This window comes from Gemmatimonadota bacterium (assembly GCA_009835325.1).
Taxonomy (GTDB): Bacteria; JAAXHH01; JAAXHH01; order JAAXHH01; family JAAXHH01; genus JAAXHH01.
Window position 1 is genome coordinate 1 of record VXWP01000075.1, and the last position, 42,094, is coordinate 42,094.

The window sequence follows — 42,094 nt, forward strand, 5'->3', positions numbered from 1 at the left end:
CCGGTGAACATCGGGAACGAGAACGAGATCACCATCCTCGAACTCGCCCACACCATCATCCGCCTTTGCGGATCCGGCAGCGAGATCGTCTTCCGGCCCCTGCCCAAGGACGACCCCCAGCTGCGACGCCCCGACACGACAAGGGCCCGGGAGATCCTGGGCTGGAAAGCCGCGGTCTCCCTCGAAGAAGGCATGAAGAAAACCATCGCGTATTTCAGATCCCTGGACGGGAACGCCTGATCAGGCGCCCGACGGAAAGGATTCCGGCCGATGACGACGAGCGGCACCGCGCAGCACGCAACCGAAGAAGGACCCGGACAGGTACGCATAGAAGCATTCCAGGAGGGGCGGGAGAAGATACTGGCCGAAGTGCGCAAGGTGATCACCGGCCAGGAGGAGGTCCTGGAACAGGTGCTGATCGCCCTGTTCGCGGGAGGGCACTGCCTCGTGACCGGCGTGCCCGGACTGGCGAAGACCCTGCTCATCAAGACCTTCGCCGAGGTGCTGGACCTGGAGTTCAGGCGCATCCAGTTCACCCCGGACCTCATGCCGGCCGACATCACCGGGACCGAGATCCTGGAAGAGGACAAGGCTACGGGGCAGCGCTCGCTGACTTTCATCAAGGGCCCGATCTTCGGCAACATCGTACTGGCGGACGAGATCAACCGGACGCCGCCCAAGACCCAGGCCGCCCTGCTCGAAGCCATGCAGGAGCACCGCGTGACCACCGGCCGCACGACGTTTCAGCTGGACGAACCCTTCTTCGTCCTCGCCACCCAGAACCCCATCGAGCTGGAGGGGACCTATCCCCTGCCCGAGGCGCAGCTCGACCGGTTCATGTTCAACATCCACATCGAGTACCTCGAGGAAGACGACGAAGTGGCCGTGGCCCGTACGACGACCTCCGCCGAGACGGTCTCGGTCGATACCGTCCTGTCGGGCGAGGTGGTCCGGGATTACCAGCGCCTGGTCCGGGAAGTCCTGGTCTCCGAACAGGTTGCCCGTTACGCCGTTCGCCTGGCATCCGCGAGCAGGCCATCCGGCGAGGACGCGCCCGAATTCGTGAAGAACTGGGTATCCTGGGGGGCCGGCCTGCGCGCCTCCCAGTACCTGATCCTGGGCGCCAAGGCCAGGGCCCTGCTCGACGGCCGGGGACACGTTTCCTGCGACGACATCCGCACGCTCGCCCATCCGGTCCTGCGGCACCGGATCCTGACCAATTTCTACGCCGAGGCGGAGAAGATCACCTCCGAGGGTATCGTCGACCGGCTGCTCGAGACCGTTCCGGCGCCGCGGTCCGGCATGTAACGGGCGCCGCGGTCCGGCATGTAACGGGCGCCGCGGTCCGGAATGTAGCGCGGCATGTAGCCCTTCATATCAGTCAACGGCACCGACATGACCGAAGTACCCCGCTTCTTGGATCCGAGGACCCTTTCCAGCCTCTCCTCCATGGAAATGCGCGCCCGCATCGTGGTCGAAGGGTTCGTTTCCGGCCTCCACAAGAGCCCGTACCGGGGCTTCGGCGTGGAGTTCGTGGAATACCGGCAGTATACGCCGGGCGACGACATCCGGCACGTGGACTGGAAAGCCGTTGCGCGTTCGGACCGGTACTACGTAAAGGAATACGAGGACGAGACGAACCTGCAGTGCGTGATTCTCCTCGACCGCAGCGCGTCCATGGGATACGGCGGCCAGCCGGCCACGGCGACGACCGCACTGGACAAACTCGAATACGGATCATATCTCGCGGCTTCCCTGGCGTATCTCATACTGCGGCAGGGGGACGGGGTGGGACTCGTCACCTTCGACCAGGTCGTTCACAACTACGTGCCGCCCAGTTCGAAGAACACCCAGTGGCTCGCCATCCACTCGACCCTGGATGAACTGCGTGCGGACGAAGGCACCGATTTGGGCAGCCCCCTGCACGAACTCGCCGAATCGATGCCGAGGCGGGGACTGGTCATCCTCATTTCCGATCTGATCGACGACGTCGAGCAGATGATGAACGCCCTGATGCACTTTCGCTTCAAGGGTCATGAAGTGCTGGTCTTTCACATCGTCGACCGGGAAGAACTCACCTTCCCTTTCAGCGAGACCGCGCGGTTCGATGATCCGGAGACCGGCGAAAGGATCACGGTGGCTCCGTCGGCCATCCGGGCGGACTACCTGGCAGCGGTGGAGGAATTCATGGAATCGATCAGGACCGGATGTGCGAAGATCCAGGTCGACTATGAGCGCATGGAGACCGACCGGCCGCTGGATTTCGCGCTTTTTTCCTATCTGAGCAGGCGCATGGTGAAACGTTAAGGCTTCACCCGCGCATCGCCCCGCAGGTACGCGTCATGGACCTGGCCTTCCTGAACCTCACGTTCCTCTTCGGCGCGCTGGGCGCGGCCGTCCCGCTGATCCTGCACCTGGTGCGAAGGCAGCGGGCCGGGATCCACGTCTTCAGCATGGTCCGTTTCCTCATTTCGTCCCAGCGGTCCATCGTCCGCCAGCAGCGATTTCGCCGTCTCCTGCTGTTGCTGCTGCGCATGGCGGCCTGCGCGCTGCTGGCCGTGATTTTCGCGCGGCCCTTCCTCCGGGATCAGGACGAAACCGTTTTCGCGGGCACCCAGCCTGAAGCGGTGGCCATTCTGGTCGATACCTCCTACAGCATGGGATTCGGGAACCGCATCGCCCTGGCGAAACGGCGGGCGGCCGAGATCCTGAACGATCTGCAGACCGGCGACCAGGCGGCGCTGCTGACCTTCGCCGTGCAGGCGCGGGTCATCCGGGAACTCGGGTCGAGCCACTCCGAACTGCCCGTCCTGGTGGACTCCGAGGTCAGCGCGACATTCCAGGCGACGGACTACGTGGAAGCGCTGCGCGCCGCCGACGACCAGCTGAGCGGGTCGGACTTCGACCGCCGGACGGTCTACCTCGTTTCCGATTTCCAGCAGGCCGGCTGGAATCCACGGTCCGGCGGATGGAAGCTCGGTCCGGGCGTCCAGCTCCGGATGATCGACGTGGGGGATGCGCAGGACGACAATTCCGCCGTCACCGGCGTGGAGATCCCGACCGTTGCCGGCATGGAATCTTCGGCCGCACCGGACGGTGCGGAACGCGTGCTGTCCGCGGACGGCCGTACCCTGGACGTGGCCGTTCGGATCCGAAACTTCGGACAGGCGCCCTTTCGGGACGAGGTGACGCTCCGGGTCAACGGGATCGAGACCGGCAAGCGGCGGGTCGACATTCCCCCGCACTCCGGCCAGGTGGAGATCTTCCGGCAGGCTTTCGGATCGGCCACGAATACGGGTGAGGTGGTGCTGGGTGAAGACGGGCTCCCGGTGGATAACCGGTTCTTCTTCACCGTGAATGCGCCTACGCCCGTTCGGGTCCTCTGCCTGGAGGAAAGATCGCGGCCGAACCGCCCGTCGGAGGCCGCATACTACCTGACCCAGGCGCTGTCGCTGCGCCGGGACCCGCCGGTCGTCGTGGACGTGCGGTCGCCGGACGCGCTGGCCGACGTCGATCCATCGGATTACGACGTGGTCATCTCGGCAAACCTGTCCGTCCTGCCGAGGGCCGCGAAGGACCGGCTGACCGGGTACGTGCGATCGGGCGGCAGCCTGATAATCGCCTTGAATCCCGCCGTATCTTCCGGTATATTCAATTCATCCTTCGGCGAACTGCTGCCCGGACGCATAGCATCGCTTTCGTCTCCGGACGGTCCGCGAGACCGGTACAGGCTGCTGACGGACGTGAATTACCAGCACCCCGTCTTCCAGCCCTTTTCCGGTCCCCGGCACGGTGATTTCGGTACAGTACGTTTCTACCGCACGGCACGGTTCGAACCCGACTCCTCGGCTTCGGTCCCGGCCCGTTTCGATGACGGCGCCGCCGCCGTTGCAGAGAAGCCCCTGGGAAACGGCCGCACGTTCCTGGTCCTTTCCACCTTCGACCTTGCGTGGACCGATTTTCCCATACGGGAGGTATTCGTTCCCTTTCTGTACGAGAGTATAGACTACCTGGCCTCCCGGGGAACGATGCATGAACGCGGGGACGGGCTGTACCGCCTGGCGGGGGAAGCGGTCAGACTGCCGGACGGCGCGCAATACGTAGTACTTCCATCCGGAGAACAGGTCCCGGTGGAAACGTCCCGGACGGGCAGTAAGCTGTTTACGCAGACGCGGCAGCCGGGGTTGTACCGGGTGCAGTCGGAAGACGGGCAGCAGACGTTCGCGGTCAACCTCGACACCCGTGAATCCGACTTCACCAGGATGGACGCGGAAGCCTTCGCCGCGGCGCTGATCAATCCCTTGGCCGTGAGTCCGGAATCACGGGAGACCGAGTCGCTGGCCCGGTTTGTCCGGGACGCCGAAGTCGAACGCCGCCAGGGACTCTGGTGGATCCTGGGGTTCACGCTCATCGCCCTGGTGCTCGGAGAGACCCTGCTGGCGAATCGTACGCACAGGTGATCCATGTCGACGGAACGATCCATCCTTCAGGAATGCCTGCGGAGCGTACTTCGCCGCTGGCGTGCCATGCTGGTCATTCGCGGCGTCTCGGTCATAGCGATCGCCGTGGTCATACTCTTCCTCTGCGGCGTAACGGCCTTACATTTCTTCGATCCAGGCGGTCTGGCGAGGATCCTCTACCTGTCCGCCGCCGCGGGGATCCTCGGCTGGCTTGCTTTCAGGTTTCTGCTCGCACCGCTCCGTCAGTCGCCCACGGACCTGCAGGTCGCCCGTTATATTGAAGAACGGCATCCCGCGCTGAACGACGCCCTGGTCAGCGCCGTGGAATACGGCGACACGCACCTCCGGCGACCTCAGCAGGACCTGATGGACCAGGTGCTGGAGTACGTCGCCGGTTACACCGAGCAGATCGAATACAAGAAGATCGTTGATCGCAGGCGCCACACCCGCATCCAGGCTTTCGCGGCTGGCGCCGTCCTGGTCCTCGCCGTCCTGATCTTGCTTGAACCCGGTTACTTTGGCCGGTCCGCCCTCCGGCTGGTGTCGTGGACCCAATTGGAACCGGCCTTGCCCGGCGGCATACGGGTCGAACCCGGCGACACGCACGTAAGACGCGGCGACAGCCTGACCATCACCGCCAACCTGGGCAGCGGCCTTGCCCTGGACCCGAGCCTGTTCGTCCGGTTCGGGCAGGACGAAGACTGGACAACGCTGGACCTGTATGCCGCGGACGGCGAGCGGACCTTCGCTGGCGATATCCACGGGATCGTCGAGAATGCGCGGTACTACGTCGCCGTGGCCGGAACCCGGTCGAGTGAATTCCGGATCTCCGCCATCGATCCGCCCTATGTCGAACGGATCGACGCCCGGTACGAATTCCCTGACTACATGGAACTCGTCTCGAAGACCGAGGAAGACCGCGGAGACATCACGGCACCGGTGGGCACGCGGGTCGCCCTGCGCATCACGGCGAGCAAACAGGTGGTTTCCGGGGCGATGCGCTTCAGCGACGGCCGGTCCGTTGAGCTGGAAGTGGGCGGAGAGGACCTCGAGGGATCCTTCGTCGTGCGCGAGGATCTTTCCTATTCGATACACGTGGTGGACTCGGACGGCTTCGCGAACGACGACCCGGTGGAGTACTACGTCCGGGCACTGCAGGACCGCGCGCCCCGGGTGGCCATCCTCGAACCGCAGAGAGACACGCGGGTCTCCCCCGTCGATGAAGTCACCATCCGCGCCGAGGCCGAGGACGACTTCGGCCTGGCGACCTTTTCCCTAAACTACGCGGTGAACGGCGGCGACGAAGTCGTCGTGGACCTGGGCGCATTGCAGCGCGAATCGAGCGGCACAGTCTGGGAGGGAGAGCACGTAGTCTACCTCGAGAGTCTCGGGGTCCAGCCGGGCGATTTCGTGGCCTACTACGCGGAGGCGGGCGACCGCAGGAGCGAAGCCGGCACGTCCGCGACGGATATCTACTTCATCGAAATCAAGCCATTCGATGCAACCTACCGCCAGGCTGAAGGCGGAGGCGGCGGGGGAGGAGCAGGGGACGATGTGATGCAGACGAGGCAGCTCTCCCGCAAGCAGAAGGAGATCATCTCGGCGACGTGGCGGGTCAAGCGGACGCTCGCGGCAGCACCGGATACGCGGGTGGAAGAAGACCTCGAGGCCATCGCGGCGGTACAGGACGGACTGCGGGGGCAGGTGGAAGAAGCACTCGCCGTCATGCGCTTCATGGTCGGGTTCTCGCAGGAAGCGATGAAGATGGTCGAAACGCTGGAACTTGTGCAGACGCCGATGGCGGCGGCTTCCGAAGCACTCCGCTCCGGCGCGGTCGACGAGGCCCTGACACACGAACGCGAGGCGCTCATGTACCTCACGAGGCTCGATGCGCAGATGCGGGAGTTTACGGTGAGCCAGCAACGCAGTATGTCGGGCAGGGCACCGCTCGACCTGTCGGACACCTCCGAACTCGAGCTGGATGATGAGCGGAACAGGTACGAGGTCCCGGATCAACCGGCGCTGGAACGGGAGCGGGAGCAGAGTATCGACGAGCATCAGCAACGTGTCCAGGACCTGGCCCGGCGCCAACAGCGCGTGAATGAACGGATGCAGAAGCTGGCGGACGACGAAGACCGCCCGGAAGCCGAGCGCCGGAGGGAACTGGACCGGCTGACCAGGACCCAACGGGATCTCAGGGCGGAGACGGAAGAGATCGCCCGCTCGCTTTCCGGGGCCAGGAACCCCTCGGACGCGCGCGGCGCGCAATCGGGGGCGCAACGCCCCATGCTGGACCAGGCGGACCGCGACCTGCGCGAGAGCTCCGAGTCGATGGGCGAATCGATCGAACAATTGCGCAGGGACCGCCTCCAGACTGCGGCGGAGGGCGGCGCCCAGGCCGCACGGCATCTGGCCGACGCTTCCAGCCAGTTGCAGCGGGCCCAGGGTGCGTCGCTGGAGCGGCTGGCGCGGGAAGCCGTGAAGCAGGCGGACCAGTTGGCCGTCCGGCAGGAACAACTCGAACGGAACGTCACCGCGTTGAAGGACGAGAAAGAGGGTGGATTCGAGGGCATTCTCAATCGCCTGGACGCGATCGATTCAAGGCGCGGCGGTTTGGACGAATCATCTAAGGAGCGGCGCCTGGACCGGTTCCTGCGCGATCGGATGAGGGGTCTGGAAGGGGCGAAAGAGGAGATCCGTTCGGACCTCGAACGCCTCGAGAAAGACCTCGAATTCCTGGCCAGGAGTGCGTCCCGGGTGCAGCCCGAGACGGCGGCGGCTGCGGACCGGGCCGGCGAAATGATCGATGAGGAACGGTTAAGCGAAGAGATCGAGCGTTCGAAGCGGCTCTTGAACCGGAATTCCCTGGACCAGTCCGCCCGCACGGAGACGGAGATCTCCGCGGCGCTGGACCGGCTCGCGGAAATGGTCCGCACGGCGCGGGACAAGTTGATCACCCGGGACATGGACCATCTCGCCAGGACGCAGGACACTGCGCGGGATGCCATGTCCGAATGGCAGGAACTGCAGCGCCGGCTCTACCGGTTGAACCGCGGCATTCCCAATTCAGAGACGCTCGACCAGATCTCGCGGGATTACCAGCGTCAGCTGCAACGCCTTCGGGACCTTTCGGGACAGGTCCCGCAGATGTCCCGGGAGTCGCGGCAGTTGCAGGACGACCTGGATCGGGCGATCGCCCTCGGCGACGAACCGTGGAAGATCGACCGGGGAGCATGGAACGAGCTCCACCTCAACATGGCCCGCAGTCTCGTAGACTACTACGATGGCCTGCGCGCGGAAGTCCGGGACATGCGCCGGAGGGAACGGCTCTACCTCGCCCGGGAAGAGGATGTCCCGCCGGGGTACCGGGACCTGGTAAACGACTACTTCGAGAATCTCTCCAGGAACGGGAGCCGCAACTGAAGGTCCGGCCGGTGGTCTCCGCTCCCGGAGACCTTCGCCCCTGTCGCGACAACATGCCCACCGCGTTGATCAGCCACCCCGACTTCCTCCTGCACGATACCGGTCCCTTCCATCCGGAACGGCCGGACCGCATGACCTCCGTGCTGGCCCGACTCGGCCTGTCCGGCGATGTACCCGACGGCGCCCGTCAGGCCGGCCTGCTGTGCCTCTCGCCCGAGCCGGCTGGCGAGGCGCGGATCAAGGCCGTCCACGACGGGGCCTATGTCGACGCCGTTGTCGATTGGTGCGGGAAGGGATACCGGAATCTGCCCACCGGCGACACCACCGTTTCCTCCGCATCCGAGACCGTGGCCCGACTGGCCGCCGGCGCGGCCATGCGGGCGGTCGACGCGGTGCTGACCGGGGAAGCGGACCGCGTATTCTGTGTCGCCCGGCCTCCGGGGCATCACGCCGAATCCGACCGGGGGATGGGATTCTGTATCTACAACAACGCCGCCGTCGCGGCCCGTTACGCCCAGTCGCGGTTCGGGGTGGAACGGGTGGCCGTGCTGGACTGGGACGTCCATCATGGGAACGGGACCCAGGAGATTTTCTCTGAAGACCCGACCGTGTACTATTTCAGCATTCACCAGTATCCCCTCTATCCCTTCACCGGCGCGGAGCGGGAGACGGGAACGGGCGAAGGGGCAGGTTACACGATGAACGTCCCGGTCCCCGCAGGATCCGGCGACGAGGTCTTCGTCGATGTGTTGCGCGGCACGATCCTGCCGGCCATGATGGCTTACCAACCGGACCTCCTTATCCTCTCGGCGGGATTCGACGCCCACATGGACGATCCGCTCTCCGGCACCCTGGTCACGGACGCGGGTTTCCGGGCCATGACCCGCCTGGTGCTGGACTTCGCGGAAGACGCGTGCGGGGGCCGGCTGGTTTCCGTCCTTGAGGGCGGCTACGACCTCGAAGCCCTCGGCCGGTGCGTCGCGGACCATGTAAGCATGATGAACGCCTGAATGCCGTTTGGGGGAGTCGAACGATGCGATATAGAATCCTGGGGCGAACCGGTTTGCGCGTTTCCGAAGTCTCCCTCGGCACGGTCGAGCTGGGCATGGAGTACGGCCTGAAGGCGGGCGGCGAACCCGGCGTGCCCGCGGAGTCCGACGCCCGGATCCTGCTCAACCGGGCGATCGATTCGGGTGTGAACTTCATCGACACCGCGGCGCTGTACGGAAACAGCGAGGAGATCATCGGCCGGGCGCTCAAGGGCCGGCGGTCCGAGTACGTGCTCGCCACCAAGTGCGTGCACCGGCTGGAAGAAGGGCTGGATTACGCCGAATCGAGACGGAGCATCGCAACGTCCATCGACCGGAGCCTGTCCAGGCTGCAGACCGACCACATCGACCTGCTGCAGGTACACGGCCGGGACCTTCTCGAGCTGGAACTTCGTATGATCCGGGACGGCGAGGTGATGGAAGAGCTCGACAGGGCCCGGGAGGCAGGCAAGGTCCGATTTGCGGGATATTCGTCCTACAGCGAAGAGGCGGCGCTTGCGGCCATCGAGGATGGGCGGTGGGACACCCTGCAGATCCCCTGCAACATCCTGGACCGCCGATACCTGGTACGCGTCATTCCCGAGGCGCGTCGGTGCGGCGTGGGCGTCATCGTGCGATCCGCACTGCTGAAAGGCGCCCTGACCGAGAAGAGCAGGTTCATGCCCGACAGGCTGAAGCCCCTCGTCGCGCATATCGACCGGCTGGTCGAAATCCAGACCGCGACCCGTTTCAGCCTGCCCGAACTGGCCCTGCGCTTCGTCCTGTCGATCCCGGCCGTCTCCACCGTAATCGTCGGCGCCGACAAAATCGCGTACCTGGATGAAGCCGTTTCCGTGTCGGACGGACAGGGCCTTAGTGAGGAAACACTACTGGCGTTGGAAGATATGGCGCTGAACGATCCCTACCTGCTCAATCCGGGGAACTGGGGCATTCCCTGAACGCCGCCGCTCAGTCCATTCTGCGGTATACCCCGACCACCTTGCCCACGATGGATACCTCATCGGTGACAATGGGTTCCATGGTCGGATGGGCGGGCACGAGTTCGACCCGGTCGTTGCGCCGGTAGAATCGCTTGACCGTGGCCTCGTCGTCCAGCAGCGCGACGACCGTTTCGCCCGTCTCGGCCACGGGCTGCTCACGGACCAGGACGTAGTCGCCGTCCTTGATTCCGTCTTCGATCATGCTGTCTCCGTGTACCTCGAGAGCGAAGACATTCCCGCCCTGCTTCACCATGCCTGACGGAAAATCCATGTACTCCTCGACGTTCTCTTCGGCGAGAATAGGCAACCCGGCGGCTACACGGCCGAGGAGGGGGACCCGGACGACGTCACCGGCACCCGGCGCCGACCCGTCCCTGGCTCCAACGATTTCTATGGCGCGGGGCTTCATGGGATCACGACGGATATGGCCCTTCTTCTCAATCGCCCGTAGGTGGTCGTAAGCCGCACGGGTACTGATCCCGAACTGCTGTGCGATCTCTCTGACACTGGGAGGATACCCTATCTTGCCGACCTTTTTACGTATGTAATCGTAAACGTTCCGCTGCTTTTCCGTCATCGCTTTCATGAGGTTGAACTCCCTGAAGCTTCGTGCGCGAGGTATGGTGATTCTTGAGGATCTATATCGGCTGTCGGCAAAATATACACAACATACGGTTAGTCGTCAATAAAAAATTAATTACCGTCGTGGGCATGTCGTGATTTCTCGAATTGCAGTATAGCCGGGACGGCGTTAAAAATTCACGTGCACAGGCCGCCGGCCGTCATATATATTGATTCGACCGATCACGACCGCTTGAACCGGAGACCACCATGCCTGTAAATGAAATGATCCAGACCATGCTGGAGGAACTGCGCCAGATCGCAGATACCGAGGTGCACGTGGGCAAGCCGATGCAGATCGGCGATGCCTGGGTGGTTCCGGTTTCCAGGCTGTCCCTGGGGTTCGGCGCCGGTGGATTCGGCGGCGAGGACAATCAGAAGAGGGGAGCCGGGGGCGGTGTATCGGTCGAACCGCTCGCCTTCCTGGTCATCCAGCAGGACCGCGCGCAACTGCTGCACATGAACTCGCCCAGCAGCCCCATGGGCAAGTTGCTGGACATCATGCCGGACGTCATCGAGGAATTGAAGAGGTATACCCGAAAAGACGGAAAAGACGGCGATCAATAGACCAGGGGCGCCACGGTCTTGGAAATCAGCGCAATGGCTACCGTGGCCATGCCTACCAGCCCCGTGCCGCAGGCGTAGCCGGCCGCCAGGACCGGCGTGTACCGCATCCATTTCCGCCTGCCGAATTTCCGCTCCATGTAGAACCTGCCCAGCAACGCGCCCAGAAACTGCGGGATGAAGGCGTGGGGCACCGTGCCCACGCTGGCGATCACGCCGAAGATCAGCATGACGGGAAGGTTGAAGGCCGCCAGGACGGCATAGGCCAACACGCCGAAGGCCGCGCCGCCTATCATGTAGGGAATCTTCAACGCCTCGATCAGGTAGCTTGACTCGAACCCCGATCCTGCGGTACTGGAGTACCACAGCGCCTGCATCGTGGCCTGCTGCTGCCAGAACTTCTGCGCGTAGGGATAGGCCTGCGACGGTATGGGCGCGAGTCCCCAGACGAAGTGCCAGAACAGCAGGCTGCAGACAAGCAGGACCGGGATCATGACCAGTTCCGCCTTCAATACGCTCGTGAACCGGGTGCCGGTCAGCTCGACCTCGCGAAAGGCCTGGGCCTGGCCACCGTAATTAAATATGGGAATCGGCGCGAACCAGATGTCCACCCCCTTGTAGCCGCTGAGAATGAACGTGGCCTCCTTGATGAGGGGGAACTGCAGATCGGCGCCCGTGATGGCGCGCAGGCGGGCGCTCGCGTACGAGCTGAGCGGAGTATAGAAGAATCCGTAGAACACGAAGAAGAGGATGGGGAACCCGGGCACCAGGCGCCAGCTCAGGACGACGTAGCCTACCGTCAGGACCAGGAAGGCGCCGAAAATAACGGACATGGGAAAATCCCCCCGGCCGGGCGGCGTGCCGTACCCGCCGGACGGACCGGGTTTCGATCCTTCGCGCCTCGCATCGCCCGACCGTTTCCTGAGTCCGGACAGGATGCTCCATCCACCGATCAGGGCGACGGCGAATCCCGTGCCGATGCGGACGCTCATCCAGAAATCGATATCGTTGACGAGCGTGGTCTGGATGGCGTCCATGCCCGGCGACCAAGTGCGCAGGATGCCGAAATCGTAGAGCAGCGGATTGACGACCACGGTAAGCAACGCACCGATGGCGGAACCGACCACGATCCAAAAGGGCAGCACGAACCCCGTCAACACCGGCCCCAGTCCCAGTTCGACCGCCATGGCCGCGGCGGGCAGTATGTTCTCCGTATTGCGCGTCAGGTCGGCGAAGGGAATGGGAATCAGCGTGATCGGCTCAGCCAGCAGCGCGCCCGTGACGGCCGGTATGCCGATGTAGAACGCGCCGAAAACAAGTCCCAGCATGGCCCCGATGCTGAAGGCGCGCCAGCGCCACGATTCCTGGCCCGCGGAACTCTCCGCCAGGGCGGTGGCGCCCTCCGCCTGGATCGGGGCCAGGGGGAAGGGCAGCCGTTCCACGTCGGCCGTTACGCGAAAGAGTCCGTAACCCAGCGTGAAGGCGCTCGCACGGTTGAAGATGTGGAGCACGGCGATGAGCAGGATCGGCACCAGCCATTCCCCGTGCAGCAGCGTACGCAGTACGATGGCGTCGGAATCCGCGCCGGGAGAGATCCAGGAGGGGATCTGGTCGTCGATGCCGAAGGCCCGGGCGCCGGGGGACTGGACGAAGTACTGGTACCATATGAGCTGGGCGAAGGGCCCGCCGGACAGCGCCAGTCCCACGCCGGCGGTGAGGCTGGCCGCCACGTAGTACAGCATGTAGATTTCCTGGCGGCTGAGCGTGGTGAAAGACCGGCGCGCGACTTCGATGAACAGGATGATCGTGGTCCATTCCGCCGCGGGCCCCAGGCTTTGCCCGGCGATCAGGTTCAGATAGATCGAGCCCGGGATCATGAACAGCCCAAGAAAGACGATCCCGATGACCGTCTTTACATTGAACCCCTCCTCGTAGACCTGGGGATGGTCGGAAAAGGCGGAGGCTGACAGGTCGTCCTTGACGAGGGTCATGCCCTGGCGCTTTCGTTGGCGTTATGGATCCGCGGGGGGCACGACGTCGGGCAGTTTCAGCCAGACGTCCGTGACGCTGAAAAACCTGCCCGAGACGTGGCGGATGTCCTCGGAGTCGCGGACCAGCCTCAGGCCGTCGAACGTAAAACGGTCCTCGTACTGCTGGTTGTCATCGGTCACGAAGTAGAACACGTTGTCCAGCACGCTCCAGCGTCCATTCTGGATATTGACCGTCGTGGAATCCGATACGATGGTCGTATCGACCTGGCCGTACCGGCCGTCGGTGCTGAGGCGGAGGTGTCCGCGTACCAGTGGGGGTACCAGCGTAATCCGTTCCTCCGTGCTGCCGGAATCCGTCTGTATGGTTGTGTTGACCGTTCGGCTTTCGAGATCGTAGTTGCCCACGAGGGGCCGGGCGACGTTGCCGGGACCGACAACTTCCTCGCTGCACCCCGCAATCAACGCGCTGAAGAGCACACCGTAAGTCAGGATCTGCTTGATCAAGGCTTTCTCCGGCGGGTTGACCGCGGAATATGACCGCGGAATGGCGCCGCGGAACGGCGCCGCGAAACGGCACACGGGATGGCCCAGCGTACGCTATATCCCGGCGGCGATGTGGACCGATTTCGCGCGGCCGGTTCACCGGTCCGGAACGATTGAGATTATAGGCAAGCCCCTTGTGAACGTCAAGCGATTACAGGTTACCTCCGGCGGCATATTTCGCTTGACGTTTACCGGCCCGCGGATTAGAAGTGATGGGCATTTGCCAGGTGGTACTCCCGTGGCTCCAGGGATACGGATCACGAAGCCAGGCAATGCGTTTCGCCGTGGTATTGACGCGGCGGGACCGTACTTTCGCGTTACGGAAAAGCTACCTCACTGCAGAGGCGAATCCCATGACGGCGCTCAAGGCGGGCATCATAGGATGCGGAAACATCAGCGGCGTATACTTCGAGGCGGGACGCAAGTTCGAGGCTTTCGACGTGGTCGCCTGCGCCGACATGATCCCCGAACGGGCGCGGGCCAAAGCCTCCGAATACGAGGGTGTTGAAGCCCTTTCGGTGGAAGCCCTGCTGGACGATCCCGCTATCGAGATCGTCATCAACCTGACCATTCCCGCCGCCCATGCCGAAATCGCCCGGGCCGCGCTGGAACACGGAAAATCAGTGTATTCGGAAAAACCCATGGCGGTCCGGAAGGAAGACGGCCGTGCCTTGCTCGACCTCGCGAAACACACCGGGAAGCTGGTGGGCGGGGCACCGGACACCTTCATGGGAGCCGGCATACAGACCTGCCGCAAACTCATCGACGACGGCTGGATCGGCGAACCGGTGGCGGCCACGGCCTTCATGCTGAGTGCGGGGCACGAAAAATGGCATCCCGATCCCGCCTTCTTCTACAAGCCCGGCGCGGGGCCCATGCTGGACATGGGGCCGTACTACGTCACGGCCCTTGTCAATCTGCTGGGGCCGGTCGCCCGGCTCACGGGCGCTACGCGCATCACACATCCCGTGCGCACCATAACGAGCGAGCCCCTTCGCGGAGGGCAAATTGAGGTCGAGGTGCCCACGCACCTGGCGGGCCTTCTCGAGTTCGAAAGCGGACCCATCGGGACGATCGTAACCAGTTTCGACGTGTGGCACCATGAACTTCCCCGCATCGAGGTATACGGGTCGGAGGGCTCTCTGAGCGTGCCCGATCCCAATTCCTTCGGCGGGCCAGTGAAACTGCGCCGCGGCGGCGCGGAAAACTGGACCGAAATGCCCCTGAGCCACGGGTACGAGGAGCAAAGCCGCGGCCTTGGCGTGGCGGACATGGTCTATGCCTTGCGTTCGGGCCGGCCGCACCGGGCCAGCGGCGAACTCACCCGCCACGTGCTGGACGTCATGCTGTCCATCGAGGAATCGTCGGAATCGGGACGGCACATCACACTGGAAAATACCTGTGCCCGGCCGGCCCCGCTGCCGCTCGGGCTGGCGCCTTATACGCTGGATCCTTGATTTATGCCCGAGCACCCCGTAAGAACCCTGTCCGATCTGCTGCCGCGCCTCGAAAGGCTGATGGGCCGCATCGAAACGCTGGTCTCTGCCTACACGGGAGGGTCGACCGGGCGAACCGGGCAGTCCGGCGCGTCAGACGACGCGTTCGCCGGCTCCATCGCGTTCCGGTGGGGGAAGCGTGGAGAAAGGGGCTGCCTGGAACCGATCGTGCATCCCGACCTGGTGGACCTGTTCGATCTCTTCGGTCTTGACCGCGAGATAGGGATCCTGGAGCGGAACACCCGCCAGTTCGTCCGGGGGATGCCCGCGAACAACGTGCTGATCTGGGGTGAGCGCGGAACCGGCAAGTCTTCGGTGGTGAAGGGCCTCCTGGCCCGGTTCGCCGGCGAGGGTCTTCGCATGATCGAGGTCCGCCGGCAGGACCTGACGGATCTGCCCGAGATCGTCGAACTCCTGTGGGACCGGCCCGAGCGGTTCGTCCTGTTCTGCGACGACCTGTCCTTCATGGAAGACGAATCCATTTATCTCGAGCTCAAGGCGCTCCTCGAGGGCAGTCTTTCCGCGCGTCCCGACAACGTGCTCGTCTACGCCACGTCGAACCGCAGGCACCTGATGCCGGAGAAGCTCGCCGACAACACCTTTCGGTTCAGTCCGGACGACGATGAAATCCACCCCCAGGAAACCGTGGAGGAGAAAGTCTCGCTGAGCGACCGGTTCGGCCTGTCCATCGGTTTCTACCGGATCACCCAGGACACCTATTTCCGGATCGTCCGCCATCTCGCCGATCAGCGCGGCATCGACATGGACGCGGGACTGCTGAGACGGGAATCCCTCCGGTGGCTTCAGCGCGCCAGCGGCCGTTCCGGCCGGGTGGCGCGGCAGTTCGTGGACGACCTCGAGGGACGAATCAAACTGGGCGAACTGCCGTAGACCAGGGCCCAGTTTAAACTGGGCGAACTCCCGTAGATTCCGACCCGCCGCGATATTTCGGAAACCGCATTTCTTTCCCGCTTGACACGTTATTTTGCACGGCCTAATTATGTAGATTGGATTTTCTCGATAACCGCTTATTGAACCCGTGTGTAACCGGGTGCCCGGTTTTGCGGCTATTTCGATTTCGCAGTCCACAGTTCAAGGTAAACAGCAAAGGAGTGTGTCTTGCACGCATTCGATTACGCCACGCCTGAAAGCGTGGCCGATGCGGTCGTGATGCTCAGCGATCAAGGGAAAAACGCCTGTGTGCTCGCGGGCGGTACGGACCTGATCGTTCAGCTCCGTGAGAACCGCAGGCGGACCGATCTCGTGGTGGACGTCAAGCGCATCGCCGAACTGAACGCGTTGTCCTACGACGCCGCGACGGGCGTCACGATCGGGGCGGCCGTGCCCTGCTACCGGATCTACGGGGACGCGGAAATCGCCGCGGCCTATCCGGGACTCATGGACGCGGCCAGACTGGTGGGCGGCACGGGGATCCAGGGCAGGGCCAGCCTGGGTGGGAACCTGTGCAACGCCTCCCCGGCGGGCGATACGATTCCTCCCATGATCGTCCTTTCCGGCGAGGCGGAAATCGCCGGTCCGAACGGAACGCGGAAAGTGGCCGTGGAAGACTTCTGCACGGCGCCCGGCCGTACCGTGCTGGAGGACGGCGAGTTTCTGGTGTCGCTCCATTTCCCGGCGCCGGCACCGAACTCCGGCGCCTTCTACCGCCGCTTCATCCCCCGCAACGAGATGGACATCGCCGTGGTCGGCGTCGGCGCGTCCGTCGTGCTCAGCGAAGACCGGTCCTCGTTCGTGTCGGCGCGCATCGCCGTCGGCGCCGTGGCACCGACGCCCCTCTTCGTGCGGGAGGCCGGGGACGCCCTGGCCGGACAGCCCGTTTCCGACGAATCGATCCAACGGGCGGCCGACCTCGCCCGCGACGCGGCCCGGCCCATCAGCGACATGCGGGGCACCGCCGAATACCGCAAGCATCTGACCAGCGTATTGACGCGCCGGGTTGTGGAAGGCGCGGTTCAACGAGCCAAGGAGTAGCCGTCGATGTCGAAAAAAGTACACGTACAGACCACCATAAACGGAGAAGCCGTCGATTTCCTCTGCGAACCGCGCAACAGCCTGCTCGAAGTGCTGCGCGACGACCTGGATCTCACCGGCGCCAAGGAAGGATGCAACAACGGCAACTGCGGGGCATGCAACGTGATCATGGACGGCAGGCTGGTCAACTCCTGCTGCGTGCTGGGGGTCGAAGCCGACGGATGCGAGATCACGACCATCGAAGGCATCGGTTCCGCCGCCAACCTCCATCCGCTGCAGCAGAAGTTCCTCGAACACGCGGCGCTGCAATGCGGAATCTGCACGCCCGGATTCATCGTTTCCGCCAAAGCGCTGCTGGACGAGAACCCGAACCCCTCGGAAGACGAGGTGCGCTACTGGCTGGCCGGCAATCTGTGCCGATGCACGGGGTACGACAAGATCGTGCGCGCGGTCCTGGACGCCAGGAACGGCGCCTGACCGGCTGAATGATCTGAAAGCAATGACTCAACGGAGGGAACAGACGTGTCACAAAACGGACATAAGGTCATCGGCACCCGCCCGATTCGCCACGACGGGGTGGACAAGGTCACCGGCCGGGCGATCTACGGCGCCGATATCCAGCTGACTGGACTGCTGCACGGCGCCATCAAGCGCAGCCCCCATCCCCACGCGCGGATCAAGAACATCGACACCAGCCGCGCGGAGGCCCATCCGGGCGTGCGGGCCGTCGTTACCGCCCACGACCTCCCGCAGATCGCGGATAAACTCGCCGACCTGGGCGAGGCGATCGTCAACCTGCGCGACGCCAGCAACAACGTGCTGGCCTACGGCAAGGTGCTCTACAAGGGGCATGCCGTGGCCGGCGTGGCCGCGATCAACCTGCACGTGGCGCAGGAGGCGGTGGAACTGATCGACGTGGAATACGAAGTGCTGCCCCACGTCACGGGCGTGCTGGAAGCCATGGAGGACGGCGCTCCGATCCTGCACGAGGACATGAAAACCACGTCCATGGGAGAGGAGACGGACAAGGTCAGCAACGTCGCGAACCACTTCCAGCACAAGATGGGCGAACCGGACGACGGTTTCGCGGAAGCCGACGTGGTGATCGAACGGGAGTTCACGACCCAGACCGTCCACCAGGGCTACATCGAGACCCATAACGCCACGGCCCACTGGAACGAAGAAGGCCAGCTCACCATCTGGACGAGCACGCAGGGCGCTTTCTCGGTACGGGACCAGATGGCCGAAATCCTCCAGATGCCCGTTTCGAAGGTCAAGATCGTACCCCTCGAGATCGGCGGCGGCTTCGGCGGCAAGATCTCCGTCTACCTGGACCCGGTCGCTGCGTTGCTTTCCAAGAGGACCGGTCACCCGGTAAAGATGACGATGACCCGGGACGAGGTCTTCGAGGGAACGGGCCCGACGCCGGGCTCCTACCTGAAGGTCAAAATGGGCGCCACCAGCGACGGCCGGCTCACGGCCGCCACGGCCTACATGGCTTACGAGGCCGGCGCTTATCCTGGTTCGCCGGTCGGTGCGGGCGCGGGCTGCATATTTACGCCCTACGACATACCCAACGTCCAGATCGACGGGTACGACGTGTGCGTGAACAAGCCCAAGACAAACGCCTATCGTGCGCCGGGCGCCACCAACGCGGCCTACGCCACCGAGACCGTCGTGGACGAGATCAGCGAGAAGCTCGGGGTGGACCCGCTCGAGTTCCGAGTGAAGAACGGCGCGAAGGAAGGCACCCGCCGGGCCGACGGTCCCGTGCACCCGCGCATCGGTTGCATTGAGACTACGGAGGCCGCCCTCAACAGCGAACACTACCGCTCTTCCCTCGCGAAGTCGGGGAACGGCAAGGTCCGCGGCCGGGGCGTCGCCTCGGGTTACTGGTTCAACTTCAATGGCGGCCGGTCGGCCATTTCCGTGAGCATCAATCCCGACGGCACCATCAACATGCTGGAGGGTTCCACGGATATCGGCGGCACGCGGGCCTCCATTGCCATGCAGCTGGCCGAGACCATCGGCCTCGAGGCCACCGACATCAAGCCCTACGTCGTGGATACGGACTCGATCGGCTATACCGACGTGACCGGCGGCAGCCGCACGACCTTCGGAACGGGTTACGCCGCCCATGCCACGGGCCAGGCCCTCATCCGGGAGATGAAGGAAAGGGCCTCCAAGCTCTGGGACGTGCCTGCCGATGCCATTGACTTCGAGGACGGAGTCTTTTCCTATCGGGATGACGCGGAGAAGCGGGGCAGCTTCAAGGAACTGGCGAGCCAGGCCGGCGACGCCGGCGGTCCCGTGGTTGCCCAGGTGAGTACGAATCCCGACGGCAGCGGTGGCGGCGCTTTCGCCACCCACGTCGTGGACGTCGAGATCGACCGGGAAACCGGCAAGGTGGATATACTCCGGTATACCGCGGTCCAGGACGCCGGGACGGCCATTCACCCAAGCTACGTGGAAGGCCAGATGCAGGGCGGCGTGGTGCAGGGGATCGGCTGGGGCCTGAACGAGGAGTACATCTACAACGACGAAGGTTCCATGACCAATGCCAGTTTCCTGGATTACCGCATGCCCACGACCCTCGACCTGCCCATGATCGAGACCATCATCGTGGAAGTGCCCAACGAGTCCCATCCCTACGGCGTCCGGGGCGTCGGCGAAGTGCCGATCGTACCGCCGCCGGCCGCCCTCGCCAATGCCATCTACGACGCGACTGGCGTAAGGCTGCGCGACCTGCCCATGTCGCCGCCCCGGGTCCAGAAAGCCCTGGCGGAGAACGGCGGGTAGGCGCGGACTGGGGAAGCGTTTTTGAAGCGAAGACGCTAGAGTGAAGACGCAAAGGGCGGGGAAGGATTCTCCCGCCCTTTTGCTTTACTTGAAGGCCTTGCCAGATCCCGGGCTGGCCGAGTGCGCAGGACAGTGCATAAAGCGCATAGCAACGAAAGCTGATCCATGGCCACCATCTACATCCCGTCCCTCATGCGCGACCTGACCGGCGGCAAGGAGATCATCCACATCGAAGGGGCCGACATGCGTCAGATCATCGCCAACCTGGAGACGGCCTACCCGGGTTTTAAGCAGAGGTTGCTGGAGGAAGGGACGCAGCGGATCAAACCCAACATCGCGGTCATGATCGACGGCCGCAATGCCCGCCGCATCCTGCTCGACAAGGTGAACGAGGACAGCGAGATCCACTTCCTGCCCGCGATCAGCGGGGGTATTTAAGGGGAGTTGAGGGAAACCTACAACTTACGGTTCAACTTGAGCAGGTGATCGACGGTCAGGACCTTGTTGGCCGAGGAACCTCGTTGGCCGGCCGACTTCCGATTCGCCGGTTTCTTTCTCCGGTTCTTGCGTGAGACCACCTTCCCGGACGCTTCCGTCTTCCCGGCGTCTTGTGCCTTCGAGGTCGAGTCTGCCTTCACGGACGGATCTCCCTTTTCGGTTGCTTCCGCCTGCCCGTCCGCACTCGTGCGCTCCGCCGCCTTCACATTCCCGCCTTCGGTCTGCCCATCCTGCCGGCGCTTCGATGGCCGGCGCCTTCGCCTGCGCTCGGGCTTCCCGTTGCCACGTTCCTTGCCCTCCCGCATCGACAGCGAGATCCGGTTTCGTTCGTGGTCCACGCCGAGTACCCGCACCTCGACCAGCTGCCCCACCTTGACGGCTTCGCCGGCATGCTTGACATACCGGTCCACGAGCTGGCTGATGTGCACGAGCCCATCGAGGTGGACCCCTACATCCACGAAGGCACCAAAGTTCGTGACGTTGGTCACGACGCCGTTGAGCCGCATGCCCTCCTTGACTTCATCGATGCTATTTACCCCTTCGGTGTACTGGACGGGCTTGAACTCCTCGCGGGGGTCGCGCCCGGGCCGCGCCAGTTCTTCCAGGATATCTTCGAGCGTAGGCAGCCCCACGGTATCGTTCACGTAGGTATCGAGCTCGATACGGCCGCGGACCGCTGAATCGTCCATGAGCTCGTTGACGCTGCAACTTTGATCGGAAGCCATCCGGTCCACGATTTCATAGCTCTCGGGGTGCACGGCACTGGCGTCCAGGGGGTTCTCGGCGTTCCCGATTCTCAGGAAACCCGCGGCCTGCTCGAAGGCCCTCGGACCGAGGTTCGGCACCTGCTGCAGATCCGTCCTCGAGACGAAGGGACCCGCTTTCTCCCGGTGGGCCACGATGTGCTTCGCCAGCGCGGGTCCAATGCCGGACACGTAGGAAAGGAGTTGAGCGCTCGCCGTGTTTACCTCGACGCCGACGTTGTTCACGCAACTCGTCACCACGTCGTCCAGGCTCTTCTTCAGCGATGCCTGGTCGACGTCGTGCTGGTACTGCCCGACGCCTATGGACTTGGGATCGATCTTGACCAGCTCGGCCAGGGGATCCATGAGCCGGCGGCCGATGGAAATCGCCCCGCGTACCGTAACGTCCAACCGCGGGAATTCCTGCCGGGCCTCGGCAGACGCCGAGTAGACCGAAGCGCCGCTTTCGTTCACGAGCACGATGGACGGATCACCGGCAAGCTCGATCGTACGGAGGAACTGGGTGGTCTCCCGTCCGGCCGTCCCGTTGCCCACGGCGATAGCATCGAATTCGTACTGCTCGTGCAGGGTCCGCACGATCCGTGCCGCCCTTTCCTTCTTCTTGTCCCCGGAATGAGGAAAGATGCTGGCCCGGTCCATCAGTTTGCCCTGTTCGTCGAGACACACGACCTTGCAGCCCGTGCGGAAACCGGGATCGACCGCCATGATGCGGCGGCGGCCCAGGGGAGGCGCCATCAGCAGCTCCCGCAGGTTCCGCGCGAAAACGAGGGTCGCCTCCTGCTCGGCCTTCTGCCGGACAAGGGACCTCAACTCCGTTTCGAGGGAGAGTGAGAGCAGGCGGCGGTAGCCGTCGGTAACGGCCAGGCGGACCTGTTCGGACGCGGGACCTTCTCCCTTGACGAAGAGCTCCTCGAGTCGCGCAATCGCCTCGCCTTCCGGCGGGGCAATGGTCATTCGCAGCACGTCTTCTTTCTCGCCGCGCCGCATGGCGAGCACGCGGTGAGAAGGCGCTTTCACCGCCGTCTCGGACCAGTCGAAATAGTCCCGGAACTTGATCCCCGACGATTCCTTCTCCGCGACCACCGTGGACCGGATGACCGCCTTTTCGTGGAACAGCCGGCGCAGGGCCGACCGTGCCGTCGTATCTTCATTGATCCATTCGGCGATGATGTCGCGCGCGCCGGACAGGGCGTCCTCGGCGGTATCGACTTTCTTCTCCGGATCGACGAAAGGAGCGGCTTCGGCTTCCAGATCCATTTCCCCCTGCTCGAAAATGCGCTTCGCCAGGGGTTCCAGACCCCTTTCCCGGGCTGCTGTGGCCCGCGTGCGCCGTTTCGGCCGGTAGGGAAGGTAGGTATCTTCCAGTACGGTCAGGGTTTCCGCGGTCCGTACCTTCGATTCCAGCTCGTCCGTGAGCAGGTCGCGGTCCTTCAGGGAGGCAAGGATCGAGGTCCGGCGCTTCTCCAGTTCCCGGAGCTGGCCGATCCGGTCGCGGATCGCCGTAACGGCCACCTCGTCGAGCGAACCGGTCCTTTCCTTGCGGTAACGCGCGATAAAGGGGACCGTGGCCTCTTCGTCCAGCAGGCGCGCGACGGCTTCCACCTGCTCGGACCGAATCCCCAGTTCACCGGATATCTTCGTGATGTGCGTGTCGTCACTCATGTATGATTGTGGCCTTGTCTGTCCTCAGCTCGTCCGCTCTCACCTGGCCCTGCCTGGTCTGATCTGCTTGTTCACGCGCCCAGGATCTCCCTCAGCCGCCGGGCCACCCGTTCCGGTTCGCCCGCCTTCAGGCAGACCGGGCCGAAGAGCACGATCCCTTCCGAGACTCTCCCGGTATTGGCCTGGATGGGAGGATCGCCCTCCTGCATTGCGAGGACCACGTCCAGGGCGGTCTTGCCCGTCACGGACTCATCCAGTTTCAGCACGGCCATCGGCACCTCGCTGGGCCTGCTGTCGGTATCGATCGTGAACCGGCAACCTGGAATCTCCCCTGTGGCGGCCACGAGTTCATCCATGCGGTCCCGCCACGCCGCCGCGCGCGCTTCCAGGTGTTCACCGGCAAAGCGCTCCAGCGCGGTCAGCAGGCCCACGATTTGTTCCTTGCCGACCTTGCAGGGTCTCCCGATGCCGTGATGAGGCGCGCCGGGCAGGATCGACTTGTCGATGAGGGATTCCGGTGGATTCCACTGCGGTTTCAGTACGTCCATGTCCAGGTGTTGTAGCGCCACGCACATGATGAGGTCCCGGCGGCCGCAGAGGATCCCCGAACCCTGGGGACCGCCGATGGCCTTTCCGCCGCTGAAGGCCACGAGGTCGGCGCCCATGGAGATGTATGCCTGCAGGTTCGACCGTGGCGGTAACTGTCCGGCGGCGTCGACGATCACCGGTACGTTGTGGGCGTGGGCGACTTCGACGACTTCTTCCAGGGGAGGCAGGGCGCGGGGATGGGCGACGTAGCAAACGGCCGCCGTGCGCTCCGTGATGGCGTCGGCGACCTCCCACGCTTCGGTGTCCCGCACGCCGGCCCCGCTGTAGCGGTCCGCGATCCCTACTTCGACGAGCTTTACACCGACGGACCGGATCGCGTGGTCGTAGAAATTCCGCTGGCTGCGGGACATGATGACTTCGTTCTTCATGCCCTCCGTGTCCGGCAGCCGGTTCATCTTGCCGGGGTCCGGGCCGGTGACGCAGGCCGCGGTGCCCAGGAGGAGTCCCGCCGCCGCGCCGGAGGTGACGTATCCCGCTTCCGCCCCGGTGATTTCCGCGATTACCTCGCTCGCACGGGCCTGGAGTTCGGCTATGTCGACGCAGAACTGCGACGCCTCGTGCATGGCGTCGGCGACTTCGGGATCCATGATGCTGCCGCTGAGCCGGGTGGACGGACCCGAAGCGTTGATGATCGTGCGTACTCCGATCGTCTCGTATATGTTGGGCATGTATTCCCTGGCATGAATCAAAGGGCGGTGTTTCGAAAGCAGCACTAATGCTATTACATCGTCCCGTGGTTTGCAACCTGTTTTTTCCGGGCGAGGGCCGGGGTGCTCCGATCTGCCAGTAATGAATTGACTTGAACCATCGCCAGGGGTACTTTACACGGATGGAAATACCATCATGGCGTGGCGCCGAACCCCATGCCGAACCCCATGTCGAATCGAACTCTTACCAGACTGTAAGCCAATGGCCCACAAAGACTTAAATTTGTTCGTCGACCTGCTTCGGGAAGAAGGTGAGTTGAAGGAAATCACCGCGGAGATCGATCCCGAACTGGAGATCAGCGCCATCGCGGACCGCGTGGTCAAGCAGAACGGGCCGGCATTGCTCTTCACCAACGTAAAGGGCCATTCCGGCATACCCGTGCTGATCAATACCTTCGGGTCGAGACGCCGCATGGAGCTGGCCCTGAGTACCGGGGACCTGGACGACATCGCGGCCGAAATCGCCGACCTGATCAATCCCCAGGTGCCGGCCTCCCTTGCGGGAAAACTCCAGCTCCTGCCCCGGCTCGCCCGGTTGAAAGATACCCAGAGCAGGACCGTGCGCAACGGCCCCTGTCAGGAAATAGTCGAGACCGACGCGGCGTCTCTCGAAAGTATCCCGGTCATCAAGTGCTGGCCCGGCGACGGCGGTAGGTACATCACCTTTCCCCAGGTCATTACGAAACACCCCGTAAAGGATACGCGGAACGTGGGCATGTACCGGCTCCAGGTCTTCGACGAGAAAACCCTGGGGCTTCACTGGCAACGGCACAAGGGCGGCGCCCATCACTACCGCGTCGCGGAGGAGATGGGCGAGCGGCTGGAGGTCGCCATTGTGCTCGGGCCCGATCCGGAGACCATGTACGCCGCGACGGCGCCCCTGCCCGATGAGATCGATGAGTACATGCTGGCCGGATTCCTTCGCAGGCAACCGGTCCAGCTGGTGAAGTGCCGTACGGTGGACCTGGAGGTGCCGGCCAACGCCCAGATCGTCCTGGAGGGGTACGCCGAACCCCATGAACGGCGCGTGGAGGGGCCCTTCGGAGATCACCAGGGCTACTACTCGCTGCCCGACGAATACCCCGTGTTCCACCTCACCGCCATCACGCGGAGAAAAGACGCCATCTACCCGACGACTATCGTCGGACCGCCGCCGCAGGAAGACGGGTGGCTCGGAAAGGCCACCGAACGCATCTTTCTCCCGCTGCTCAAGACTACCCTGCCGGAAATCGTGGACATCGACCTGCCCGTCGAAGGCATCTTCCACAACCTGGCCATCGTCTCCATCGACAAGCGCTATCCGGGCCACGCTCGGAAGGTGATGCACGCCCTCTGGGGCCTGGGCCAGATGATGTTCACCAAGGTGATAATCGTTGTGGACAAGGATGTGGACGTGCATAATATGCGGGAAGTCGCCTGGCGGGTCGGCGTTGCCATCGATCCGAAGCGGGACCTGCTGATCAGCGAGGGTCCCTGCGACGTCCTGGATTTCGCCGCGCAGACCGCCGACGTAAGCGGCAAGCTCGGCATCGACGCCACCGAGAAATGGCCGGACGAGGGGTTCGACCGGGGGTGGCCGGAAATCCTGCGCATGCCCGAAGAGGTCGACCGGCGCATCGACAAGCTCTGGCCGGAACTGGATTTGTAACCCGGTCGATGCTGGAGGCGGACCGCCCGGTTTCGGCCCACCGGTTTCGGTCCCGGCGTACCCTTAATCCGCTGGCTCAACTAAGTCTTGCGGAACCTCTGCCGGTTTAGTTTAATTACTCAACATTTCAATTTTGCACTGCACTTTTATTCAAGCCTTGCCGGCTGTCTGCGCGGAACCGTTCGCTCCCGTGCATTCGTGCGGTCCAGTGTTCTCGTGCGGCCCCGCGTGCATCCCGGCAGGAAGGGAGGACAGATGTTTTTCGTAGTCTCTGCGACACATAAGGCGGAAATGGCACAGGAAAGGCTTCGTCTGCAGGAATCATTTGCCGCCTACATTCACGACTCCACCCATCATCCCGATGTGACCGTGCATCACGGCGGGCAAACGCTCAGTGAGGGTGACCGGTCCGTCACCGGTTTCGTCCTCGTGCTCGAGGCGCCCTCGATCGAGGTGGCACGGGCCTTTGTCGAAGGCAGTCCCTATGCCCAGGCGGGCACCTTCGCCGAGTCTCACGTCCGCCCATGGAACTGGTTGACCGGACGGCCCGGCTGAGCGAAACGCTGCCACCGCTCATTTTCGGATCGGGTCCACGGTGGATTCCGTACATCTCCGGGCGTAAGAGCGCCCGGTGTGCGTAGACTGGCCAGGGGATTCCTGTGAGCAGCCGTGACGTGCAAAGCGCTTCTTCCGTTCAATACGAACCCGACGAACATCCTCCGGCGCTTGTGTCGCTGGGCAGCGGCCTGCAACTGGTCGTTCTCGGTATCACAAGCATCATCTTCATCCCCACTATCATCATACGGGCCAGCGGCGGAACCGAGGCGTACCTGTCCTGGGCCGTGTTCGGCGCCGTCGCCGTCAGTGGGATCTGCACGGCGCTGCAAGCCGTCAGACTGAGCCGGGTCGGAGCGGGATACCTACTCTTCATGGGTCCCGCCGGCGCCTTTATCGGGGTCTGCGTCAGCGCCCTCGTCGAAGGCGGTCCGGCGCTGCTCGCCACCCTGGTCGTCGCATCGTCACTTGTCCCGATCGTGATATCGATGCGGCTGGCCCTGTTCAGGCGGCTTCTCACACCGACCATCGTCGGCACCGTGAACATGCTGATACCTGCGACCGTGCTGCCGGTCGTATTCAGCCGCCTGGCCGACGCACCGCAGGACGCGGCGCTCAGTGCACCGCTCACCGCAGTAGCGACGGGCCTGGTCATCGGCGGCATTTCCCTTACGGCAGGGGCGACACTGCGTCTGTGGGCTCCGCTCATCGGGGTGATCGCGGGTTCGGTCATCGGTGGATCGTTGGGTCTCTATGACTTCGACCTGATCACCCGGGCTCCCTGGTTCGGGTTGCCACTGGGCAGTTGGCCGGGTATCGGTTGCGACCTCGGTCCGGCCTTCGTGGGACTTCTGCCTGCCTTCGCTTTTGTGGCCCTCATCGGCGCTATCCAGACGATTACCGGTGCGGTCGCCATCCAGCGCGTGTCGTGGCGCCGGCCGAGGGCCGTGGACTACCGTGCGGTGGAGGGTGCGGTAACGGCGGACGGTATCGGTAAACTGCTCTCTGGCATCGCCGGGATCGTGCCGACTCAGACCATCGGCGTCAGCGTCCCGACCGTTGAGCTGACGGGGGTCGCGGCCCGCCGCGTGGGCATCATTGCCGCCGGCGTGCTGATCGTGCTGGCGTTCCTGCCCAAGTTCCTCGCCATGATCCTGGCTATTCCCAGCGCGGTCGTGGTCGCCTATCTGACCGTCGTGCTGGCGTTGACCTTCGTCCGAGGGATGACCGAGGTGGTGCAGGGCGGGATCGACCATCGCAAGGCACTGATCGCAGGCGTCGCCTTCTGGGTCGGCGTCGGCTGCCAGAACGACCTCCTGTTCCCCGAGGTTCTCGCGGAGTTGGGAGGCGGCCTGCTGGCGAACGGCATAACGGCCGGCGGTATCATGGCGATCCTCATGACCCTGTTTCTGGAAGCGACGGCCCCGCGCGGCAGCCGGATCGAGGTGGCGCTGGACCTGTCCGTGCTTCCGAAGATCAGGACATTCCTCGAGGTGTTCGCATCCCGCAATGGTTGGGGACCGGAGATGGTCCGCCGTCTCGACGCCGCCAGCGAGGAGACGTTGCTGACGCTGATCGAACAGGACGTGGACCGGAAGAGCAGCGACCGGCGGCGCCTGCTTTTGAAGGCGCGCAGGGAAAGCGGCGGCGCGCTCCTCGAGTTCATTGCCGCGGCGGGCGAGGAGAACCTTCAGGACCGGATCGGATTACTGGCGGACAGGCCCGACGACGTGCTGGTGGAACGGGAAGTCTCGCTACGGCTGTTGCGGCACATCGCTTCCTCCGTACGCCACCAGCAGTTCCACGACACGGATATCGTTACCGTCCACGTGAAAGTTCCCGAACCGGATAAAAACCAGCCGAGTACATCATGAGACGCGAAGGATGAAACGCGAAGAAACCGGCGAGGCGGAAGGTACCGGCGTTCCGGGAGAAGCCGGCGTTCCGGGAGAAGCCGGCGTTCCGGGAGAAGCCGCGGCGCCCATCAGTCCGCCGACACATGAAGCAGCATTCGAACGGGCCTGGACCAACCCGGGCAACACCCGAATAGAGCTGGATCCAGTCGACATCAACGGGACACTGGCCCGTTATTACCGCACGAACAAGCCGCTCAGGTTCACCCGGACCATGCTGTGGGACATGGAGGTGAAGAAGGCGTTCCGGCCCGACCTTTACATTCCTTCTGTGGTAAAGAAAGGCAGTTCCCGCTATTGGAACCGGCAGGCATCGACCGGCGGAGCCGAATCCTTCGTGCGATGCTCGCGGCAGCGCCTCTGGCTTGAACCGTCGAAGCATGGGCTGGTTCTCGAACGCGTCTTTCTCAACCCCGGGCGGCAGCGCGTCACATTCATCGGCACGTCGGAACTGCCCGGCATGGATGGGAGTCCGCTTCGAGCAGGCGATAAACAGCCGCTCTTTCACGTTGAGCATTCGGTCGATGGCAATGAATTGCGGCCGCTGAACCTGTGGCGCATCGTTTACCTCACCGACGGACCCCGGCAAGAACTGATCGAGCGGTTCACGCTGGCGAAGGACGTGTGGCTGCGCGAGTTCGTCGAAATCTACATCCGGCGGGACTTGAAGATCGCGTTGAACCGGAGGGAGCTTCCCGGATGAAGATCCTGGAAATCCGCCACGTGGGGTTGCTGTCACCCGCGACCGCGATCCATGCAAAGTTTTACCTCGAGGCCTGGGGACTCCGGCAGGCCGGAGAAGACCGTTCGGTCGGCGAGGACCGGCACGCGCGTTATTTCCGCGGAGCGTCGACCGAGCATCACATTCTCAGTCTGCATGCGGCGAAGCGGCCTGGGCTGCACCACCTGGCCTTCAGCGTTGACGGATGCGAGGCGGTCGACGGGGCGGCAACCGAGCTCGAACGCCGGGGAATCACCATCGTGGCCAATCCGGGCGTCCTGGACGAACCTGGCGGCGGATACGGTTTGCGTTTTCTGGACCCGGAAAACCGCTGCATCGAGCTGTCGGCCGGGGTGGCCCGACACACGAATGAAGGAGCCGATGCCAACGGCGGGTCCGATGCCAACGGCGGATCCGATGCGAACGGCGGATCCGATGCGAACGGCGGGCCTCTCCGGCTGTGCCACGTGGGACTCAACACGGCGCGGTTCGATCAGATCGTGGCGTTCTATACCGATGTGCTCGGGTTCCGGGTCTCGGACTGGATCGAGGACCAGATGGTCTTCCTGCGATGCGGCCGGAGACATCACGTCGTCGTGTTCACCCGCGCGGATCACGCATCGGTCAACCACGTCGCGTACGGGATGTCCGGCGTGGACGCCTTGATGAAAAGGGTCTCCAACCTTCGTGACCGGGGGCAGGAACCCGACTGGGGGCCGGGACGTCACGGCCCCGGCAACAACATCTTCTGCTACTACAAGGATCCGGCCGGATACGTGAACGAATGCTCCAGCGACCTGGCGTACATCGAAGACGAAGCAACGCACGAACCCGCGGTATGGCGAAGAGTGCCGGAAACGATGGATTACTGGGGTACGGCAGGGGCGCCCGGTTTCGGCGTTCGGAAGGCGATGGCCGGCGACCCGGATCCCGGCTGGACGGCACAGGGCCTCGTCGAGACGAGGTGATTCTTATTGTGAAAAAGGGCTCGGAAGTGCATTATAAGAGGGAAGCGTGTGGCGGGTCGGCGTCTGCAGAGGACGCCCGCCGGTTGAAACTGAACGACTGTTTTTGAGGAGGCGGTTTTGTTCGAGGCATTGATCGCCGCGGCAGGTCTGGAAGACATCCACAAGAAAGTGGAAGCGGGCGAGCGGCTCTCGGCCGACGACGGGAGACGGCTGTACCGGAACGGGAACCTTCCCGCCATCGGCTACCTGGCCAACCTGGTGCGTGAGCGGATGCACGGCGACCGGGTATACTTTGTGCGCAACCAGCACCTGAACTACACCAACATCTGCAACAAGAGCTGCCTGTTCTGTTCGTTTTACGCCCTGCCTAAAGACCCCGAGGGCTACGTGCTTTCGCCCGACGACATCAGGGCGAGGATGGAGACCTACGCCGAGATTCCCATCTCCGAGATCCACATGGTCGGGGGCGTGAACCCGAAACTGCCCTACGACTACTACCTGGACATCGTCCGGGTGATCAAGGAAGTCCGGCCCGGGGTGTCCCTCAAAGCCTACACCATGATCGAACTCGAGCAGATCCGGAGAATCGGCAAGAAGTCCATGGCCGAGACCCTGCTGGATCTGAAAGAAGCCGGGGTGGACGCCCTGCCCGGCGGCGGGGCCGAGGTCTTCAGCGAACGGGTGCACGAGGAACTGTTCCAGGCCAAGTCGGATTCGGACAAGTGGCTCGAGACCGCGCGCGTCGCCCACGAGGTGGGCCTGCCGTCGAACGCCACCATGCTGTACGGCCACGTGGAGCAGACGGAGGAGAAGGTCTACCACCTCATGAAACTGCGTGAACTGCAGGACGAGACGAACGGCCTGCTGGCCTTCATCCCCCTGTCGTGGCACCCTGAACGTACGGCGATCGAGCATCTCCCTGGACCGACCGGCCAGATGGACCTCCGGGAGATCGCGGTAGCCCGGCTCATGCTGGACAACGTACCCCACATCAAGTCGTTCTGGATCATGAACACCCCGGCGGTGACGCAGGTGTCGCTGTGGTACGGCGCGGACGACATGGACGGCAGCGTCCTGGAGTACGAAATCACCCGGAACCCGGTCACCGACCGGATGCAGGCCCTGACCCACACGCAGATGCTCGATATGATCAGCGAATCGGGGCGCCAGCCCGTCGAACGCGACGCGCTCTATCATATCGTCGACCGGCCCGAAACGATCCGTCCGGCCTATATGGAGACCGCCAACGGGGCAGAGGCCGCCGGGGCGAAGGCTAGCGGAGCGAAGGCCAACGGGGCGAAGACCGCCGCGGCACCGGGCCAGGGATAATCCCCATGATCACCGATATCGCGGAAAAAGTCCTGTCCGGAACGCGGCTGACTGCCGAGGACGGGAGGCGTCTTTTCCAGCACCCGAACGTCACTGAACTCGGCATGCTGGCCGATCACGTGCGCCGGACCAGACACCCCGAACCGGTGGTGACCTACAACATCGGCCGGAACATCAACTACACCAACGTGTGCTGGGTGCGGTGCAAATTCTGTGCCTTCTACCGTCCCCCGGGCGACCAGGAAGGATATACGCTGCCGGACGAGGAGATCTTCGCAAAGGTAGAGGAACTGATCGCCGTCGGAGGCGATACGCCGGAGTCCTGCGAGATCCTCATGCAGGGCGGACTGAATCCGAAGCTGAAGATCGACTACTACGAACGGCTCTTCTCGGAAATCTCCCGGCGCTATCCCGCGGCCTATCTCCATTCGCTGTCCGTGGCGGAAATCGTCTATCTCGCCCATATCTCGAGAATCACGGTCGAGGAGGCGCTGATCCGCCTGCGCGCGGCCGGACTTAAATCTCTCCCGGGCGCCGGCGCCGAGATCCTGGACACCGAGGTGCGCGACGCCATCGCCTTCCGCAAGGAAACGGTGGAGGAATGGCTGGACGTCCACAGCCTGTCCCACCGCCTCGGCATGAAGTCGACGGCCACCATGATGTTCGGATCGGTGGAAACCGTCGAACACCGGTTGAAACACCTTCTGCGGGTCCGCGAAGTGCAGGACGATTCCCTGGCTCGCCACGACGGTTACTTCACGGCTTTCATCGCATGGAGCTTCCAGCCGGAGGGCACGGAACTGCCGGATACGCGAAAGGCTACCGGGTACGACTACCTGCGCACCGTGGCGATCGCCCGGCTGATGCTGGACAATATCGAAAACGTCCAGGCGTCCTATGTGACCCAGGGACCCAAGATCGCGCAGATCGCCCTGGGTTACGGGGTGAACGATTTCGGCAGCACCATGATGGAAGAGAACGTCATCAGCGCCGGAGGCACGAGTTTCGTGATGCCTACGAAGGAGATCGAACGCCTCATCAGCGACGCGGGGTTCAGGCCGCGCCGGCGGAACACGCGTTACGAGTACGTAGAAGACGGCACGACGGAACAGCTCGAAACCTCCGCGTAATCGCGCGGGAAGCGGTGACGGATACAACCGGCGGCGACTTCCGAATGGACAACAGAACCCGCATTTACGCCGTCAGTTACCTGAATTCCCGTGCCTTGACTTATGGCCTGGAACACGGCGGCCAGGAACACGGATTCGAAATCCTCTACGATATCCCCTCCGAATGCGCCCGGCAGGTAGGGGCCGGCGAGGCCTCGGCGGGTGTCATTCCAAGTATCGAATACGCAAGAGGCCAGGCGGCCTACGCCATCGTGCCGGAGATCGCCATTGCGTCTGATGGTCCGGTTGCCAGCATCCTCCTTTTCCACAGGGTGCCGGTTCACCGGATCCGCAAGGTGGCGATGGACATGAGCTCCCGGACCTCGGTCGCCCTGGCGCGGATCGTGCTGCATGAGCGATACGGGATTGAAATCGATTCATTCGACCATCCGCCGGACGTCTCCGCGATGCTGGAACGGGCGGACGCGGCCCTGGTCATCGGCGACCCGGCTTTGGAATACACGGACCGGCCGGAACCGCGGCTCGATCTGGGGGAAGCCTGGCGGGAACTGACCGGTCTGCCTTTCGTGTATGCCTTCTGGGCGGGAAAGGACGGTGATCTCACCCACGCTGAGGTCGAACGGCTGATCGAGTCGAAGGAACAGGGCGTATCGGCCCTGGATGAGATCGCCGAACTACACGCCGGGAACCGTTCCCGGCCCACGTCTTTTTATGCGACGTACCTGAAGGACAACCTGGCCTACGACCTTGGTGACCGCGAGCGTAGCGGGCTCATGGAATTTTACGGCCTGGCCCATGCCCGCGGCCTGATCCCGAACGTGCCGGAACTGCGGTTCTATCCGCGTCAATGAAGGAGATGACCATGGCATCGAAAACGACGGTCGGAATCGGTACGGGAAGCAACCGGCGAGAGAACGTGCGGACGGCCGTAGAACGCTCCGCCCCGCAACTGGCCTCCCTCATGCGGGAGGAGGTCATGCTAAAGCCCAATTTCCTCTCCGGCACGAACCCGGTGGTATGCACCCACCCGGACGCGGTCCGCGGCGTGCTGGATGTGATCATGACGCTGCCCGACAAGCCCCGGCGGGTCCTGATCGCCGAAGGCGGCAACGAGACCGTACCCGGGGAGTGCTTCCGCCACATGGGGTACGCCGACATCCCGGACGAATACGACCTCCCCATCGAACTGGTGGACCTGAACCAGGAGACACGATGGCGCAACACCCGGGTTTACATGGTCGACGGCACCTGGACCACGGTCCGAATGCCCCGTACCGTGCTGGACTGTCCCTGCGTCATCTCGGTCGCCTTGGCCAAGACCCACGACGGCGCAATGGTTACCCTGGCGCTGAAGAATCTCATCATGGGCACGATCCTGAAGAAGGACCGCATAAAGGTACACGGCTACACGACCCACCACGACCGGCGCCACCCCCAGGAGGCGCGGGCCCTCAGCAGGAACCTGATCCGTCTTGCCCGCCACCTCTACCCCCACTACAGCGTGGTGGACGGCACGGTGGGCATCCAGGGCAACGGTCCCGGCGGTACAGACACGGTACCTCTGGGGCTGGCGGCGGCCGGAGAGGACACCATCGCCGTGGACGCCGTCATTTCGAAGGCCATGGGATTCGAACCCCTGGAAGTGGGCACGGTCTTCTACGGGGATGCCATCGGGCTGGGCGTGGGCGACCTGGCACGCATCCGCGTCACCGGTGGCCGGCTGGATGAGCTCGCCCTGTCCTTCAAGGGCCACGAATCCATCGACCTGCAGCGCCAGTGGGCCATCGAAGGCGCGTGGGAGACGGCGGCGGTCGGTGGCTGAAGCGGTCAGTGCCTCGGAAGCGCGTCCACAACGCGAAGCACTTCTTCTTCCGTGTTGTAGAAATGCGGGGATATGCGAATGCCGCCTCCGCGGCGTGCGCCGATGATCTGGTGGCTCCGCAGGGTGCGATGCAGGGCTTCGGTCTCGTGTACCGGACTGTCGAACGTCACGATGCCCGACCATTCGGATGCGCCCCGGGGACTCAGGACGCGGTAGCCCTCGTCGCGCAGCCCGTCGACCAGCCGGTCGGTCAGCAGGCGCAGCCTCTCCTGCACCGCCTCGATACCCACCTCCAGCAGCAAGTCCAGGGAAGCGCCCAGTGCGTGTATGCCCAGCGTATTGTGGGAACCGCACTCGAAGCGCCGCGCCGTCGGCGCCGGCGTGGGATCGTAGGCATCGTAGTTGCCGGCGTCCGCTACCGAGTTCCATCCCACTTCGTAGAGCTTCAGCCGTTCCGTCAGGTGCGGCGCGCAGTAGAAAATGCCGATCCCTTCAGGACTCAGCAGCCATTTGTGTCCATCGGCCGTGAGGAGGTCGATGGACATCTCCTCCACGTCCACCGGCGTCTGCCCGAGCGACTGTATGGCGTCGACGACGAAACAGATGTCCTTCTCACGGCACAGCGCGCCGATCGCCGCAAGGTCGTTGCGGAATCCGTTCCCGAACTCGACGTGGCTGATAGAGACGGCGCGCGTCCGCGCATCGACCCTGTCCGCGATCGAATCCACCGTGAGCCGGCCGTCCACGGACTCGACCATCCGTGTTTCCACGCCGTGTCGGGCGAGATTGAGCCAGGGATATACGTTGGAGGGGAATTCCAGGTCGTTCAGGACCACGTTGTCGCCAGAACGCCAGTCGATGCCGTTAGCGGCGAAACACAGGCCTTCGGTCGTATTCTTGACGAAGGCGATCTGCTCAGGTATGGCGTTGATCAACCGGGCAGCCCGGGACCGGGCGGTCTCGATGGCGGCTTCCCAGTCGCGATAGTTGGAGGCAGCGTGCTCGTTGAAGTCCTCCACGTAGGCGCGCACGGCTTCCCTGGCGCGCGTCGGCAACGTGCCGACCGCCGCGTGGTTCAGATAGGTGCAGCGATGGACGACAGGGAATTCCTGACGGATGCGGTCCAGGTTCAATTCAGGCCGGTCCGATCAACAGCTAGAAGCTTGCCGCGGCGTCCTCCGCCGAGTCGAAGATGTTGAAAACGGAATCCAGACGGGTAACGACGACCAGCACGTTGTGCGTGCGTTCGCTCAGGTTGGCCAGCTTCAGGTCGCCTCCGGCTTCACGGAGGGTCTTGGCACTGCCCACGAGCGCGCCGACGCCCGAACTGCTGATGAGATTCAACCTGCCGAGGTCGACGACGGCTGCGGTCGTGCCCTCGGCCTTCAATGCCCTCACGCGGTCATGGAATGCGGACACTTCGGGATCGCCCAGGAAGCTGCCGACGAGTTCGATAACCGGAATACCGTTAATCCTGCTTTCGTTCATTACACGCCTCCGTCTATACACTGCTAAAGCAAAGACCAGCTATTGGATGGTGTAACATTAAACATCAGGTACCCGGTCTCCGCAAGGATAAATTGCGCGGATCGCGGTGTACCCGAAAGCGGTGCGGACGGCACAAAAAGCGGTGAGGTTGATCGGTCTTTCTGCTGGTCCTGTGGCCGAATTCGCAGATGGCCGGACGGTCAGGGATTCGACGCGAAAACGGCGGCCTCGGCGCCTTTGGCGCTATAACCCGGGCAGTGCCCGTTCTCGATGTAGGGGCAGGGGCTCCGGGCGATGATCACGCGGACACCGGACTGGCGCAGGCTCCGTCCGATCACGTCGCGCGACCGGTCCTCGTCCCAGGGATCGATGGTCTCGTTCAGCGCGACCGGGCAGGCTTCCACAATGCCGTCGATGCTGAGCGGCATCGTCTCGCGGCCCGGTTCGGATCCGCCCAGGTTGGGCGTGCCCTGGAACCCGGACAGGGCTGTCGTGGCGTTGTCCAGGATGAGGATGATCAGATCAGACTCCTGGTGGGCCACGTTGAAGAGCGCGTTGGCGCTCAGGTGAAAGAAGTCGGAATCCCCTACGACGGCGATCACGGGATCGGTCACGCCGGCGAGGACCAGACCCGATGCGATGCCGATGCTCGAACCCATGGAGTATTTCACGTCGAGCATCTCGAAGGGCGGCGTGCTGATCTTGATCGCGCAACCGGGGTCCACCACGTACACCGGCGACAGGCCGTATTGCCCGCTCAAATCGCGCAGGATTTCAAATACGGGCGTGTAAGGACAGTTTTCCGGCAGGCCCGCCTCGCTGGGCAGGTCTTTGTGTTCCGCTTGCGGCGGGAAGTCGCGTGCCGGCTTGAATCCGGGGACGAATCCGGCCAGGGCCTCCGCGATCTGGCCACGGAACAACTCCCCTTCCCGCGACACGGCCCCGTCGTGCTTGCCGCTTATCGGCGTCGAGATCTTCGCGTCATAGGAGACCGATTTAATCAATGTTTCGAGAAAGGGCTCGTTCTCTTCCAGGACCAGGGTTTTCTCGGTGGAGGCAAGAAAGCGGGTGATCCGACCGGTGGGCAGCGGCCACAGGGTGGACAGCTTGAGGATGGACAGGCCGGAGATATCCACCCCTTGAAGCACGTCCATCAACTTGGTGTGGATCACGCCCGCGGCGATAATGCCGGTCTTTCCGGTGCCGGTGACCTGGTTGAAGCCCGCGGATTCGAAATGCCGGGCGACCGCCTCAAGCCGCTCGTGCAGTCGCCGGTGCAGCTGGACGGCGTTTCCGGGCACCGATACCCACCGCATGGGATGCCGTTCGAAGGCATGGGGCCGAACGCTGGCCGCTCGGGGGATCTCAGGAGGTTCCACTTCCTCTTCCAGCGCGCCGTACGTCTTCGTGATGCGCACGATGACGGGCATCTGCGTCTCGCGGGACAGCCGGAAGGCCTCCCGGGTCATGGTGATCCCTTCGGAGGGCGTCGCCGGTTCCAGCATGGGCAGCTCGCTTCCCCAGGCGATCGGACGGGTGTCCTGGTCGTTCTGGGTGGCCCAGGCGCCTGGATCGTCCCCGAGCAGGATGACGAGCCCGGCGCCCGCGTCCGTCAGATTGGCCACCATGACGGTATCCAGGGCGACGTTGAATCCGACGCCCTTGCAGCCCATAAGGGCCGGGACCCCGCCGATGGATGCGCCCACCGCCGTTTCGAAGGCGACCTTCTCGTTGGTGGACCATTCCACGTACAGCCCGTGGCTCTCCGAGAAACCGCGCAGAAACTCGATGGTACTGCTGCTCGGTGAACCAGGATAGCTCGTCGCCACCGCGACGCCCGACTGCAACGCGCCGTACGCGATAGCCTGGTCACCGGTGATGCGCATCCCGGCCATGTAACGCTCCCGCAACGGAAAAACCATGCTTGAATGAACGTGTGAATATAGGATTTTCGGCCCTTGACGGTCAAGCGGTATCCGTCGCGGAGTACCGGCCAGAAACCGCTTGCGACCGTTCCGCCGTCCGGCTATATTTGACGCGTTTCCCTTCTAAGGTTCAGCACCGGGACCGCATGACACGGGACCGCATGATGCGGGCACGTCCGTGCCGGTCCTCCGGTGCCACGCATTTCGCTCCGAAGATCTACGCGGGCGACGGAGAAATGGGCATGGCAAAAGGGCGGCAGACATCCGGACGGAAAAAGTCGGCGGAAGACAGCCGGTCCGGGCGGACCGGACGGACCGGTCGGATGGCGGACACCATCGAAGAACTGGACGGGATGCTGGCCGGCGCCGGGCCGGCCGAAGCGGACAACGAGAACTATTGGCAGGCCGTGAGAGCCCAGTTTCCCTATAACGGATCCATACACTACACCAACAACGGGACGATCGGCATTCTGCCCCACATGGTCCTGCAGGCCCAGATCGCGGTCCTGAAGGAAACGGAGATTCAGGACGGGGACACCGGGGGCGTCGCCTATCCGGCGCCTCACGAGGCTCACGAGAAGCTGGCCGCGCTGATCAACGCGGACCCTTCCGAGGTCGCCATCACGAGGAATTCAACCGAGAGCATGAACATCATCGCGCTCGGCCTCGACCTGAAACCGGAAGACGAGATCCTGACGACGACCCACGAGCACTACGGCGGCTGGTCCTGCTGGCAGCACCGGCACGCACAATTCGGCAACCCGATCCGGAAGCTCGACCTGTACGACCCGCCGGAAGACGAGGACGAGATCGTCCGGCTGTTCGAGGAAGCCATACGACCGGAAACCCGCGTGCTCAGCTTCTGCCACGTCACCTGCACGACGGCCTGGCGCCTGCCCGTCCGGAAGATCTGCGCCATGGCCCGCGAGCGCGGGCTCATCACCGTGGTCGACGGGGCGCAGTCGGTAGGCATGATCGCGGTCGACGTGAAGGACCTCGGCGGCGACTTTTACGTGAGCAGCACGCACAAGTGGCTGTTTACGCCCAAGGGCACGGGCCTGCTGTACGTGGATGACGCCGCACAGGACAAGATCGGACTGGGTTACTACACGGGCGGCGGCCGGCCGACGGCGAGGCGGTTCGAGAACAACGCATCCCAGAGTCACGCACCGCTTGTGGGATTCGCCGTGGCCGTGGATTTCCACAACGCCATCGGCACCAGCCTGGTCGAGGACCGCGGCGCGGCCATGGCGAAATGGCTCAAGACCCGGCTTTCCGACATACCCGGCGTTCGGGTCTGGACGCCGATGAACCGCGCACTGTCCGCGTCCATGGTATCATTTTCCATCGCCGGCATGACCTCCTCCGACGTGGGCACGCCGCTCCGGGAAAGGTACCGGATCCACAGCCGCGGGCTGTACGAAGGGGGCTACCACGGCGCACGCATTTCCTGCGCCATGCACAATAGCTACGAAGAAATGGAGCGAGTCGCCGGAGCCGTGAGGGAAATCGCGGCGAACCGGTGCTGAGAAACCGGGTTCATTCAAGCGTCCGTCAGAACAGGTATAAACAAAATCAGGTGCAAATAACGCGGGAGAACGAATCATGTCCGATACTGCACTTACCATACAGGCACTGAAAGAACAGTTGGGTGATGCGTTCGCGGAGAACGTCGTCCTCCGCATCAAACGCGACGGCGAGTACGTGGAATTCACGGGGGCGGAAGCGGCCCATCGGGCCGACGCGCTCGCCGGACTGCTCGCCTCACTCGGCCTGCAGCACGGCGACCGGGTTGCGCTGCTGGCGGCCAACCAGCCGGAATGGGGCATCGCCTACCTGGCCATCGTCGGGCACGGGATGACGGCCGTGCCCATCGATCGGCTGTTGAAACCCGGTGAATACCAGCGGATCCTCGAGGATTCCGGGGCGCGGGCCATCGTCGTGTCGGACGCCTTCCGGGACGATTTCCATTCCATCGCCGGTTCCCTGCCCGAACTCAAGCACGTGCTGAGCCTGGAAGAGGTAATGGCCAGCGAGACGGACGCCGCCGCGCCCGAAAGCCAGGTCAACCCGGATGACCTCGCCGTCCTGATCTACACTTCGGGCACGACCGGCCGGCCCAAGGGCGTGATGCTGTCCCACCGCAACATCATGTCCAACGTGGTGGCCGCCAGCCAGGTCATATCCATTAGCTCCGACGACAGTTTCGTATCCGTGCTCCCCCTGCACCATACCTTCGAGTGCACGGCCGGGTTCCTCGCACCGGTCTTCAACGGCGCCATGGTGTCTTACGTGGGCAGCCTCAATTCAAGAGACATCGTAGAGACCATGAAGGACTCCAAGGCGACGATCATGCTGGCCGTCCCGCTGCTGTACGAGAAAATGTACCAGGGGATCATGCGCAAAGTCGGCTCCCAGCCCGCGGTCACGCGGACTGTGTTCAACCTCCTGATGGGCGTGGTGAAACTGGGCGAGAAGTTCAACAAGCGCATGGGCACGGCCCTGTTCCGGAGCCTGCGCGACAAGGGTGGACTGGGGACCATCAGGTTCTTCGTGTCCGGCGCCGCCGCGCTGCCGCCTGAGGTGGCCGAGGGATTCGATCGCCTGGGCCTCCGCATCCTGCAGGGTTACGGGCTCACGGAAACCTCGCCGGTCGTTTCCGTGCACCGCGTGGAGCAGCCGCCGAAACCCGATTCCGTCGGACCGCCCATAAACGGCGTGGAAGTGGAAGTCGTGAACCCGGACGATACCGGCGTCGGCGAACTGATCGTCCGGGGCGAGAACGTGATGATGGGTTATTACAACAATCCCGAGGCCACGGCCGAGGTGCTCAAGGACGGCGCGCTGTACACGGGCGATTCGGGATGGATCGATGATGAGGGGCACGTGCACATAGCGGGACGTCTGAAGAACGTGATCGTGACCCGCGCCGGCAAGAACATCTATCCGGAGGAAATCGAGGGTGAACTCGTCCTCAGTCCCTACATCGCGGAGGCGCTCGTCTTCGGCGCCGAAAACGCGGATACGGGAGAGGAATACGTCCGTGCAGTCGTGGTCCCCGACTTCGAAGTCCTCGAAGAGGAGGGCGTGCAGGACGACGACGAGACCCTGACCGCGCTCATGAACCACGAAGTGCGGGAGCGGTGCGGGAACCTCGCGGACTACAAACGCGTCAGAGAAGTGGAACTGCGCCGGGAGGAGTTTTCGAAGACTTCCACGCGCAAGATCAAGCGTTTTCTGTTCAAGACCGGGCAGGAAAGCCCCGCGGAGGACACCGCAGGCCAGTGAGGGAGATGTCGCGATCCCCGGAAGGCGGAATATCGATCCATGGATAACAGGCTTCACCCACCCGATTCGGATCCGGCGCCGCATTCCCCTGAGGATACGCTCCCCCATGCCATGCAGCCGGACGAGGCCGGGCGGCAACGCACGCACTGGCGCCGCCCCGCCGTCCTGTTCGCCTGTACTTTCCTGACCACCCTCATCTCCGGCACGATCATGGAGCACCCCACGGTCCCTCCGGTGGTGGTGCTGTTCACCCTGGTGACCGTCCCGTCGCTCCTCCTGGACGGACTGCCCTTCTCCCTGTCGGTGCTAGGCATCCTCATGGCCCACGAAATGGGCCACTATCTCTACGCCAGGTGGTACGGCGTCCACACCTCCCTGCCACATTTCATACCGTCGCCCTTCTTCTTCATCACACCGAACCCGGGCACCTTTGGCGCCGTCATCGTGACGAAGGCGCCCTACCCGAACCGGCAGGCCCTGATGGACATCGGCGCCGCCGGCCCCATCGCCGGATTCATCGTGGCGGTCCCGATCATGGCGTACAGCCTGGTCGGCGCCCGGGTGGATCTCATTCCCGGTGAGGGAGAGGGCCTTTACCTCGGCGAACCCCTGGTGTTTCAGGCGCTCGCGTACCTGATTCACGGCCCGTTGCCCGAGGACTATACCATATACCTCGATTCCGTGGGCCTTGCGGCATGGTTCGGCTGCCTGGTCACCATGCTCAACCTGCTGCCGGTGGGCCAGCTGGACGGCGGCCATATCCTGTATGCCTTCACGGGGGGCGCGGCCGGAGGCAGGCGCCTGCAGAAGAATCTCGCGCTCGTGAGTTTTGCGGCGCTGGCCGTGCTGGGGTGGTACTCGCCGGGATGGTGGGTGTTCGGGGTGCTGCTGCTGTTGTTGGGCAGGTTCAGCGGTTTCCGGCATCCCGCGCCGGTCGATGACGCGGCACCCCTTCCCCGTCACAGCAGGTGGCTGGGTTGGCTCGCGGTCCTGGTCTTCATCCTGACCTGCATGCCGGTACCGATCTCGTTTACGTGACCGTAGCCCTGAAGTCCGGTGTGCGCGGTGTGGGTGGGTCGAGCAGTCGGAGCGGGCCGAATACGCCGGGCGGACCGAGTACCCGGGCGGGCCGAGTACCCCGGCGTACTC

33 protein-coding genes are annotated in these 42,094 nt (G+C 63.7%); 25 read left to right on the forward strand and 8 right to left on the reverse strand.

Annotation, left to right across the window (positions count from 1 at the left end):
- Positions 1-270: 270 nt before the first annotated feature.
- From F4Z81_09500 to F4Z81_09525, 6 genes are all read left to right on the forward strand, one after another.
- Positions 271-1,308: an AAA domain-containing protein gene (locus F4Z81_09500; GenBank protein MXW05286.1), complete on the forward strand. Its 1,038-nt coding sequence runs from the start codon at positions 271-273 to the stop codon at positions 1,306-1,308.
- An 87-nt stretch (positions 1,309-1,395) separates the two neighbouring features.
- A complete protein-coding gene (locus F4Z81_09505) occupies positions 1,396-2,307 on the forward strand; it encodes a DUF58 domain-containing protein (protein ID MXW05287.1) in 912 nt (303 codons plus the stop codon).
- A 35-nt stretch (positions 2,308-2,342) separates the two neighbouring features.
- Complete coding sequence (locus F4Z81_09510) at positions 2,343-4,460, forward strand: VWA domain-containing protein (GenBank protein MXW05288.1); 2,118 nt, start codon at positions 2,343-2,345, stop codon at positions 4,458-4,460.
- 3 nt (positions 4,461-4,463) lie between these two features.
- Positions 4,464-7,883 carry a hypothetical protein gene (locus F4Z81_09515; GenBank protein MXW05289.1) on the forward strand — a complete coding sequence of 1,140 codons (3,420 nt, stop codon included), beginning with the start codon at positions 4,464-4,466 and terminating at the stop codon, positions 7,881-7,883.
- A 53-nt stretch (positions 7,884-7,936) separates the two neighbouring features.
- Positions 7,937-8,893 carry a histone deacetylase gene (locus F4Z81_09520; protein ID MXW05290.1) on the forward strand — a complete coding sequence of 319 codons (957 nt, stop codon included), beginning with the start codon at positions 7,937-7,939 and terminating at the stop codon, positions 8,891-8,893.
- A 23-nt stretch (positions 8,894-8,916) separates the two neighbouring features.
- Positions 8,917-9,870: an aldo/keto reductase gene (locus tag F4Z81_09525; protein ID MXW05291.1), complete on the forward strand. Its 954-nt coding sequence runs from the start codon at positions 8,917-8,919 to the stop codon at positions 9,868-9,870.
- Positions 9,871-9,880: 10 nt separating this feature from the next.
- Here the strand turns inward: F4Z81_09525 and lexA are convergent, their stop codons facing one another.
- A complete protein-coding gene (lexA, locus tag F4Z81_09530; GenBank protein ID MXW05292.1) occupies positions 9,881-10,498 on the reverse strand; it encodes a transcriptional repressor LexA in 618 nt (205 codons plus the stop codon).
- 245 nt (positions 10,499-10,743) lie between these two features.
- Here lexA and F4Z81_09535 point away from each other — a divergent pair, with 245 nt between their 5' ends.
- Complete coding sequence (locus tag F4Z81_09535) at positions 10,744-11,100, forward strand: sporulation protein (protein MXW05293.1); 357 nt, start codon at positions 10,744-10,746, stop codon at positions 11,098-11,100.
- On the opposite strand, the gene F4Z81_09540 is transcribed toward F4Z81_09535, so the two are convergent.
- Positions 11,094-13,088: a peptide transporter gene (locus F4Z81_09540; protein MXW05294.1), complete on the reverse strand. Its 1,995-nt coding sequence runs from the start codon at positions 13,086-13,088 to the stop codon at positions 11,094-11,096. The genes F4Z81_09535 and F4Z81_09540 overlap by 7 nt on opposite strands.
- Positions 13,089-13,109: 21 nt before the next feature.
- Positions 13,110-13,592 (reverse strand): hypothetical protein, encoded by a 483-nt coding sequence (locus F4Z81_09545; GenBank protein MXW05295.1) that lies wholly within the window; start codon positions 13,590-13,592, stop codon positions 13,110-13,112.
- Between the two features lie 392 nt (positions 13,593-13,984).
- Between F4Z81_09545 and F4Z81_09550 the strand changes: the two genes are divergently transcribed.
- The 6 genes from F4Z81_09550 to F4Z81_09575 all read left to right on the forward strand — a co-directional run bounded on the left by F4Z81_09550 (position 13,985) and on the right by F4Z81_09575 (position 20,356).
- Complete coding sequence (locus F4Z81_09550; protein ID MXW05296.1) at positions 13,985-15,088, forward strand: Gfo/Idh/MocA family oxidoreductase; 1,104 nt, start codon at positions 13,985-13,987, stop codon at positions 15,086-15,088.
- A gap of 3 nt (positions 15,089-15,091) precedes the next feature.
- Complete coding sequence (locus F4Z81_09555) at positions 15,092-16,018, forward strand: ATP-binding protein (GenBank protein MXW05297.1); 927 nt, start codon at positions 15,092-15,094, stop codon at positions 16,016-16,018.
- A gap of 228 nt (positions 16,019-16,246) precedes the next feature.
- Positions 16,247-17,119 (forward strand): xanthine dehydrogenase family protein subunit M, encoded by an 873-nt coding sequence (locus F4Z81_09560; GenBank protein MXW05298.1) that lies wholly within the window; start codon positions 16,247-16,249, stop codon positions 17,117-17,119.
- A gap of 6 nt (positions 17,120-17,125) precedes the next feature.
- Entirely contained in the window at positions 17,126-17,596 is a 471-nt protein-coding gene (locus F4Z81_09565; protein MXW05299.1) for a (2Fe-2S)-binding protein, read from the forward strand.
- Positions 17,597-17,641: 45 nt separating this feature from the next.
- Positions 17,642-19,918: a xanthine dehydrogenase family protein molybdopterin-binding subunit gene (locus F4Z81_09570; GenBank protein MXW05300.1), complete on the forward strand. Its 2,277-nt coding sequence runs from the start codon at positions 17,642-17,644 to the stop codon at positions 19,916-19,918.
- Between the two features lie 165 nt (positions 19,919-20,083).
- Entirely contained in the window at positions 20,084-20,356 is a 273-nt protein-coding gene (locus F4Z81_09575) for a MoaD/ThiS family protein (protein MXW05301.1), read from the forward strand.
- A 17-nt stretch (positions 20,357-20,373) separates the two neighbouring features.
- Here F4Z81_09575 and F4Z81_09580 read toward each other — a convergent pair whose 3' ends face one another.
- Both F4Z81_09580 and F4Z81_09585 read right to left on the reverse strand, forming a co-directional pair.
- Positions 20,374-22,842 (reverse strand): S1 RNA-binding domain-containing protein, encoded by a 2,469-nt coding sequence (locus tag F4Z81_09580; protein MXW05302.1) that lies wholly within the window; start codon positions 22,840-22,842, stop codon positions 20,374-20,376.
- Between the two features lie 71 nt (positions 22,843-22,913).
- Positions 22,914-24,119: an aminotransferase class V-fold PLP-dependent enzyme gene (locus tag F4Z81_09585; GenBank protein ID MXW05303.1), complete on the reverse strand. Its 1,206-nt coding sequence runs from the start codon at positions 24,117-24,119 to the stop codon at positions 22,914-22,916.
- Positions 24,120-24,360: 241 nt separating this feature from the next.
- Between F4Z81_09585 and F4Z81_09590 the strand changes: the two genes are divergently transcribed.
- The 9 genes from F4Z81_09590 to F4Z81_09630 all read left to right on the forward strand — a co-directional run bounded on the left by F4Z81_09590 (position 24,361) and on the right by F4Z81_09630 (position 34,244).
- Positions 24,361-25,806 carry a menaquinone biosynthesis decarboxylase gene (locus tag F4Z81_09590; protein ID MXW05304.1) on the forward strand — a complete coding sequence of 482 codons (1,446 nt, stop codon included), beginning with the start codon at positions 24,361-24,363 and terminating at the stop codon, positions 25,804-25,806.
- Between the two features lie 255 nt (positions 25,807-26,061).
- A complete protein-coding gene (locus F4Z81_09595) occupies positions 26,062-26,361 on the forward strand; it encodes a YciI family protein (GenBank protein MXW05305.1) in 300 nt (99 codons plus the stop codon).
- A 98-nt stretch (positions 26,362-26,459) separates the two neighbouring features.
- Positions 26,460-28,235 carry a hypothetical protein gene (locus F4Z81_09600; GenBank protein MXW05306.1) on the forward strand — a complete coding sequence of 592 codons (1,776 nt, stop codon included), beginning with the start codon at positions 26,460-26,462 and terminating at the stop codon, positions 28,233-28,235.
- A 10-nt stretch (positions 28,236-28,245) separates the two neighbouring features.
- Entirely contained in the window at positions 28,246-28,977 is a 732-nt protein-coding gene (locus F4Z81_09605) for a hypothetical protein (GenBank protein MXW05307.1), read from the forward strand.
- Complete coding sequence (locus F4Z81_09610; protein ID MXW05308.1) at positions 28,974-29,963, forward strand: extradiol ring-cleavage dioxygenase; 990 nt, start codon at positions 28,974-28,976, stop codon at positions 29,961-29,963. The genes F4Z81_09605 and F4Z81_09610 overlap by 4 nt, the downstream gene beginning before the upstream one ends.
- A gap of 117 nt (positions 29,964-30,080) precedes the next feature.
- The gene (locus F4Z81_09615) at positions 30,081-31,292 is read left to right on the forward strand and encodes a CofH family radical SAM protein (protein ID MXW05309.1); all 1,212 of its coding nucleotides are present in this window, start codon (positions 30,081-30,083) and stop codon (positions 31,290-31,292) included.
- 5 nt (positions 31,293-31,297) lie between these two features.
- Positions 31,298-32,422 (forward strand): dehypoxanthine futalosine cyclase, encoded by a 1,125-nt coding sequence (gene mqnC / locus F4Z81_09620; GenBank protein MXW05310.1) that lies wholly within the window; start codon positions 31,298-31,300, stop codon positions 32,420-32,422.
- Between the two features lie 44 nt (positions 32,423-32,466).
- A complete protein-coding gene (locus F4Z81_09625) occupies positions 32,467-33,273 on the forward strand; it encodes a menaquinone biosynthesis protein (GenBank protein MXW05311.1) in 807 nt (268 codons plus the stop codon).
- On the forward strand, positions 33,270-34,244 hold the full coding sequence (locus F4Z81_09630; GenBank protein ID MXW05312.1) for a DUF362 domain-containing protein: 975 nt from the start codon (positions 33,270-33,272) through the stop codon (positions 34,242-34,244). Before F4Z81_09625 ends, F4Z81_09630 begins: the two co-directional genes overlap by 4 nt.
- A 5-nt stretch (positions 34,245-34,249) precedes the next feature.
- On the opposite strand, the gene F4Z81_09635 is transcribed toward F4Z81_09630, so the two are convergent.
- The 3 genes from F4Z81_09635 to F4Z81_09645 all read right to left on the reverse strand — a co-directional run bounded on the left by F4Z81_09635 (position 34,250) and on the right by F4Z81_09645 (position 37,654).
- Positions 34,250-35,377: an aminotransferase class V-fold PLP-dependent enzyme gene (locus F4Z81_09635; protein ID MXW05313.1), complete on the reverse strand. Its 1,128-nt coding sequence runs from the start codon at positions 35,375-35,377 to the stop codon at positions 34,250-34,252.
- A gap of 22 nt (positions 35,378-35,399) precedes the next feature.
- Positions 35,400-35,732: an STAS domain-containing protein gene (locus tag F4Z81_09640; protein MXW05314.1), complete on the reverse strand. Its 333-nt coding sequence runs from the start codon at positions 35,730-35,732 to the stop codon at positions 35,400-35,402.
- Between the two features lie 200 nt (positions 35,733-35,932).
- Complete coding sequence (locus F4Z81_09645) at positions 35,933-37,654, reverse strand: hypothetical protein (protein ID MXW05315.1); 1,722 nt, start codon at positions 37,652-37,654, stop codon at positions 35,933-35,935.
- Positions 37,655-37,803: 149 nt separating this feature from the next.
- Between F4Z81_09645 and F4Z81_09650 the strand changes: the two genes are divergently transcribed.
- The 3 genes from F4Z81_09650 (at position 37,804) to F4Z81_09660 (ending at position 41,983) form a co-directional block, all read left to right on the forward strand.
- Positions 37,804-39,186: an aminotransferase class V-fold PLP-dependent enzyme gene (locus F4Z81_09650; protein ID MXW05316.1), complete on the forward strand. Its 1,383-nt coding sequence runs from the start codon at positions 37,804-37,806 to the stop codon at positions 39,184-39,186.
- Positions 39,187-39,262: 76 nt separating this feature from the next.
- Positions 39,263-40,945 carry a long-chain fatty acid--CoA ligase gene (locus tag F4Z81_09655; GenBank protein ID MXW05317.1) on the forward strand — a complete coding sequence of 561 codons (1,683 nt, stop codon included), beginning with the start codon at positions 39,263-39,265 and terminating at the stop codon, positions 40,943-40,945.
- 39 nt (positions 40,946-40,984) lie between these two features.
- Positions 40,985-41,983, forward strand: a complete 999-nt coding sequence (locus F4Z81_09660; GenBank protein ID MXW05318.1) for a site-2 protease family protein — start codon at positions 40,985-40,987, stop codon at positions 41,981-41,983.
- The last annotated feature ends 111 nt before the right edge of the window (positions 41,984-42,094 follow it).

Coding starts and splice junctions, on each gene's coding strand:
- F4Z81_09500 (MXW05286.1), top strand. CDS start 271: ATGACGACGAGCGGCACCGCGCAGCACGCAACCGAAGAAGGACCCGGA.
- F4Z81_09505 (MXW05287.1), top strand. CDS start 1,396: ATGACCGAAGTACCCCGCTTCTTGGATCCGAGGACCCTTTCCAGCCTC.
- F4Z81_09510 (MXW05288.1), top strand. CDS start 2,343: ATGGACCTGGCCTTCCTGAACCTCACGTTCCTCTTCGGCGCGCTGGGC.
- F4Z81_09515 (MXW05289.1), top strand. CDS start 4,464: ATGTCGACGGAACGATCCATCCTTCAGGAATGCCTGCGGAGCGTACTT.
- F4Z81_09520 (MXW05290.1), top strand. CDS start 7,937: ATGCCCACCGCGTTGATCAGCCACCCCGACTTCCTCCTGCACGATACC.
- F4Z81_09525 (MXW05291.1), top strand. CDS start 8,917: ATGCGATATAGAATCCTGGGGCGAACCGGTTTGCGCGTTTCCGAAGTC.
- lexA (MXW05292.1), bottom strand. CDS start 10,498: ATGAAAGCGATGACGGAAAAGCAGCGGAACGTTTACGATTACATACGT.
- F4Z81_09535 (MXW05293.1), top strand. CDS start 10,744: ATGCCTGTAAATGAAATGATCCAGACCATGCTGGAGGAACTGCGCCAG.
- F4Z81_09540 (MXW05294.1), bottom strand. CDS start 13,088: ATGACCCTCGTCAAGGACGACCTGTCAGCCTCCGCCTTTTCCGACCAT.
- F4Z81_09550 (MXW05296.1), top strand. CDS start 13,985: ATGACGGCGCTCAAGGCGGGCATCATAGGATGCGGAAACATCAGCGGC.
- F4Z81_09555 (MXW05297.1), top strand. CDS start 15,092: ATGCCCGAGCACCCCGTAAGAACCCTGTCCGATCTGCTGCCGCGCCTC.
- F4Z81_09565 (MXW05299.1), top strand. CDS start 17,126: ATGTCGAAAAAAGTACACGTACAGACCACCATAAACGGAGAAGCCGTC.
- F4Z81_09575 (MXW05301.1), top strand. CDS start 20,084: ATGGCCACCATCTACATCCCGTCCCTCATGCGCGACCTGACCGGCGGC.
- F4Z81_09580 (MXW05302.1), bottom strand. CDS start 22,842: ATGAGTGACGACACGCACATCACGAAGATATCCGGTGAACTGGGGATT.
- F4Z81_09585 (MXW05303.1), bottom strand. CDS start 24,119: ATGCCCAACATATACGAGACGATCGGAGTACGCACGATCATCAACGCT.
- F4Z81_09590 (MXW05304.1), top strand. CDS start 24,361: ATGGCCCACAAAGACTTAAATTTGTTCGTCGACCTGCTTCGGGAAGAA.
- F4Z81_09595 (MXW05305.1), top strand. CDS start 26,062: ATGTTTTTCGTAGTCTCTGCGACACATAAGGCGGAAATGGCACAGGAA.
- F4Z81_09605 (MXW05307.1), top strand. CDS start 28,246: ATGAAACGCGAAGAAACCGGCGAGGCGGAAGGTACCGGCGTTCCGGGA.
- F4Z81_09610 (MXW05308.1), top strand. CDS start 28,974: ATGAAGATCCTGGAAATCCGCCACGTGGGGTTGCTGTCACCCGCGACC.
- mqnC (MXW05310.1), top strand. CDS start 31,298: ATGATCACCGATATCGCGGAAAAAGTCCTGTCCGGAACGCGGCTGACT.
- F4Z81_09625 (MXW05311.1), top strand. CDS start 32,467: ATGGACAACAGAACCCGCATTTACGCCGTCAGTTACCTGAATTCCCGT.
- F4Z81_09630 (MXW05312.1), top strand. CDS start 33,270: ATGAAGGAGATGACCATGGCATCGAAAACGACGGTCGGAATCGGTACG.
- F4Z81_09640 (MXW05314.1), bottom strand. CDS start 35,732: ATGAACGAAAGCAGGATTAACGGTATTCCGGTTATCGAACTCGTCGGC.
- F4Z81_09645 (MXW05315.1), bottom strand. CDS start 37,654: ATGGTTTTTCCGTTGCGGGAGCGTTACATGGCCGGGATGCGCATCACC.
- F4Z81_09650 (MXW05316.1), top strand. CDS start 37,804: ATGACACGGGACCGCATGATGCGGGCACGTCCGTGCCGGTCCTCCGGT.
- F4Z81_09655 (MXW05317.1), top strand. CDS start 39,263: ATGTCCGATACTGCACTTACCATACAGGCACTGAAAGAACAGTTGGGT.
- F4Z81_09660 (MXW05318.1), top strand. CDS start 40,985: ATGGATAACAGGCTTCACCCACCCGATTCGGATCCGGCGCCGCATTCC.